The 57,671-nt window shown below is 51.1% G+C and carries 49 protein-coding genes and 1 other RNA gene (1 of these 50 running past the window's edge); 22 read left to right on the top strand and 28 right to left on the bottom strand.

Annotated features, from left to right (window positions below):
• Both AWQ24_RS00255 and AWQ24_RS00250 read left to right on the top strand, forming a co-directional pair.
• Positions 1-274, top strand: the 3' portion of a protein-coding gene (locus tag AWQ24_RS00255; protein ID WP_012305692.1) for a helix-turn-helix transcriptional regulator. It extends 74 nt beyond the left edge of the window; only the last 274 of its 348 coding nucleotides appear in the window; its start codon lies off the left edge, out of view; its stop codon occupies positions 272-274.
• A gap of 117 nt (positions 275-391) precedes the next feature.
• Positions 392-1,045, top strand: coding sequence for a DUF3318 domain-containing protein (locus tag AWQ24_RS00250; RefSeq protein ID WP_012305691.1), 654 nt, complete (start codon positions 392-394; stop codon positions 1,043-1,045).
• A gap of 12 nt (positions 1,046-1,057) precedes the next feature.
• Here the strand turns inward: AWQ24_RS00250 and AWQ24_RS00245 are convergent, their stop codons facing one another.
• The 6 genes from AWQ24_RS00245 to AWQ24_RS16500 all read right to left on the bottom strand — a co-directional run bounded on the left by AWQ24_RS00245 (position 1,058) and on the right by AWQ24_RS16500 (position 11,001).
• Positions 1,058-4,174: a hybrid sensor histidine kinase/response regulator gene (locus AWQ24_RS00245; protein WP_065715681.1), complete on the bottom strand. Its 3,117-nt coding sequence runs from the start codon at positions 4,172-4,174 to the stop codon at positions 1,058-1,060.
• Between the two features lie 114 nt (positions 4,175-4,288).
• Positions 4,289-8,686, bottom strand: a complete 4,398-nt coding sequence (locus AWQ24_RS00240) for a GAF domain-containing protein (RefSeq protein ID WP_232318837.1) — start codon at positions 8,684-8,686, stop codon at positions 4,289-4,291.
• Positions 8,687-8,781: 95 nt separating this feature from the next.
• Positions 8,782-9,273: a chemotaxis protein CheW gene (locus AWQ24_RS00235; protein ID WP_030006792.1), complete on the bottom strand. Its 492-nt coding sequence runs from the start codon at positions 9,271-9,273 to the stop codon at positions 8,782-8,784.
• 75 nt (positions 9,274-9,348) lie between these two features.
• Complete coding sequence (locus tag AWQ24_RS00230) at positions 9,349-9,711, bottom strand: response regulator transcription factor (protein WP_030006793.1); 363 nt, start codon at positions 9,709-9,711, stop codon at positions 9,349-9,351.
• An 82-nt stretch (positions 9,712-9,793) separates the two neighbouring features.
• Positions 9,794-10,186 carry a response regulator gene (locus AWQ24_RS16505; RefSeq protein ID WP_065715679.1) on the bottom strand — a complete coding sequence of 131 codons (393 nt, stop codon included), beginning with the start codon at positions 10,184-10,186 and terminating at the stop codon, positions 9,794-9,796.
• A gap of 101 nt (positions 10,187-10,287) precedes the next feature.
• Positions 10,288-11,001 carry a DUF4388 domain-containing protein gene (locus AWQ24_RS16500; protein ID WP_065715678.1) on the bottom strand — a complete coding sequence of 238 codons (714 nt, stop codon included), beginning with the start codon at positions 10,999-11,001 and terminating at the stop codon, positions 10,288-10,290.
• Between the two features lie 479 nt (positions 11,002-11,480).
• On the opposite strand from AWQ24_RS16500, the gene AWQ24_RS00215 reads away from it, so the two are divergent.
• The gene (locus AWQ24_RS00215) at positions 11,481-12,158 is read left to right on the top strand and encodes a uracil-DNA glycosylase family protein (RefSeq protein WP_012305685.1); all 678 of its coding nucleotides are present in this window, start codon (positions 11,481-11,483) and stop codon (positions 12,156-12,158) included.
• A 23-nt stretch (positions 12,159-12,181) separates the two neighbouring features.
• On the opposite strand, the gene AWQ24_RS00210 is transcribed toward AWQ24_RS00215, so the two are convergent.
• A complete protein-coding gene (locus AWQ24_RS00210; RefSeq protein ID WP_065715677.1) occupies positions 12,182-13,723 on the bottom strand; it encodes an FAD-binding oxidoreductase in 1,542 nt (513 codons plus the stop codon).
• A gap of 132 nt (positions 13,724-13,855) precedes the next feature.
• Positions 13,856-13,993, bottom strand: a complete 138-nt coding sequence (locus tag AWQ24_RS16495) for a hypothetical protein (RefSeq protein ID WP_157094557.1) — start codon at positions 13,991-13,993, stop codon at positions 13,856-13,858.
• Between AWQ24_RS16495 and AWQ24_RS00205 the strand changes: the two genes are divergently transcribed.
• The 3 genes from AWQ24_RS00205 to ftsH3 all read left to right on the top strand — a co-directional run bounded on the left by AWQ24_RS00205 (position 13,992) and on the right by ftsH3 (position 22,438).
• Positions 13,992-14,333: a hypothetical protein gene (locus tag AWQ24_RS00205; protein WP_065715676.1), complete on the top strand. Its 342-nt coding sequence runs from the start codon at positions 13,992-13,994 to the stop codon at positions 14,331-14,333. The two genes, AWQ24_RS16495 and AWQ24_RS00205, sit on opposite strands and share 2 nt — an antisense overlap.
• A gap of 305 nt (positions 14,334-14,638) precedes the next feature.
• Positions 14,639-20,434, top strand: coding sequence for a translocation/assembly module TamB (locus tag AWQ24_RS00195; protein WP_065715674.1), 5,796 nt, complete (start codon positions 14,639-14,641; stop codon positions 20,432-20,434).
• A 141-nt stretch (positions 20,435-20,575) separates the two neighbouring features.
• The gene (ftsH3, locus tag AWQ24_RS00190; protein WP_012305681.1) at positions 20,576-22,438 is read left to right on the top strand and encodes an ATP-dependent zinc metalloprotease FtsH3; all 1,863 of its coding nucleotides are present in this window, start codon (positions 20,576-20,578) and stop codon (positions 22,436-22,438) included.
• An 80-nt stretch (positions 22,439-22,518) separates the two neighbouring features.
• Here the strand turns inward: ftsH3 and AWQ24_RS00185 are convergent, their stop codons facing one another.
• The 3 genes from AWQ24_RS00185 to trpS are packed head-to-tail and all read right to left on the bottom strand — an operon-like array spanning position 22,519 to position 25,408.
• A complete protein-coding gene (locus AWQ24_RS00185) occupies positions 22,519-23,421 on the bottom strand; it encodes a PhzF family phenazine biosynthesis protein (protein WP_065715673.1) in 903 nt (300 codons plus the stop codon).
• Between the two features lie 20 nt (positions 23,422-23,441).
• Complete coding sequence (locus AWQ24_RS00180; RefSeq protein WP_065715672.1) at positions 23,442-24,353, bottom strand: methylenetetrahydrofolate reductase; 912 nt, start codon at positions 24,351-24,353, stop codon at positions 23,442-23,444.
• A 44-nt stretch (positions 24,354-24,397) separates the two neighbouring features.
• Positions 24,398-25,408 (bottom strand): tryptophan--tRNA ligase, encoded by a 1,011-nt coding sequence (gene trpS, locus AWQ24_RS00175; RefSeq protein WP_065715671.1) that lies wholly within the window; start codon positions 25,406-25,408, stop codon positions 24,398-24,400.
• A gap of 239 nt (positions 25,409-25,647) precedes the next feature.
• Here trpS and AWQ24_RS00170 point away from each other — a divergent pair, with 239 nt between their 5' ends.
• From AWQ24_RS00170 to AWQ24_RS00155, 4 genes are all read left to right on the top strand, one after another.
• Positions 25,648-26,616: a hypothetical protein gene (locus AWQ24_RS00170; RefSeq protein ID WP_157096799.1), complete on the top strand. Its 969-nt coding sequence runs from the start codon at positions 25,648-25,650 to the stop codon at positions 26,614-26,616.
• A gap of 88 nt (positions 26,617-26,704) precedes the next feature.
• Entirely contained in the window at positions 26,705-28,258 is a 1,554-nt protein-coding gene (gene lysS / locus AWQ24_RS00165; RefSeq protein WP_065715669.1) for a lysine--tRNA ligase, read from the top strand.
• Positions 28,259-28,289: 31 nt separating this feature from the next.
• Positions 28,290-29,135, top strand: coding sequence for a 3'(2'),5'-bisphosphate nucleotidase CysQ (locus AWQ24_RS00160; protein ID WP_198161494.1), 846 nt, complete (start codon positions 28,290-28,292; stop codon positions 29,133-29,135).
• Between the two features lie 138 nt (positions 29,136-29,273).
• A complete protein-coding gene (locus tag AWQ24_RS00155) occupies positions 29,274-30,593 on the top strand; it encodes a hemolysin family protein (protein WP_065715667.1) in 1,320 nt (439 codons plus the stop codon).
• A 75-nt stretch (positions 30,594-30,668) separates the two neighbouring features.
• On the opposite strand, the gene ssrA is transcribed toward AWQ24_RS00155, so the two are convergent.
• From ssrA to csaB, 3 genes are all read right to left on the bottom strand, one after another.
• Positions 30,669-31,064: a transfer-messenger RNA gene (ssrA, locus tag AWQ24_RS00150) on the bottom strand.
• Between the two features lie 98 nt (positions 31,065-31,162).
• Positions 31,163-31,630 carry a Dps family protein gene (locus AWQ24_RS00145; protein ID WP_369009151.1) on the bottom strand — a complete coding sequence of 156 codons (468 nt, stop codon included), beginning with the start codon at positions 31,628-31,630 and terminating at the stop codon, positions 31,163-31,165.
• Positions 31,631-31,791: 161 nt separating this feature from the next.
• Positions 31,792-32,823, bottom strand: coding sequence for a polysaccharide pyruvyl transferase CsaB (gene csaB, locus AWQ24_RS00140; RefSeq protein ID WP_065715666.1), 1,032 nt, complete (start codon positions 32,821-32,823; stop codon positions 31,792-31,794).
• A gap of 131 nt (positions 32,824-32,954) precedes the next feature.
• Between csaB and AWQ24_RS00135 the strand changes: the two genes are divergently transcribed.
• Positions 32,955-33,572 carry a LysE family translocator gene (locus tag AWQ24_RS00135; RefSeq protein ID WP_012305671.1) on the top strand — a complete coding sequence of 206 codons (618 nt, stop codon included), beginning with the start codon at positions 32,955-32,957 and terminating at the stop codon, positions 33,570-33,572.
• Between the two features lie 25 nt (positions 33,573-33,597).
• On the opposite strand, the gene AWQ24_RS00130 is transcribed toward AWQ24_RS00135, so the two are convergent.
• A complete protein-coding gene (locus AWQ24_RS00130) occupies positions 33,598-34,677 on the bottom strand; it encodes a glycerate kinase (protein ID WP_065715665.1) in 1,080 nt (359 codons plus the stop codon).
• Between the two features lie 140 nt (positions 34,678-34,817).
• On the opposite strand from AWQ24_RS00130, the gene AWQ24_RS00125 reads away from it, so the two are divergent.
• Positions 34,818-36,170 carry a GTP-binding protein gene (locus AWQ24_RS00125; RefSeq protein ID WP_065715664.1) on the top strand — a complete coding sequence of 451 codons (1,353 nt, stop codon included), beginning with the start codon at positions 34,818-34,820 and terminating at the stop codon, positions 36,168-36,170.
• On the opposite strand, the gene thiD is transcribed toward AWQ24_RS00125, so the two are convergent.
• From thiD to AWQ24_RS00110, 3 genes are all read right to left on the bottom strand, one after another.
• Positions 36,167-36,970 (bottom strand): bifunctional hydroxymethylpyrimidine kinase/phosphomethylpyrimidine kinase, encoded by an 804-nt coding sequence (gene thiD, locus AWQ24_RS00120; protein ID WP_065715663.1) that lies wholly within the window; start codon positions 36,968-36,970, stop codon positions 36,167-36,169. The two genes, AWQ24_RS00125 and thiD, sit on opposite strands and share 4 nt — an antisense overlap.
• 4 nt (positions 36,971-36,974) lie before the next feature.
• On the bottom strand, positions 36,975-38,123 hold the full coding sequence (gene ftsZ, locus AWQ24_RS00115) for a cell division protein FtsZ (RefSeq protein WP_083764478.1): 1,149 nt from the start codon (positions 38,121-38,123) through the stop codon (positions 36,975-36,977).
• A 259-nt stretch (positions 38,124-38,382) separates the two neighbouring features.
• Positions 38,383-39,231, bottom strand: a complete 849-nt coding sequence (locus AWQ24_RS00110; RefSeq protein WP_065715662.1) for a cell division protein FtsQ/DivIB — start codon at positions 39,229-39,231, stop codon at positions 38,383-38,385.
• A gap of 81 nt (positions 39,232-39,312) precedes the next feature.
• Between AWQ24_RS00110 and AWQ24_RS00105 the strand changes: the two genes are divergently transcribed.
• Positions 39,313-43,476: an eIF2A-related protein gene (locus AWQ24_RS00105; RefSeq protein ID WP_065715661.1), complete on the top strand. Its 4,164-nt coding sequence runs from the start codon at positions 39,313-39,315 to the stop codon at positions 43,474-43,476.
• Between the two features lie 62 nt (positions 43,477-43,538).
• Positions 43,539-44,426 (top strand): alpha/beta fold hydrolase, encoded by an 888-nt coding sequence (locus tag AWQ24_RS00100; RefSeq protein WP_065715660.1) that lies wholly within the window; start codon positions 43,539-43,541, stop codon positions 44,424-44,426.
• A 171-nt stretch (positions 44,427-44,597) separates the two neighbouring features.
• On the opposite strand, the gene rsmD is transcribed toward AWQ24_RS00100, so the two are convergent.
• From rsmD to AWQ24_RS00085, 3 genes are read right to left on the bottom strand one after another with little or no spacing between them, the layout of a single operon-like run.
• Entirely contained in the window at positions 44,598-45,137 is a 540-nt protein-coding gene (gene rsmD, locus AWQ24_RS00095) for a 16S rRNA (guanine(966)-N(2))-methyltransferase RsmD (protein ID WP_065715659.1), read from the bottom strand.
• A gap of 9 nt (positions 45,138-45,146) precedes the next feature.
• Positions 45,147-46,685, bottom strand: coding sequence for an AAA family ATPase (locus AWQ24_RS00090; protein ID WP_030006813.1), 1,539 nt, complete (start codon positions 46,683-46,685; stop codon positions 45,147-45,149).
• Between the two features lie 26 nt (positions 46,686-46,711).
• Positions 46,712-46,942: a hypothetical protein gene (locus AWQ24_RS00085; RefSeq protein WP_030006814.1), complete on the bottom strand. Its 231-nt coding sequence runs from the start codon at positions 46,940-46,942 to the stop codon at positions 46,712-46,714.
• A gap of 245 nt (positions 46,943-47,187) precedes the next feature.
• Between AWQ24_RS00085 and AWQ24_RS00080 the strand changes: the two genes are divergently transcribed.
• Together AWQ24_RS00080 and AWQ24_RS00075 are read left to right on the top strand one after the other, a co-directional pair.
• The gene (locus AWQ24_RS00080; protein WP_065715658.1) at positions 47,188-47,490 is read left to right on the top strand and encodes a hypothetical protein; all 303 of its coding nucleotides are present in this window, start codon (positions 47,188-47,190) and stop codon (positions 47,488-47,490) included.
• A gap of 81 nt (positions 47,491-47,571) precedes the next feature.
• Positions 47,572-47,937 carry a VOC family protein gene (locus tag AWQ24_RS00075; RefSeq protein WP_065717249.1) on the top strand — a complete coding sequence of 122 codons (366 nt, stop codon included), beginning with the start codon at positions 47,572-47,574 and terminating at the stop codon, positions 47,935-47,937.
• Here AWQ24_RS00075 and AWQ24_RS00070 read toward each other — a convergent pair.
• The 4 genes from AWQ24_RS00070 to AWQ24_RS00050 all read right to left on the bottom strand — a co-directional run bounded on the left by AWQ24_RS00070 (position 47,921) and on the right by AWQ24_RS00050 (position 51,931).
• Positions 47,921-48,835, bottom strand: a complete 915-nt coding sequence (locus AWQ24_RS00070) for a TIGR04168 family protein (protein ID WP_065715657.1) — start codon at positions 48,833-48,835, stop codon at positions 47,921-47,923. The genes AWQ24_RS00075 and AWQ24_RS00070 overlap by 17 nt on opposite strands.
• Before the next feature lie 19 nt (positions 48,836-48,854).
• Entirely contained in the window at positions 48,855-49,610 is a 756-nt protein-coding gene (locus AWQ24_RS00065) for a DUF1995 family protein (protein ID WP_065715656.1), read from the bottom strand.
• 448 nt (positions 49,611-50,058) lie between these two features.
• A complete protein-coding gene (locus AWQ24_RS00055; RefSeq protein ID WP_065715654.1) occupies positions 50,059-50,628 on the bottom strand; it encodes a Uma2 family endonuclease in 570 nt (189 codons plus the stop codon).
• 220 nt (positions 50,629-50,848) lie between these two features.
• Positions 50,849-51,931, bottom strand: coding sequence for a class I fructose-bisphosphate aldolase (locus AWQ24_RS00050; RefSeq protein ID WP_198161520.1), 1,083 nt, complete (start codon positions 51,929-51,931; stop codon positions 50,849-50,851).
• 110 nt (positions 51,932-52,041) lie between these two features.
• Here AWQ24_RS00050 and AWQ24_RS00045 point away from each other — a divergent pair, with 110 nt between their 5' ends.
• The 6 genes from AWQ24_RS00045 to nrtS2 all read left to right on the top strand — a co-directional run bounded on the left by AWQ24_RS00045 (position 52,042) and on the right by nrtS2 (position 54,840).
• Positions 52,042-52,401: a Spx/MgsR family RNA polymerase-binding regulatory protein gene (locus AWQ24_RS00045; RefSeq protein WP_065715652.1), complete on the top strand. Its 360-nt coding sequence runs from the start codon at positions 52,042-52,044 to the stop codon at positions 52,399-52,401.
• 40 nt (positions 52,402-52,441) lie between these two features.
• Complete coding sequence (locus tag AWQ24_RS00040) at positions 52,442-52,783, top strand: phosphomannose isomerase type II C-terminal cupin domain (RefSeq protein ID WP_045442496.1); 342 nt, start codon at positions 52,442-52,444, stop codon at positions 52,781-52,783.
• Between the two features lie 92 nt (positions 52,784-52,875).
• Positions 52,876-53,520 carry a phosphoribosylglycinamide formyltransferase gene (gene purN / locus AWQ24_RS00035; RefSeq protein ID WP_065715651.1) on the top strand — a complete coding sequence of 215 codons (645 nt, stop codon included), beginning with the start codon at positions 52,876-52,878 and terminating at the stop codon, positions 53,518-53,520.
• A gap of 18 nt (positions 53,521-53,538) precedes the next feature.
• Positions 53,539-54,231, top strand: coding sequence for an N-acetylmannosamine-6-phosphate 2-epimerase (locus AWQ24_RS00030; protein ID WP_065715650.1), 693 nt, complete (start codon positions 53,539-53,541; stop codon positions 54,229-54,231).
• A 34-nt stretch (positions 54,232-54,265) separates the two neighbouring features.
• Entirely contained in the window at positions 54,266-54,520 is a 255-nt protein-coding gene (nrtS1, locus tag AWQ24_RS00025; protein ID WP_065715649.1) for a nitrate/nitrite transporter NrtS1, read from the top strand.
• Between the two features lie 41 nt (positions 54,521-54,561).
• Positions 54,562-54,840, top strand: a complete 279-nt coding sequence (gene nrtS2 / locus AWQ24_RS00020; protein WP_012305646.1) for a nitrate/nitrite transporter NrtS2 — start codon at positions 54,562-54,564, stop codon at positions 54,838-54,840.
• Between the two features lie 20 nt (positions 54,841-54,860).
• Here the strand turns inward: nrtS2 and AWQ24_RS00015 are convergent, their stop codons facing one another.
• From AWQ24_RS00015 to dnaA, 3 genes are all read right to left on the bottom strand, one after another.
• Positions 54,861-55,040 carry a hypothetical protein gene (locus AWQ24_RS00015; RefSeq protein ID WP_030008057.1) on the bottom strand — a complete coding sequence of 60 codons (180 nt, stop codon included), beginning with the start codon at positions 55,038-55,040 and terminating at the stop codon, positions 54,861-54,863.
• Positions 55,041-55,318: 278 nt separating this feature from the next.
• A complete protein-coding gene (locus AWQ24_RS00010; protein WP_065715648.1) occupies positions 55,319-56,248 on the bottom strand; it encodes a cobalamin-binding protein in 930 nt (309 codons plus the stop codon).
• A 73-nt stretch (positions 56,249-56,321) separates the two neighbouring features.
• A complete protein-coding gene (gene dnaA / locus AWQ24_RS00005) occupies positions 56,322-57,671 on the bottom strand; it encodes a chromosomal replication initiator protein DnaA (RefSeq protein ID WP_012305643.1) in 1,350 nt (449 codons plus the stop codon).

Genomic DNA, 57,671 nt, shown 5'->3' with positions numbered 1-57,671 from the left:
GATGCGGTTGAGGATTTTAGGTCTTTTACAGGACGGGGAACGCTGCGTCCAGGATTTGGTTCAAGCAACGGATACAAGCCAAGCAAACGTGTCTAAACACCTCAAGGTGATGCTCCAGGCAGGAATTTTACAGCGACGGAGTGAAGGAACTTCTGCCTATTATCGGGTCAGTGATGAGCTGATTTATGACCTGTGTAATTTAGTTTGTAATCGCTTGGCTGAGCGCATTGAAGAACAGGCAAAGAAGTTTCGCAATGCCTCTTTGACTTCCTAGGCGATCGCCTTTGTTGATGCTGTCCAAGGTTAACAAAAGGATTAGGTCACGAAAGTTTACAATTGTTATAACGAAGCAAGAATTTATTCCCTAGCCCACCTACAGATTGCCGATCCTATGACTTCCTATTCCACTTTTTCTGCCAGAGCCGAAATGAGTGAGCTGCGTCGCCTCAAGACGCTGTTGCCCCCTGAGTTGCAAAGTTGGGTGATGGTTGAGGGCACCACAGAAGTCAACCCCCCCCTCATCCGCTGCGAAGAATTAGGCAAAGATGAAGTCGAAATTCAAATTGATTTGGCGAAGTGGGAAAATCTCGCCATTGATCAACGCAACCTCTTGTTTTGGCATGAAGTCGCAAAGATCCAGAACGATACAATTCCCCGGGAAGGCTGGGAAATGGCCGCCCTCGCCATTGGTCTGGGGGGTGCTGTGGGCGAGCTTTGGGTCCAGGATGGTTTGCTCTTGGTTTTGGCGATCGCCCTTTGTGGTTTTTCGGGCTACCGACTATGGCAAAAAAATAGCGGTGAAAAACGGATGACCATCGCCATTGATGCCGACGAACAGGCGATTCGCCTCGCTACTCGGTTTGGTTATACCCTACCCAATGCCTACAAGAGTTTGGGGAGTGCCCTTAAAGCCCTGATTGAGCAAACCCCCAACCGCCGCAAACGCAAGGATTACGAAACACGGCTCCAGTTCTTACGGAAGAGTGCCGCCAAAGCCAAAGCCCAGATGGAAGACCAACAGGTGCGCCGTCCGAAAATGAGCTAATTCCTGTAGTAATTAAGGGGTGGCGATCGCCGCTGGTTTAGCCTTCGTTTCGGCGATCGCCCCTTGGAGGGTTTCAATTAACTCTTGATCTAAATAGGGCTTCGTTAAGTAGCCATTTGCCCCCAACTGCTGGGCCAACTGACGGTAGCGTTTACTACCCCGGGAAGTCAGCATTAGCACCGGAAGTTCCGCTTTCGGATGTTTTTTGCGACAGCGGCCGAGAAACTCAAAGCCGTTCATATTGGGCATTTCCACGTCACAAATGATCCCGACCACTTCAGGGTGAAGCTCTAGTTGATTGAGGCCATCGGCACCGTCTTGGGCCTGGATGACACGATAACCGGCCTTTTGCAGGGTGGTGGAGAGGGTTTGTCGTGTCGTTAGAGAATCATCAATGGCGAGGACAGTCGGCAAAGTTAGTTTTGGCTGGCGGGTCTGGAATTGGGGATTAATGATGGTTGTGTTGTGGCTATCTTTTTGGCAGACCCGTTCAATGAGGGCAGCACTATCTAGGACAGGAACCAGGCGACCATCCCCTAAAATAGTGCAACCAGAAATATACCGAGGTGAGGCGATCGCCGTCCCAAAGGGTTTGATCACCAGATCTTGTTCGAGGAGAATTTGATCGACCCGCAAACCAATCACTTCATTGGCCTGGGCCATGACCAAAACCATCTGTTGGCCCACTTGATTCCAAATATTACTGATATTGCCCTGGGCTAAAGAGCCAATTTGTTGCCGACTGGCAATGGCCGAAGCGGGATAATTAAAGCCACTCAGGAGGGCCTGGACGAGGGGCACTGTTTTCCCCTGCCAGCGGAACTGTTCTTGGTGACCATCCTTCGTAAGATCTGCTTTTTCGGCAGCGGCGATCGCCGACAAACTATTGATAGGCACCGCAAAGACACTCTCTTGACAACGGAAAATCAACAATTTTGTAATGGTCATACTCCAGGGGAGCCGGAGGGTAAAAGTTGTCCCTTGGCCTAGCTTAGAGGTCAGGGAAATATTCCCCTTGAGGGCGCGAATTTGCAGACGTACCGCATCAAGGCCCACCCCCCGACCCGATAAATGACTGACTTTTTCTGCTGTCGAAAAACCCGGAACAAAGAGTAATTCATACAGTTGTGACCGAGATAATTCTGCCGCTTCAGTGGCACTGACTAAGCCTTTGCGCACGGCTTTGGCACGGACCTTTTCAATGTCAATGCCGCGACCATCATCCTGGATTTCAAGGTAGGTAGAGTTGCCCCGGTTGTAGGCTTTGATTGTAATCGTGCCCGCTTCTGATTTATTGTGGGCAAGGCGTTCTTCGGGGGAGTCGATGCCATGGTCAAAGGCATTACGAACTAAGTGAACCAGAGGATCATAGAGCTTCGATAAAATCGCTCGATCCACAAGGGTATCGGTTCCTTCTAGGTTCAGGCTGACGGGTTTATTACCCTTAACGGAAAGATCACGCACAGTGCGCGGAAAACGGTTCAGAAGCTCCCCAATGGACAACATCCGCGCTTGGATTAGATTATTTTCTAGTTGTTTGAGGGTTTGTTGTCGTTGTTTGAGGGCCTGCTGATCCTGCTGGGCGATGAGGGTGGTGTCTTCAATGGTTTCACTGAGCTGGGCCATTTCCTCGGTCATGGTCGAAGCAAAAATGACAAATTGCGCCAACTGAGCCCGGGCCTGGGGATTTTTGACCACCAGTTCTTTGGCATATTCTTGGAATTGCGCGGTAATTTTATCGAAGCGACCATACCAGCGTTTGAGGGAATCGAGGGCGTCGCTGCTTTGTTTATTCCGGAGTAGGGCGCTGTTGTCCTGGGTGACTAATTCGCCGACCAGGCTGTTGAGGTGATTGAGGCGGCCCATGTCGAGGCGCACGCTGAGGCTATTGGTGTCGATGCTTGGTAGAACGGGATTGGTAGGGGGGGCGATCGCCTTTTCTGGGACTGGTGCTGCTGCTGCTGAATTTGGAATTAACTTGGGTTCTAACGCCTCAGTCTGAGGAGGGCTGGGGGGAGTCTCGTCCTCGGTGGAAACAATATCATTCTGGATGATCGGTTCACTGGGTTCCGGTTCATCCATGAGCACCAGGCTCGTGAGATCTACATCGACCTCTCCTAGGGCGTCATCGGCTTCTAGGATCAGTTCAGCCAGATCAATGTCACTCAGAACGGGTCGCATCTCGGCTTCTGGTCGGGCATTTTGGGTTAAAAATTGGAGGGCGGCCAGTTCATCGGCATCGAGGGAAAGACCGTTTCCTAAATCTTCGCCATTGCCGTTATTCACGAGGTCATTGACCGTCTCTAGGGGAAGAGTTTCTGGTGCCGTTGACGGGGAGGGAGTCTGGGTTTGGCTGAGTTGGTGGAGGGCGGCACTGGGTTCTCCTCCCTGGGTGCGATCGCCAGCGAGGACAGCAGCTTGGCCCGCTTGGAAATCAGCAAGGGCGCAGCGGGCAATCTCTAGGTACTGCTCAGCATTGGTTTCAAGGGCCGTTTGGGCCACCTGGGCGATCGCCGCAAAGCCTTCGAGGTTCAACATATCGCCTAGAGTCGCCAAAACTTCCATTTGGGAAACGAGTTCCCCGTGGGGATTTTTCGTCGGCGGTTTGTTGACGTAATTTTCGAGGCGACCAAGGGCCTGGGGGACTTCTTCTTTGAAAATAAATTCAGTAATATCCCCTTCCATCTGCATTTCCGGCAGTTCTGCCGCTTCATCTAGGGCATGACCTAACTTTTCTTCTAACTGGCTAAAGATCGGTTTTGCCCGTCCTAAAGCGTGGTCAGGGTCATATTCTCCCTGGTGAATTTGCTGATTGATGGGGTCTTGGAGGGCGTCATAGGCTTCGAGCAACAGGTTTTCCAGCTCCACATCGAACACAGTGTCTTCCTTGTAAAGAGCTCGGATGCCGTTTTCTAGATCATGGGCGATCGCTTGGATGGCCATCAAGCCCACACAGGCAGCGCCCCCTTTAATGGAATGGGCGGCCCGCATCAAACCATGGATTGTCGGTGTTTCATGGTCTTGGCAGAGGTTCATCAAACCCGTTTCGAGGTGCTGCAAAAGCGCCTGTGATTCCTGGACAAAGAATTCATAGGCTTGATCGTTTGTATCAACTGTTTCCTTGGCCATGATTGGATGATGATCCCCTACTCAACCGATGTGATGATAAAAAATAATGTTGCGATGCGATGTTACTCGACAGGGTGGGGAAAGGGCGATCGCCTCTCCCCGATACCCCGACAACTACTGCACCTTAAAGCGAGACACACTCTGTTGCAGTTCTCCGGCTACCCCCAGGAGCTTGGTGAACGATTCCGCCACCTTCACCGATTGGGCGGAGGTTTGATTGGAAACATTGGCCACATCCTGCATCGTTTGGTTCAGCTCATTGGAAATATCAACCTGGGTAGACGCCGAATCCGCAATTTTTTCGACGGTTTGGTTAATACTCATACTGACCTTGGCAAGATCCGTGAGGGCTTGGCGTGTCCCTTTCACCAATTTCGTTCCGATCAAGACCCGCTTCCGGCCCACATCCATGGCTTTGATCACCTCGTTGGTTTCCGCCTGGATTTCTTCGATGATCGCTTCAATCTCCTTGGTGGCGTTGGCCGATTGTTCCGCTAGGGTGCGCACTTCATTGGCGACGGCAAATCCCTGTTCTTCTTCCCCGGCGCGGGTTGCCTCCACAGAAGCATTCAGGGCGAGTAAATTGGTTTGGTTGGCCAGTTCGCGGATCAGGTTTAAGACCCGGGAGATCTTCTGGGAAGAATCCGCCAGATTTTTAACCTTGCGGGCCGTTGCTTCAACGGTTTGTTGGATCGCCACAATCCCCTGGACAGTTCGGTTCATGGCCATGTCCCCTGATTGGAGGGTTTTGTTGGCCAATTGGACTTTGGCTTGGGCTTCCTGGGCGTTGCTGGCGACCTCTTGGATGGATCCAGTCATTTTAAAGAGCTTATCGAGGGCCACATTGACGCTCTCAGCTTGGCGCAACGCTTCCGCAGACAGGTTTTGAATCAAGGATTCACTTTCTTGGGCAGTGTCTGACACAATGGTTGTCGATTCCTGTACCCGCTGTACGAGCAGTTGGAGATTTTCAAGGGTGGCGTTGAAAAAGTCAGCGACAGTGCCCATTTCCCCTTCGGTGACCCCAGCCCGCACGGTCAAATCCCCTTCAAAGGATTCTTCGATTTCTTCGAGGAAGTTTTCAATTTGCCCTTGGAGTTGCTCCCGCTGTTGACGCTGTTCTTCGGAAACAATTTCTGCTTGACGACGGGATGTTTCGACTTCTTCGAGGAGGAGGGCTTGGTCGAGGGCATAGCCCAACTGGATCGCCACCTGACGGAAGGATTCTACCAGGGGAGCCTCCCATTCTCTGATACTCGAACATTGGTGCGCCCCCAAAAGACCATAAAGCTTTTGGTTAACGAGAATGGGAACCACCACGTTGGCCTTTACCTGCCATTTACCGAGTTGTTCTTCGTGACAAGCGGTGAGGCCAGCTTGGGAGACATCGGGAGTCACTTGCACCCGCCCTTGGCGATAGGGTTCAACGTAATCTTCGGGGAAACAGGGGGCATCGCCGGAGGTCATCATATCTTCGCTGAGTTTGCGCCAACCGGATTTGACGGCTTCGTATTTAATCCGGCCATCCCAGTTGTCATCAAAGCGATAAACTACGACCCGATCGCACTTCATGAGCTTGAGGGCTTCTTCGACGCCAGTCCGGAAGATCCGTTCTAGATCGAGGGATTCACGGATCCGGAAACTGATGAGGTTTACTTGGCGTGTCCGGACGAGTGCCTGCTCCTGTTCCCGGCGGAGGAGGGCCTGGTCGAGGGCATACCCCACCTGTTCTGAGAGTTGACGGAGGATATCAATTTCCGTCTCACTCCAAAGACGGGTGCTGGCACATTGGTGCACAATCAACATGCCATAGAGACGTTGGTTCGCACTAATCCCGGTGGCCATATAACCCTTGACGCCATAGGGGGCAAACTCATTCACATGGCAGTCAACAAAATCAGCATTAAAAATATCGGGAATCGCGACGATGTGACCCTTCTGGTAATTTTTTGAGAGCTTTTCTGTGACTCGGGGTTCATTGGTGCGTAAGCCGAGGGTTGTGGGGTAGCCCTGCTCCACCGATTCCGCGGTGATCAGCCCTTTCCAAGAGGAATCAAATTCATAGACAATTGCCCGGTCTGTGCCCAAAAGATCCTGGGCTTCTTCGACGGCGACATTGAGAATGGCCTCTACCGTCGAGGCGGCCTGGAGTCGCATCCGGGTTTCATTCAGGCGCTTGGCACGGTCTTGTTCTTCCTTGAGGAAAGCCTGCTCTAGAACATAGCCAATCTGCTGGGCAATTTGCTTTAGGGTATTGATCTCTAGGTCAGTCCATTGGCGCGGCCCAGAACATTGATGCACGATCAACATGCCATAGAGCTTTTGGTTAGCGACGATGCCAACGGCCATGTAGCCTTTAACGGCATGGGTCGCAAATTCGGTGATGTGACAGTCGATAAAGTCGGCTTCGTAGATGTTGGCGTAGGCCGTCACTTTCCCCCGGATGTAGGCCTTGGCAAATTTTTCGGTGACACGGGGTTCGTTGGTTTTTAATCCCAGGATCGACTCAAAACCAGACACAACGGATTCTGCATTGATCAGGCCGCGCCAGTTTTGATCCAAGCGATAGACAATCGCTCGATCAGCAGTGAGGATGTCTCGCGCTTCTTCGACGGCGGCGCTGAGAATTTCTTGGACTTCGAGGGATTCCTGGAGACGGGCACTCATCTCACTTAGGCGTTGGGCGCGCTCGGCGGTCATCTGCCGTTGTTCAATGAGGCTAATGCGTTCGAGGGCAAAGTTAACTTGGTTGCTAATTTGCTGGAGTAGGTTGCTATCGACTTCTTGCCAGGGGTGGGCACCTTGGCAACGGTGGACGACGATCAGGCCGAAAAGATTGCGTTCGATGGTAATAGGAGCAATCATCATCGCCCGCACCTGGGCCTGGTCGAGGGTTTCTAGTTGGGAGGCACTCAAACCGATGTCGCTGAGGCGATTTAGGACGGTGAGTTTGCCGCGCTGGGCCTGCTTGAGGTAGCGTTCATCGAGGCCACAGTCCTGGAGTGTTTTGCCCATGAGGCTTTTCCAGCGGGGATCGGCAGCTTCGGCGATCGCCATGGCTTTTTGGGGGCCATCGACCCGGAAAATGAGCACTCGGTCGGCTTGGAGGGCTTCGCGGGCATCGTCTACTGCTGTTTCGAGGATCTCCGCGGTGTCATTAAAACTACCGAGACGGGACGACAATTCATTGAGAATTTGGGCCTGGAGCGCGGCATTTTCTTGCTGTTGGAGGGCAAAGGCTTGATCGAGGGCAGTGCTGACCTGGGTGGCGGCCTGGCGCAAAATCTCTAGTTCACTATCGGCCCAACGGCGGGGTAGTGAGCATTGGTGCACCATCAAAAAGCCCATGAGTTTTTGGCGGGCGATAATGGGGGCGATCGCACTGGCGCGAATCCCTTTCGCCTTCAGGTGATTGAGCACCGCTTCATCGAGGTTGGCATCGTAGATATCCTCGATGACAGTCACTTGACCCCGGAGATAGGCGTCTTGGTGGGAGGCCTCCAGCCAGGGAAGATCGAGTTCTAGGCCCAGGATTGTCGGAAACTGCCGTTCTACAGCTTCGGCGACCACTTGACCCCCAAGGGCATTTTCACCGAGCTGATAGACCACCGTGCGATCGCCCCGGAGCGCAGTTTGCACTTCCTGAACCACCGCCGCAAAAATATCCGCTGGCGTGAGAGATTCCCGGATCCGCGCACTGATTTGGTTTAACCATTGGGCCTGTTCCGCCGCCGCCCGCTGTTGATCTAACAATTGGGCCTGGTCGAGGGCGTAACCCACCTGCACCGCTAACTGCCGGAAAAATTCGATCTCCGACTCTGACCATTCCCTGGCGATCGCACATTGGTGGGCCACCAATAACCCATACAACTCTCCCCCCAAAAGCAGCGGTGCCGTTAAACTTGCCTGGACTTCCAATTGTTGCCATTGATCCAGTTGGGTATCATCTGTTGTCGTTCCGTGGCCGAGATTGTTAAACGCTTCAACTCGACCCTGCTGAAAGAGCCGAATGGCATGGTCTGACAACCCCACTAGAGAATAGGACATTCCCAAAGCGCTGGGCCACCGCCGTTCCACGGACTCGTACATCACTTTGCCGAGCCAATCTGGGTCATCAAAGACATACACCACCACCCGGTCTACATCCAGGGCATTGCGCGCATCCGAGACCGTCGCATTGAGAATATATTCAAAACTTAAGGACTCACGAATGTGGGAAGTCATCGCATTGAGAAGCTCAGCCCGTTCCACTGCCGCCCGTTCTGTGGCTAACAGAGATTGGAGTTCTTCCGTCATCATGTCGATGTTGGAACGAAGATTACTGAGTTCACTCACAAGGGTGCCAGCCTTTGAGGTGAGGGTAGAATGCTTGCCGTTGTTGGCGTTGGTGGCCTGTACCGGCACAATGGTCACCGTTTCTTCAATGGGTCGTTCTTTGCGGTCGTGGCCGAGGGATTGGGGCTGAAGACGGTTGTCTTGGGAGCTGTTGGGGCGGAAGGGAGCTTGAGTCATGGCAGTTTCAGGGAATTTCAATTTAGATAAACGCAGGGAAATGAAAAAATGAGAGGCCAAAACATTGGGCCGATTCATGATTCAGTCTGGAAAAATTAGCCTGGGGATTTGAGGTGATCTAGCAAGGCTTCGAGGTTGATGCTCAAGATGGTTTCCCCCGAAGCCGTCCGAAACTGGCCAGCCACCAAAGCTGAAACCTCAGGGGGGATTTGCCCTGGAGGACCAGGTAATAACTCCAGGCGATCGCCGCGTATGAGATGCTGCACCTCGGCGACGAGAATCCCGAATGTCTGGTGGTTGACCGTAACCCGTAAAACATGGCATTGCGATCGCCCATAATCACCAGCCAATAAAGGAGGCAAACGCAGGGCATAGGCTAAATCCACCAGCCATAGCACATCGCCGCGCCAGCCACAGACCCCCACCACCGCAGGCGGCAAATCTGGCATTTGCACAATGTGTCCCAACTCGACATTGATCGTTTCGACCAATTGAGCCGTAGGCACCATGGCCCGAAAACCATCGGCCAAAAGAATACCAATGTATTGTGTTGTGCTACTTTCCGGGGCAGAGGTCACAGGGGCCATAAACAACGCTCCAAATCAAACTTCAGTCAACAAATAGTTGCGCTAGACGGGATGGCAAATCAGGCAGCGCCAAGCTTAAGGGATCCAACGCCGTACCGCGTTTAACAATTCATTTTGGTCAATGGGTTTAGTGACATAATCATTGGCCCCCTGTTTACTGGCCCATTTTTTATCCATTTTTTCAGCTTTGCTAGAGCACATGATGACAGGAATATTTTGGGTTTTTGGATTATTTTTCACCTCACGACAAAAGCCAAAACCGCTTTGGCCCGGCAGCACCACATCCAAGACAATGCCATCGATCATTTTGTGATCCAGGATGGCCCGCGCTGCCTCTGCCGTCGTCACCTTTAGCAAGCTAAACCCGGCATTTTCTAGGCAACTTGTGATAATTTGTGCTTCTGTCGGACTATCTTCAACTAATAATAAAGTTGCCATTACAAACCTCTGGGGAAAATTCAAATTAAATAACAATTTTTGTTTGAGAGCAACCCTTAAGTAAACTTTGAAAAGTCAAATTTTATCGGGTAGAGCTAGAAACTTTTAAGGTGACATCTTCTGTTTCATTATCCTGTGCGGCAACTTCATCTAAATATTTTTCAATTAAGGCAATGGTTTTCTCTGGATCCGGTGGTTTCCCCAAAAAATCTGAAGCTCCCACGAGCTTGGCTCGATTGCGATCAATCAAGGTATCGCGGCTGGTCAAGACAATAATTGGCGTTTTTTCAAACACAGAGGTTTGCCTGAGAAACTTACACACGGTGTAACCACTAGCATTGGGCATTACGAGGTCAAGAATGATCACGTCTGGTTGACTCTCGATGAGCTTGGCAACGCCCCGCATGGGTTCACTAATGCCGATGGTGCGATAACCAGCCCCTTCGAGGATTTTCCGTAGGGTTTGGAGAATCACGGGGCTATCATCAATGCAAGCAATGAGGGCATCACGCTTTTCGGGCGATCTCAGACTGCCGGAGGTGGGGCCATCAGCATCGGTAGATTCTGCAAGATGGCCTAGGGGAGGGGGTAAATCGGCAATTTTTTCAGTTGAACAATGCGCTTTTTTAATAGGGGAATTAGGGCATTGGCAACGCTATTAACCGATTTACCAAGGCACACAGAAATGTCCCACATGGTGAATTGTCCATTGAGATACTGACCCAAACTGCCAAGGGCACTGGCATCAATACCGGCCTTTAGCACTGGGGCGAGGGTGGGACTCAAGTTACCAAGACCAGCGGCTTGCCATTGTTGTTGGAGTTGCATGACTCGCTTGAGGTCGGGTTCGACTTCTAGGTAAGACAAGGACAAACTGAGGGCGATTTCTGTGGCATTTTTTTGGGTTTCATGGGATTCGATGGTGGCATCGGCATAGCAACCAAGATCGAAGAAGACTTCCTGGGCGATCGCCCGAATAATTGCCTTCGCTTGCATGACCGTCAGTTGTTTGGTTGTGATCCCTTGGTAAAGGAGCTGATATTCCCACATTTGCGAGCTGATCAGTTCTTGGGGATTTGGCGTCCACTGGGGGGCGAGCCGTTGGGTAATGCGGTTCCAACGACGGGTAGAGTGGATACCGGCGGTGGCATGGAGAAGACGCCCGGACAGGAGATGAATATGCCCCTGGTATTGACTATTCCCCACAATCAACTCACCCGTAGCCCGGGTTTGGCACAACTGGTTTAGTTGATCGGCGATGAAACTGAGTGTATTGCCTGCAGCAGTCATATTCTGTGTCTAGAGCATTCTCGATTTCAATATACCCATAACATCACGATCACCTAACAAAAACTTTGCAACAATACACAAATCAATTTATTGATTTAAAACCCTAGAAATCAAGCAATTAGCAGCACAATAAACCCAAACAATATTTTCTTTGCATGGGAATTTATTCGCTTTATTTTGATTTTTATTGCCGCACAAGTATTGAGGCGGTTCTTAATTCCGCTGTTGCTTTCTACGTATAAACACTGAAGCTTGTTTTAACTTTTGTGAAGTTCAAGAACATGTTGACTGTGGGACGTTTGAAAGTAATTCTTAAGAAAAAATTATAGAGATTTCTCCTAGACAATTTTGTGAAGATTTGATGTAGCTTTTGCTGTTCTAGGCGAGAAAAAGACGCCGTTAGCGATGGTTTGGGTTGACAAAGGGCAGTGGCGATCGCCAACAATGACATAGATTTCTAGCCCTCTCCAGTTGAGACCATGACGGATATTGCGACGTTAATTGCCCAGGTAAAGACAGAGGCAGAGCGGGAACCATTTCCCATTGATGTGCCTGTGTACCAAGCAGCACGCCTTAATCCCACGGAGCCAGTGCTCTATGCGGGGAATCTCAAGGCATCCCTGTGTTTTTTCGGGCGGGATTTGGGACGGGATGAGGTGCACGCCCGCCAACCCCTCTATGGTGCTGCGGGCACCCTGGTACGCCAGGGATTTTATTATGCAGTTCACCACAAAAAAATCCATGACAAGGCGCAATTGGCGACGGTGTGCGATCGCATTTTGCTGACCAATACGGTGCCCTACAAACCACCGGGCAACAAGGCCTATCCGGTGTCGGTTAAGGAACGATTTCGCCCTTTTGTGGAGCGGCTATTGGTGTTGCACTGGCAGGGCAACCAAATCATCACCCTGGGTACGGAAGCCTTTAAGTGGTTTGACCCCTACGGACGACGGGGAGAGGTAAACGGGTTCTTCCGGCGGGGCGATCGCTTTGAGACATCCTTGCAAGTGACCCTCCGGGCGGTGGATGATCTGGGAATGGAACACCAAAAGATCGTTACTTTGTCGCCTTTGCCCCACCCATCTCCCCTAAATCAACGCTACTATGCCCAGTTTCCTCAGATGTTGCAAAATCGTCTGGGGGCGATCGCCTTTTGAGACCTCGCTTTTGCGGGCTGTGCTTAGTCCTGTTCCGTGAGTCCTGCCTGATGAAAATCTTGGCCCGACCCATATTGCCACGCTTCACGCCGTCGTTTGGCCTGGTAACTATCTCCCATGGGCAGACGCTGACTGAGCGCATAGCTAGAGGTATAGAGACCCAGGGCAAGGTAATGGCGCAACCAATCGGCCAACGCGCCCACCCCCAAATGGGGCAACAGGGGCAACACCGTTTTAAAGTTCACCCTGGGTAATGTCTTCGTTAGGCCTTGGAACTGCACCACATCCTGTAAGAAAGGATTGAGGGTGTCTTCCCCTAACTGGGCCATCACCCCAAAGACCGCATTTAACAGGTCATTAATCTGATTGGGTGGGCAGCTTTGGTTTACTCCAACGCTCATCGCTTTTTGAAAAAGCCAGGTGACCGAAAGATTCGGTTGGTAGGGTTGTAGCTGGGCGAGGGATTGGCGATCGCAACAGTCCTGGGTCAGGGCATCATCTAAACCGTTGGTGAGTCGCTCCAGATGCCTCAACATTGCCCCAAAGCCACCAAAACTAACGGGGGATTGGCCACCACTACTGTCGCCAATGGGCAAAATGCGGTCCCAAGGATAATGCAGAGGACTGCGACGATAGCTCGGGAAAAAGCCAAACAGAAACCGCTGAAAATCCAAGGCGGCTAAATCCACCTGTTGATAGTCAGGCAGTAATTTTAGATATTCCTCCAGGAGAAAAGCTAGGTCAAACCGTTGGGGATGGGCATCGAGATAGGTAAATAAATAAGTAGTGCGGCCATCGTGGGCGGGAAAGGCTTCCCAAAAATACTGACATTGGTTGCGAATCGGCGTGAAGGAATAGATTAAATCTCCTTTACTATTCGCCGCAAACCCCTGGGCGCAGCTTCCCACCACTAGACAGACACCGTCCGGCTTTTGGCCTTGGCGCACCTGTTGGGCAATGGGAGAAAAATGCCCCATACCATCCAAAATTAAGCGGGTGTGGAACGTGAATTTTTCAGTCCTGGCGATCGCCCCCTGCGGCGAAACCGTAATCCCTGTGCAAGGGTGATTCTCAAAAATTTTGCCGCCCCAGGTGAGGAATTTTTCCTTCAAAACCGCCAGTAATCGCCGGGGACTCACACCAATATTTAAAATATCTTTCACCCAGAGGGGATCTCCCCCATGGAATTGGATACGCAGGGGATTGAATTCCGTGGCGATGACTTCGCGCAGTTCGGTCTCACTGAGCAGTTCTAAATCCAGAAGCGTCTGCAACTCACTCCGGGAAATATTCCATTCCTGAACGCGCCCTTGCAATGGCCCCCGCTCCAAGATAATCACTCGCCAGCCTCGCCGTTGCAGGGCCGCCGCGAGGAGCAAGCCTAAAGTGCCCCCGCAGACGAGCACATCACAATCATAGTCAGGGCAGTCTTCCGTACCAATTTGCACCATCGCCGGAGCGCCAATCTTACCCTGTCGCCAATTTTGCCACCGTTGATCAGCGGCCCGTAGCCCCTTGAGGGGATCCCCTGGCATTGCGCCCAAAATTGTTTCTACCTGACCCATGGCGATCGCCTCTCATTTTTCTGCACACTGTGGCTCTTTTTTATCATTTTTCCTGAGAGTGATGGTTATAAATACTTAAAAAATCTTGAATTTCCGGGATTGCCTTGACTTCATAAAACTTAATCAATAGAATCAGCGTAACTTAACACCGCCAAAATATTCAGGCTTAATCATTTGGTGCGTTGAGTGCTGTTTTAATTCATTTTTAATATTCAGGAGCTTGCCCGTGCTAGGAAAAATTTTAGGAAAAAAGAAAGATAACTTTTTCATGGAATTACCTTCCCAAGGTAACGACACAATCGCCGAAGCATCTGTTGCGCCCGAAGTGCGGGTACAGGAAACACCTCAGGTAGAAGCCCCTACTGCTGAAGCTTCCCAAGAGGCCCCTGCTCCCGTAGCCAGTGCTCCGGCCCCCAATGTTAATGACCCCACCGATGTGATTGTGGCCGCCATTCAAGCTGCAAGCCGAGAAGCCGTCCTCGCACAGACAGTAGAAGTTGGAGCCTTTGCAGAAAACTATCTCCTCAAACCCGGCAACCGTTCCAATCGTCGCTGCCCAGGGGCAAACATGGCTGCTTTTAAAGCGATGGCCCAAAACATCAAATTCTAGAAAGAGGCTTGAGTCAACAGAATTTCTGTCAGGGACAACGACATCCATTCATGATTTAGGGTTGAAAAAGGGAAGTGATTACTTCTCTTTTTTTGTGACAAATTTATTAATGTGGCGATGGTCAAAAAATAAATCTTTGACACTAGGGCCATGGGGAATCTGTGCTGCATGGAATTGGTACCAAAATTTTTTCGCTGACCGTTTGGGGCAGATCCAAAATCTGTGGTAATTAAAAAGCGACAAAAGCCATTGCGATAGGGTCATCCTCTCTATAATGATCGCAACACTTGCAAACTGTTGCCACCATGAGCCAAAACCTTCCCCCTTCTTCCGAAAACTCAGTGCAAGTTCCACCATCCCGTCGGCGTCAACGTCTCATTACGGGGGCGGCTGTGGGCCTTGTGTTAGCCGTGGGAGCGGGCCTAGGCTATGGGCGTTACTACATCTACCAGCGCTTATCACCACAAATTGAGCAGCAGCTTAATAAGCAAATTGATCGCCCCATTAACCTGGGGTCAGTGCAAGGATTTTCCTTGGGGGGATTACGGTTTGGCCCGTCTGAACTGCCACCAACGGCGGATTCCAATGATCAGCTTCTGGTTGAGGCGATCGCCGTTGATTTTAACCTGTGGACGTTGCTTACCCAGCGGCGCTTAGACTTAAACCTCACCCTGATTAATCCCCAGGTGACCGTTGAGCAAAACCAAGCCCGCAGATGGCTAGATTTGAACATTGCTCCCGATGACCCAGATACTGAAGGTCTCGAAGTTAATATCAACAACATCCGCCTCCGCCGGGGTCAACTGACGTTAATTGCCCGCCAACGTTCCGGCACCCTGAGTCCCCCTGTGCAGTTGGCGATCGCCTCCGGGAAAGGCCGCCTCACGAACCAAAACAAAGTAATCAATTTTGATGTCCAGGGTAAGTTGGCGTCGGGGGGAGACTTAAACATCGAAGGAATCCTCGATTTTGACCAAGAAACCAGCAATCTCAGGATTCGCGCCCAGAAATTAGACCCTGTCGCCATTTCTAACCTGGTGGTTCCCCCTGTTACCTTTTCCGGTGGTGTAGTAGATGGTGCCATCGAGTTATTCCTAGAAGAAGGCGACCTCAGCGATTGGAATGGAGAGTTAATGGCCGAGGGTTCGACCCTAATCGTTCCGGCCCTTGCCAAACCCGTAGAAGATTTTTCCGGCAAAATTGGCTTTCAAAACCAAGAACTTCAATTCCAACAGACGACAGGCCGCCTGGGGACGCTTCCATTTAATGGCGATCTAAATATCAATTTTGAAACGGGTTTTACGGGACAAATTGAAACAGCCCCCGCCGAAATTGCCCAAATCCTGGACACCTTTGAATTAGAATCCCCAGCCTTTCCGGTGGAGGGTCAATTGGCAACGACGGTGACCTTTGGGGGGCCACTGGAACAAATTCAGTTGGCCGTTGCGGCAACGAATGCCAGCCAATTAAAAGTTGATCGCCTGACCCTGGAGCGTTTTCAGGGCGATCTGACCATTACGGGTAATCGTTTTCTGGTTGAGCAGTTCACCGCCCAACCTACCCTGGGGGGCAATATCACTGGCCAAGGGGTGATTCAATTGGCCGATGAGAGTACATCTTCGCCTGGGGCGATCGCCATTGCAGCCCAGGGGGATCAACTACCGACGAATGCCCTGGCCCAACTCTACGAACTCAATTTACCCGTCACTGCCGGGCCGGGCCGCACGGATGTGGTGTTTGAAGCGCCCCTGAATCAAGTCTCAGAATTTGTCGTCTCAGGTACCGCTGTGGTGCCCGTGGCTGGGGGCCTGGTGACGATGCCCAACCTGCGCATTACCCAAACCCAATTCCAAACCCCTGCCCGCGCCCAGGGACTGCGTCTCGCCCAGCTTACGGAACAGGAACTGCCCTCCTTTCTCCAGCGCAGTATCGTCAATGGTGATTTCCAAGTTGCGGGCACCTTTGGCCAGTCAGAACCCCAGGCACAAGCGGGTTCCCTCGACATTACCGGTCAGGCCCGCACCAGTTTTGCCAATGGTCAGGCGATCGCCCGCAATATTCGCGTTGGGGATGGTCGGTGGCGCGCTGACCTGGCCTTAAATAACCTCGATCTCAAAGAAATTTTACCCGCTGTTCCCCGTACCCTAGTGGCGGACTACTCCGGTCAGTTCCAGACTGGGGGAACCTTAGCTGAGGTGAACTTAAATACCGTCGAAGCAACGGGTTCCGGACGCCTCACGGTGGGCAATGGTGAGATTCGCACCGAGGGCGTCACCGTCGCTGGGGGGGAATGGTACAGTCGTACCGCCCTAAATAATGTAGATTTAGTGAGCTTTGCCCCCCAGTTGGCCAATGTGGCAAATACAGTCCCCAGCCAAGGTCAGTTTGAGGTACGGGGTAATTTAGAGGATCTCTCAGTAGAGGGGATTTTGGCCCAGGGTTCCCTGAGCGCCAGACTAGCAGGCGGTGTCATTGACGGCGGATTGTTAACGCTCCAGAATGGTCAACTCCAAGGGGATTTCACCGCTCAAAATTTGGCTCTAAATCGCCTCAATAGCAGCCTGGAGGGAATTGGCAGTGGCGCTGTGCAATTAACAGCGGATGTGACCGAGCCAGACCTGAAGAATGTGCGGGCCGAAGGGGATCTGCGCCTCAGTGAAGGGGTCGCCCTGATTAATTCTCCGTTAACCAGTCAATGGGCTTGGAATGGGCAGCAACTGCAAATCCAAAGGGCGATCGCCGAAAATTTCCGGGCCGATGGGGTCTTAACCATTGATAGCGATCGCCTCGGTCGCGATGCAAGCCAAGCAATTACACAATTGGCCCTCAACCTAGAAGCCCAAAATCTTGATCTCCAGCAACTGCCCTTACCAGAGGTGGCCCAGTCTCTCGATGTTGCAGGTCAAGGGGATTTTCGAGGCACGATCCAAGGGACGCTCCAGCAGCCCCAGATCAATGGTCAAGTCGCTCTCAATAATGTGCAGTTAGCCGAATTAACCCTCGACCCCACCCTCCAGGGCACCATTCAAACCCGCAGCGATCGCCGCACCATTATCGCTATCGAAGGGGAAGAAGACCAGATTTTTGCCCGTCTGAATTCCCGTCTCCGCCCAGAACAAGCCGAACTCAAGCTCGATGGCTCGACCCTAGACCTCGCCCTGGAGTACAACCAAGCGGGCCTCGAACCGACCCGACTCCAACTGAGTAGTGGCAACCTCCCCGTTACCTTGATTCAACAGGTGGCCCAGGGACAACCCGCTTTGCAACGGCTTGATTTTCCCCTAGAAACAATGGTCTTGGGGGGAAGACTCTCCAGTGAACTGCGGGCGGATCTCCAGGCGAATTCGGTGTCCGGTCAGGTGGCGATCGCCCAACCGATGCTGGGTTATCTTGAAGGCGATCGCCTCAGTGGAAACTTTTACTTTGCCAACGATACCCTCAGGCTCCAGGATTTCCAATGGGCGCAAAACGGTGGCCTCTACAGCGTCGATAGCACCATTGCCCTAGCCAACGAAAACCGTCCTAGCCCAACCATTCAAACCACGGGCACCATTGAACAAGGCCGGATTGAAGATGTTTTAGCGGCCCTGCAAATTTTCGATTACGGCGATTTCCAAAATCTCGGCAGTTTGTCCCTACCGGATTATTTTGGCCGTTCCAGTCGCTTCGATCAGAGCGCCGATCTCTATGCCAACCGTCCCCAGGATCCGCCCCCCATCACCACCGAAATTGAGTCTGTGGCCGTGCCAGCCCAACCCACCCTGGAATTAGCCGATGCCACGCCCCCTGAACGGGAAAAATATCGTTGTGATACCCTCCTCAACGGCATGGCTGAAGCGACTCCGCCGGAAAATAATGGCGAAAATCCGGCCCTCTATAGCCGTGGCGATCGCCAACAATCCTTTGCCGAAAGAATCGCTCTCCTCAGTTGCGTCCAAAGCCAACTCAATTTAGATGTCGCCGAAAGTAAACCACTCCTGCCCGCAGAATTAGCAGACCTACGGGGGGAATTTAGCGGCGATTTGAGCCTTGCCTACAATGCAGAGACTGGTCTCCAGGCGGATTTTGATCTCACTGGCGGATACCGCGAAGTGGCCGTATTTGGTGAATCACAAATTGTTGGTTCCCCTTGGCAGTGGGGCGAAATCACGATGCCCCAAATTATTGCGCGGGGTGTGCTGCGGGATCGGGTCTTAACGTTGCGGCCCGTGGGCATTCGTCTCTCGGAACAAGATGGCGGGGGACGCCTAAGCTTTATTGGTAGCTTTGGGGGCGATACCCAAACGGGACAATTGCGCCTCACCGAAGTCCCTGTAGCCTTTTTAGAAAAGTTTGTTGATTTACCTGAGGCGGTGGCGATCGACGGTTTTATTAACGCCAATGCTGCCCTTGCGGGAACTCCTGATGATCCCTCGGCCCGGGGCGAAATGACCATGGCTAACGCCAGTATTAATGACACGCCGATCAATAGCGTCAAGGGGAACTTCACCTATGATGATGCCCGCCTCGATTTCATCGTTGATAGTGAACTGGTGGCCGAGGCTGACCCCCTCCAAATTACAGGCAGTATTCCTTACCAACTCCCCAATGCGACGGTCGTCCCGGAGAGTAACGCGCTCAATCTCACATTTAACCTTGAGAATGAGGGATTTGCCCTCTTAAATATTTTGACGCGGGGTCAAGTGGCTTGGCTGGGCGGTGAAGGGGAAGTGGATCTGTCCATTGACGGAGAAATTGATCCCGATACGGGGCGGCCAGTGGATCTGGTGGCGGATGGTCAGGTGGCGATCGCCCAGGCAGAGATCCAAGCCCAGGTACTGCCCGATGCCCCCTTGACCAATGTCCATGGGCAAATTGACTTTAATCTAGATACCCTGACCGTCCAAGAACTCACCGGCGATTTTAGTGGTGGCCAGGTGGCAATCTCTGGGCAACTACCCCTCGCCAGGGCGACGACCGAGAGCCAAACCCTCGATGTGCGCCTAGAAGATCTCAACTTTGTGCTGCCTGATCTCTACCAAGGGGGCGTTGCGGGCAATTTGATCATTGCTGGTACCAGCCTAGAGCCGACCATTGGGGGCGATTTAACCCTCCGAGAGGGACGTATTTCATTGGCAGGGAACCAAGAAAATGGCAATGGTAATGGCAACTCAGCCGCAGCCACAGACCAACAAACCACGGCCGGGAATAAACAGCTTGACCCAGGGACATCCCCAACACCGAAACGCGTTTCCAATGTCGATCTGCGGGCGATCACAGAGTTTAAAGACCTGAAAATCACCCTTGGCGATCGCGTGCAAATTACCCGGCAACCGATTCTGAATTTCCTCGCAACGGGCGATTTAACCCTCAATGGCACCCTCAATGATTTGCGTCCTGCCGGGGTGATTCAGTTAGATCGGGGTCAGGTCAATCTCTTTGCTGCTCAACTGCGGCTTGCGGGTAATCGTAATACCGCAACCTTTACCCCCAACTTTGGCCTCGATCCAGAGCTTGACATCACCCTAGAGACTTCTCTGTTGGAAAATTCCCGGTCATTTCTTGCCACTACCGATCCCCTTTCTGCTGAAATTCGTGACAATAGCGTCTTTGGCCCCAGCCAGATCGGCACCGTCGAAACCATCCGTATCCAAGCCAATGTGCGGGGACGAGCGAGCAATTTAGATGAAAATATTGAATTGACCAGTAGTCCGCCCCGTAGTGAAACGGAGTTGATTTCTCTCTTGGGGGGATCTTTCTTAGAAAACTTCACCGGGGGCAGCACCAACGAAACTCTAGCTTTGGCTAACCTAGCTGGTTCCGCCCTTTTGAGTAATATCCAAGATGTCATTGGCAATGCCCTTGGTTTGAGCGAGCTACGCCTCTTCCCCACGGTGATTACAGAAGATGAAGATGAGAGCAGTTCAACCTTGGGGCTTGGGGCAGAACTCAGTGCCAATATCAGCCCAGATTTGTCCCTGTCGGTGCTGCAAATTCTGAATAGTAGCCAACCCGCTCAGTTTGGTCTCCGGTATCGGGTCAACGATGAGATTTTTGTCCGAGGCTCAACGGATCTCAACAACGATAATCGTTTTTCTGTCGAATATGACCTGCGATTTTAGACACAAAAGCAGAAAATTTAACAATCTTTCCTGAGAAACGTTAACATTATTTAATAACCAACCTGAAACACAGGATAAGACGCTCTTTTAAGAATCGCATAATTATTCTGCTTATCCTCAAATCCTAGGAGGCTCTCAGTAGTGAACAAAAATAACAAAAAATGGCGCAGTACCGGGCTTTACGCCCTATTGGCGATCGTCGTGATCTCCTTAGCTGTGTCTTTCTTGGATCAGCAACCCCAAAGTCGAGAGACCTGGCGTTATAGTCAGTTCCTCCAAGAAGTCCAGCAGGGCAATATCGAAAGTGTCAAAATCAGTGGCGATCGCACTAAAGCTTTTGTCCCGGCCCAGGATGGCACGCCTATCCTCGTCAACCTTCCCCCCGGTGATACGGAGTTAATCGACATCCTCAGCGAAAACAATGTCGATATTGCCGTGTTGCCCCAGAGTGACGACAATTGGATTTTCCGCGCCCTCAGTACACTCATTTTTCCAATCCTACTACTCGTGGGGTTATTCTTCCTGCTCCGGCGCGCCCAGAGTGGCCCCGGTTCCCAGGCCATGAACTTTGGCAAATCAAAGGCACGGGTTCAAATGGAACCCCAGACCCAAGTCACCTTTGGTGATGTGGCAGGGATTGAGCAGGCCAAACTTGAGTTAACCGAAGTTGTTGACTTCTTGAAAAACGCTGATCGGTTCACTGCAATCGGTGCAAAAATTCCCAAAGGGGTGCTCCTCGTTGGCCCTCCCGGAACCGGTAAAACGCTCTTGGCAAAAGCCGTTGCTGGGGAAGCCGGTGTCCCTTTCTTCTCTATTTCTGGTTCTGAATTCGTCGAAATGTTCGTCGGGGTCGGTGCTTCCCGTGTCCGCGATCTTTTTGAACAGGCCAAACAAAATGCCCCCTGTATCGTCTTTATCGATGAAATTGACGCTGTGGGTCGCTCCCGTGGTGCGGGCCTCGGTGGCGGTAACGATGAGCGGGAACAGACCCTAAACCAGCTCCTGACAGAAATGGATGGTTTTGAAGGCAACACTGGCATCATTATCATCGCTGCGACTAACCGTCCCGATGTCTTGGATGCGGCGTTAATGCGTCCCGGTCGCTTTGACCGTCAAGTGGTCGTCGATCGCCCCGACTATTCCGGTCGTTTAGAAATTCTCAATGTCCATGCCCGGGGTAAAACCCTCTCGAAGGATGTGGATCTCGAAAAAATTGCCCGTCGGACTCCCGGCTTCACCGGTGCAGATTTGTCGAACCTCCTAAACGAGGCAGCAATTCTGGCAGCCCGTCGCAATTTGACGGAAATTTCCATGGACGAAGTGAACGATGCCATTGATCGCGTCCTCGCTGGCCCTGAGAAGAAAAACCGCGTCATGAGTGAAAAGCGCAAAACCCTTGTTGCTTACCACGAAGCGGGCCATGCCCTCGTTGGTGCTTTGATGCCTGACTATGACCCAGTCCAAAAAATTAGCATTATCCCCCGGGGTCGTGCTGGCGGTTTAACTTGGTTCACCCCCAGTGAAGATCGCATGGATTCTGGTCTATACTCCCGTGCCTATTTACAAAACCAGATGGCCGTTGCCCTCGGTGGCCGCATTGCTGAAGAAATTATCTTCGGTGAAGAAGAAGTCACCACAGGTGCTTCTAATGACTTACAGCAGGTCGCTAATGTTGCCCGTCAAATGATTACCCGCTTCGGGATGAGCGATCGCCTGGGGCCTGTAGCCTTGGGTCGCCAGAATGGTAACGTTTTCATGGGTCGTGACATTGCCTCTGATCGGGACTTCTCCGATGAAACAGCCGCCGTAATTGACGAAGAAGTCCGGGGCCTCGTGGAAGAAGCCTACAAGCGCGCGAAAGATGTGCTTGTCGGTAACCGCAGTGTCCTCGATAAATTAGCAGCGATGCTCGTCGAAAAAGAGACCGTTGATGCTGAGGAGTTACAAACCCTACTCATGGAAAGTGACGTGCAAATGGCCGCTTTCTCTAGTACCGCAGCTTAAGCAACTCGGAAAATTGAATTATTGCTAATCACTACGGTGAGAAACGAGATCCCTAAAGCAATTAGGGATCTTTTTTTTGTCTAAAACGTTGGCACATTAATGTGGCCGACACTGACGAGCACAGAAGAGCCGCCCACGGCGATCTCCGTCAATTCCCCTTTTTGCTGTTGCATGGTCAGCATGAGCTGACTGGGCCGCCCCATTTGAATGCCTTGGTAAATTTGCCAAGTTTGTAATGTCGCCTGGCTGGGGAGGTAGCGATGTAGATAACCCGCTAAACTCGTGGCCGCTGAACCCGTTGCCGGATCTTCAGCAATGCCCAGGCCGGGAGCAAACATCCGCGCATAAATTTGATTGTCTTCGGTTACGACAAAGGGATAGATGTGGGCTGCCAGTTGATGTTGGTATGCTTCTTCCCAAAAGGTGCGGTTGAGGGAGCAACGGCTCAGGGCATCGAGATCCTTGAGGGGCAGATATAAAAAGGGCAGTCCACAGGAAATCACCGCCGGTTTTAGCACCGGATGTAAGTCGTGGGCCGGGAGGTTTACCAGGGAAGCGTAATCGATGGATTGCGATCGCTCAATAAACTGAGGCAACTGGGCCGCACTTAGGGCAGTGGTACGAACTTGATCCTGTTCCCAATAGATAGAGACGGGGACAATCCCCACTTCTTCTTGGAAGCGCACAAGCTGACAATTTGCGGGTAGATAACCGAGATGGGCCAGAAGGTAGGCAGTTCCCACGGTGGGATGACCCGCAAAGGGAATCTCGGCGGCGGGCGTAAAAATCCGCAGTTGAAAGTCCGTATCAGGATCTTTTGTGGGAAAAACAAAGACAGTTTCTGAAAGATTAAGTTCTTTGGCGATCGCCTGCATTTGATGCGAACTTAACCCTTGGGCCTGGGGGAACACCGCCAGGGGATTACCCCCGAAAATTTGCTCTGTAAACACATCGAGGGTATGGAAAGTATAGGTTTGTGACATACAGGATAGAAATAAAATTATTAAACTAAGGCCGGTGCCGTGGAGATTTGAATGGAAACGTCCGCTAAATCAAGAATTTGTGGAATCAGATCTTCTTTTTTGACGGCCATCATATGGACACCGTGGCAGAGATTTTTGGCAATTTTTACCTGCTCCGCCGCAATTTTGAGACCCTCTTCGAGGGGATTTTTAGCTTGGGCTAGGCGCTCAATAATCGCATCGGGAATTTGCGCCCCTGGTACACAGCGGTTGATAAATTGAGCATTTTTTGCCGATTTCAACAGAAAAATTCCCGCAAATACGGGCACATCATATTGACTAGCCACCCGGTTCATAAATTCTTCGAGTCGCTGGAAATCCGTAATCATTTGCGACTGGAAAAACTGCGCCCCAGACTCTACTTTTCGGGCAAAGCGAGATTCAATGGTGTACCAACTCTTAAGCTGGGGATCCACTGCGCCCCCAGGGAACAAATCCAGGGAGCCATCGGGCATTTTTTTGTCGTTAAAGTCTTGGCCGTTATTTAATTTGGTGATCAGCTTTAACAGACGCACCGATTCGAGATCGAAAACCGCCTTGGCTTTGGGGTGATCGCCCGCTTTTACTGGATCCCCCGTTAGGGCCAACACATTCCGTAAACCCAGGGCATGGGCACCCATTAAATCTGCCTGGAGACCAATGACATTGCGATCGCGGCAGGCCACCTGAAAAATTGGGTCGATACCGCTTTGCAAGAGTAAAGTTGAGGCGGCAATGGACGACATGCGCATCACAGCCCGGCTCCCATCGGTCACATTCACCCCATGGACGCGATCGCCAAGCAATTTTGCCATCCGCAGCATTTTCGTGGGGTCACCCCCCTTTGGAGGCGCAACCTCAGCCGTAACGACAAAATCTCGATTTTCGATGGCACGACGCAGACGGGTGGTCATGGAAGCAGTTTTAGGGTTAAAAAAATCACAGGTAATGAACCATTCTACAGGGACGGCAGAAAACCAAGGGCGTCTTTTACCTGCTTGAGGGTCGCATTTGCAACAGTGTCAGCTTTTTCACGGCCTTCCCGCAACACCTGATCGAGGTAATCGGGGTTCGCCATAATGTCATGGTATTTCGTTTGGATTGGCTCTAGGGCGGCAATGACGGTCTCTGTGAGGAGGGGTTTAAATTGACCCCAGCCCAGATCGGCACATTCAGCGGCTACAGTTTCTTTGGGTTTACCACTGAGCAGAGCATACAACCCCAGCAAGTTATTGCATTCCGGGCGGTTAGGATTGTCAAACTCTAGGCCCCGTTCGGGATCGGTTTTGCACTTTTTGATTTTCTTCGTCAGGACATCGGGGGGATCCAAAAGATTAATCCGGCTCAGTTCTGAGGGATCGGACTTGGACATTTTCTTGGTGCCGTCGGTGAGGCTCATCACCCTAGCGCCCGTCGTCCGAATCAGCGGATCCGGCATTTTCAGCACCGGATTTTTCTTCGTGCCAAACTTGTCGTTAATGCGAATCACAATGTCGCGGGTCAGCTCTAAATGTTGTTTTTGGTCTTCGCCCACGGGCACTTTGTCCGCATCATACAGGAGAATATCAGCGGCCATCAGCACCGGATAATCAAGCAGTCCCACACTGACATTTTCCCCTTGTTTTTGGGCTTTTTCTTTGAACTGAATCATCCGCTCTAACCAGTTCAGGGGGGTCACACAATTTAACAACCAAGCCAGTTCACTGTGGGCCTTAACGTGGGATTGAACAAAAATTGTGGAGTGCTCTAAATCAATGCCACAGGCTAAATATAATGCGGCGATCGCCTTTGTATTATTTGCTAGAACCTTGGGGTCATGGGGCACCGTAATCGCGTGGAGATCTACCACACAAAAAAAACTGTCATAGTCCTGTTGAATTTCCACCCAGTTTTGGATCGCCCCAAGATAGTTGCCGAGGTGAAGATTACCGGTGGGTTGTACCCCAGAGAGAATGCGCTGTTTCGCCATGGATCGCTACGGTGTGGAATGCCCCAATGATTATCGGCCAAATGTTTCAGACTGTAAAGTTGCCTGACAAAGCCCAGGGGCGATCGCCTTCCTTTTAGCGAAATCTATCACCAAGAGGTCAGATTACAATAGAGATACAGGATCCTAAAATTTGCCCCTTTTCTCCCGTTAATTTTAAGGGCGCAATTTTTGAAATTTCCTGCGGTCATTTGCGCCAGTATTGTCTTGCGGCCCATGCCATGAAAATTCTTTGTCTTACGGTTTTTCCCGATGAGTTTCTTGCGCTCCAAAGGGCGATCCATCACCCCTGGCAGGAAACCTTAACCCCTTGCGGCACCCCCTACCTCGCCACCAACTACAACGGGTTACAACTCGCCCTTGTGCATCTTTCTGCCAAATCCCTTGCTAATCCCCAGCGTCTTATTTCCCTAGGCGACCATCTAAAGCCGCAGTTGATTGTGATGGTTGGCATCTGTCGCGGCAATCCGGCCAAAGTTGTTTTAGGGGATATTATCGTTGCCCAGAAAATTTTTACGCTACCAACGGCAAACCGCACCAGTGACTCCGCCTACATCCTTGCCCAACCTTGGCAAGGGCGACTCCTGGGGCAATCTAGCGCTTGGCAACAGCAAATCCAAACGCCGCGTCCTAAATCAAGCTTGCACCAGCGGGGCTGGTTACTCCACACCCTCTACGACCACGAACTCAAGCCTGACCATTGCCCTCCACCCCAGGCACACCCTGAGCGCCGCTATCACTGCCCCGACTGGCCTTTGATTTTCGAGCAATTAGTCACCGAAAAATTACTCACTGCCGACCCGGTTCGCCTTACGGCCCTGGCCATCGATTTAATCCGTGATAATCACGCGCTCCATTTAGCGACGGGTTTCCCCCATGATCCAGCGGTTCCCAGCGTGCATTTAGGGGCGATCGCCGATGTGACCCATACCAATTTCCAGACCGAGGAGGATCCTTTTGCGACCCAGACTCACCTGTTTGGCCTAGATATCGGCAGTGCCGCCGCCACAACCCTGGCTACTGCAATAGACTGTCCTGCCATTGTGATCAAAGCGGTGCAGAGCTACGGAAATCCTCAACCCCCCCTGCCCTTCCGTGCCTATGCCACCGAAGCGGCGGCCCAATTTTTCCTCGGCTTCCTCCGGCACCTCACACCCCAAATTCCCCTGAGCTATTCTCACTCCTCATGAGTTAAAGGCCGTGGCGGTTCTGTTTTGAGAACGAAGCCGTTATAATAACCGAGTTCTGCGACGAGCCTTCACAGTCTTTAATTTTCCCATGTCTGAGTCTAGCCATTCCTCCCTCGATGACATTCGCGCTACCCGATTAGAAAAGGTTGATCAACTCAAGGCGATCGCCATGAATCCCTACGCCTACAAATGGGAGATCAGCCACCACACCGCCGAACTACAGGACAAATATAAAGACATCGAAGCTGGAGAAGAAGTCGAAGACACCGTATCCATTGCTGGGAGAATTCTCGCCCGTCGTGTCTTCGGTAAACTTGCGTTTTTTAGCCTCCAGGACGAAACTGGAACGATCCAGCTTTACCTCGATAAGAAATTAATTAATGGCGGAATGCCCGACCTCGAAGGCGCATTCAATCACCTCAAAAAGCTTACCGACGTCGGCGATATTATCGGTGTCAAAGGTATTATCAAGCGCACCGAAAAAGGGGAACTCTCCATTAAAGTGAGCCAATTTGCCATGCTCACCAAATCCCTGCTGCCTCTCCCGGACAAATGGCATGGCCTCACCGACATCGAAAAACGCTACCGTCAGCGTTACGTTGATCTGATTATTAACCCCCAAGTAAAAGAGACATTCCGCCGTCGCGCCAAAATTACTGCCGCCATCCGCCGTTATCTTGAAGACCGCGATTTCCTTGAAATTGAAACTCCCGTCCTCCAAGCTGAAGCTGGCGGCGCAGAAGCCCGTCCTTTCATTACCCACCACAACACCCTTGATATGCCGCTCTATCTGCGGATCGCCACGGAATTACACCTGAAGCGCTTGGTCGTCGGTGGCTTTGAGCGGGTCTTTGAACTGGGGCGCATCTTCCGTAATGAGGGCGTTTCCACTAAGCACAACCCCGAATTTACCTCCATCGAAGTCTACCAAGCCTATGGTGACTATTTCGACATGATGGATCTCACAGAAGATCTAATTCGTACCCTTGCGAAGGACATCGTCGGTCAAGCTCAACTGCCCTATGGTGAGGTGATCGTTGATGTGGGTACTCCCTGGCGCCGGGAAACCATGCAAAACCTCGTTCAGGAAGCCACAGGGATCAATTTCCTCAGCTTTGATGACCTTAACGCCGCAAAGCAAGCCGCTGAATCTGTAGGAATGCACATTCCCGAAAAATGTAAAACCATCGGGCAATTACTGAATGAAGCCTTCGAGCAAAAGGTAGAAGCAACTTTAATTCAGCCCACTTTTGTGACGGAATATCCTGTGGAAGTGTCTCCCCTCGCCAAGCCCCACCGCGATAAACCGGGTTTAACGGAGCGTTTTGAATTGTTTATTGTGGGCCGAGAACTTGCCAATGGTTTCTCTGAGTTAACGGATCCCGTCGATCAACGGCAACGGTTGGAAGAACAAGCGGCCAAGAAAGCAGCGGGGGACGAGGAAGCTTGTGATGTGGATGAGGATTTTGTCACAGCACTGGAATACGGCATGCCTCCCACGGTTGGTCTAGGGATTGGGATTGATCGCCTGGTGATGTTGTTGACTAATGCTGAAAGTATCCGCGATGTAATCGCCTTCCCGCTATTGAAAAACCGCAAAGAAACTGAGGATAATTCTCCAGCAGAGAAAACATCGGTTTAAAGCTTATTTACCTGGGTAAAATTTGAGAACAATGGATCAGCAACGGTTAGAAGAAATTTTGGCGATCGCCCGACAAATCGGTTGGGGTGCAGGGGATGTTCTCCAAAGTTATTACAAAGGAGATATTAAAAATATTTCTGATAAAAAAGATGGCCCTGTCACCAAGGCAGATTTAGCAGCAAATCACTATATTCTGGAAGCGTTTCAGGAAAAGTTAGGCACTGAAGATTTTGCCTATCTCAGCGAAGAAACCTACGACGGCAATAAAGTTGAACATCCTTGGGTGTGGATTATTGATCCCCTCGATGGCACCCGTGATTTTATTGACCAAACGGGAGAATATGCCGTTCACATTTGCCTTGTTCATGAAGGTCGCCCGGTCATTGCGGTAGTGGTCGTCCCCGAAGCAGAAAAACTTTATTTCGCGTCGAAAGGGAATGGCACTTTTGTGGAAACTCGTGATGGCACCGTCACCCCAATTAAAGTTTCTGAGCGCAATCAACCAGAAGATTTATATTTAGTCGCCAGCCGTACCCACCGGGATCAACGCTTCCAGGATTTGTTAGATCGCCTACCCTTTAAAGATAGAAATTATGTGGGGAGTGTCGGCTGTAAAATTGCCCATATTCTCGAACAAAAATCCGATGTTTATATTTCTCTATCGGGGAAATCTGCAGCAAAAGATTGGGATTTTGCGGCCCCGGAACTAATCCTCACGGAAGCAGGTGGAAAATTTAGTTATTTTGCAGGCAATGAAGTGCTCTATAACCAAGGCGATGTGGTGAAGTGGGGCGGCATTATGGCGTCTAATGGGCCGTGTCATGCAGAACTTTGTCAGCAGGCGATCGCCATCCTTGCAGAACTAGATCGAACATAGTTTGTCACCAAAAGCAAGGTTGGAATCAAAGGGGTCATGACCCATCTCAACGACGGCGAGGGTTAAACCAGGAATTTACACCTTTTCCCACAATCACCCCTTATGCTAAAGAGACTCATTTGTTTTTGATTTGCCACCATGTCTTCGAGTGTCCTTGAAATTTTGGTCATTCTTCTGCTAACGATCCTGAATGGCATCTTTTCCGGTTCAGAGATTGCCGTCGTTTCTGCCCGAAAAATCCGATTAGAGCAACTGTTAGAGCAAGGAAACGTAAAAGCGAGAGCGGCGCTGAAATTAGCGAATAATCCGAATGAATTTCTCTCGACTGTACAAATTGGCATCACCTTAATCGGTATCCTGAGCGGCGCAGTGGGTGGTGCAACCATTGCCCAACGCCTCAAGCCTGCTTTTGATAATATCCCGCGCTTACAACCCTACAGTGAAGCCATTAGCGTGGTGATCGTGGTGACAATTATCACCTATCTATCCCTCGTCATTGGGGAATTAGTGCCAAAACGGATTGCCCTTAATGCTCCGGAAAAAATTGCCTGTACTGTCGCTAAGCCCATGCGCTGGCTATCTCGTTTAACAACGCCATTAGTACGGATCTTGGGCAGTTCAACGGAGGCTCTGTTACATCTTTTGGGGATTCAGGATTCCAATGAACCGGACATCACAGAAGAAGAAATTAAGGTTTTGATTCGTCAAGGGGCAGAATCCGGTCTCTTTGAGGCGGCAGAGCATGACATTGTTCAACGGGTTTTTCGACTAGGCGATCGCCCCATTAAAGCCATGATGACCCCCCGCACAGACATTGTGTGGCTAGATATCACCGCTCCCCTAGAAGAAAACCTCAAAGAAGTGATGGAGAGTAACCATTCCCGGTTTCCTGTAGGTCGCGACACCCTTGACCATTGCCTGGGGACAGTGCGAGGGACAACCCTATTAAGTGCGCAACTATCGGGTCAGCCCATCGATATACAAGCGATGCTCCAACCTCCCCTTTACATTTCCGAAGGAACACGTACCCTGAGTGTGATTGAACAATTCAAAGCCACAGGGATTCACATTGCTTTGGTCACAGATGAATATGGCGGAATCGAAGGTGTGGTGACGTTGAATGACCTGATGGAGGCGATCGTTGGGGACTTGCCCTCTATGGAACATGATGAGGAACCGATGATTATTCAGCGGGATGACAATTCCTGGCTATTAGATGGACTTTTAGACATTGATGAATTGAAAGCCTTGTTGGAAAAGAAAGCGCTCCCCGATGAAGACACAGGAGCATTCCATACTTTAGGCGGATTTATGACACACCTCCTAAACCATATTCCCCAATCGGGTGAACATTTTGAGTGGAGTGGGATCCGCTTTGAGGTAGTGGACATGGACGGCGCAAGGGTGGACAAAGTTTTGGTTTCGCTGCTGAATGCCAAGGAACTTGACCAAGCTTAAAATTCGCTAGATTTTAACGCAAAACAAAACCCCCTCGTTTAATTTAGGGGGCTTTTTGTTGTAACTGATTAAAAGAAATGGAGCCGAGCAGAGTCGAACTGCTGTCCAAACTGGGTATTCACCCCTAGCTCATTCACAGGTTTAGTCCTTCTAATCCTCAGAACAGGAACGACTGCTTGTTCCGAGTCGCCAAGAATCTCTGGTCTAGTCTTAGCTCTAGTGCAAACCAGATGTATTCCTAGAGAGCATCCGTTGGGGGTTTAGTCATAATCCTTAACGGAGTCGAATTATGAATGCTCGAACCTAAGTTAAGGTGTTCTTATTAAGCTACAGCAGCAGCTTTGCGAGCGAAAGGAACGATGTTGTTCGCAGTTACATTTTGTTTGGATCTTTGATTTGCGAGAGGAGATCCACTCTCGACCTGCATCACAGTGGAAGCTTTCGCCAACCTGTCGAAACCGTTGCGGCCCCGTGCAATGTATTTAGTATAGCATTGGGCCTTGGTTCCTAGGGAGGGAAAACCCGCTATCAAGTTCGCGATCGCCTCCCATTTTTTCTCGTAAGAAGTTCTAGCCCAACAAACTCCGGAGCATCCAGGCATTTTTTTCGTGCACCTGCATCCGTTGAGTGAGCAGATCGGCGGTGGGTTCGTCGTTGGCCTTGTCCACGGTGGGGAAGATGGAGCGGGCAGTGCGGACAACGGTTTCTTGGCCTTCTACCAAAAGACGAATCATTTCTTCGGCAGTGGGTACTCCTGTGCCTTCGGGGATGGCGGAGAGTTCGGCAAATTCTTGGTAGGTACCGGGGGCCGGTACACCCAGGGCGCGGATACGTTCGGCAATGAGATCTACGGCCAGGGCGAGTTCGTTGTACTGGGTTTCAAAGAGGAGGTGGAGGGTCTGGAACATTGGCCCAGTGACGTTCCAGTGGAAATTATGGGTTTTGAGATAGAGGGTATAGGTGTCGGCGAGGAGGTGGCTTAAGCCTTTGGCGATCGCCTCTCGATCGGCTTCGCTAATGCCAGTGTTGATGGGCATCGGGCCAGAGATAGTGCTCATGGCTACTTCTTCTTTGGCTTTGGTCTTAGTTTTGGATTTACTACCCATTATGTGAAGATTTTCCAGTTAGAGTACTTTTACGCCCATTATCAACAATTTTTTCGGCGATCGCATCCTAGGCGTCAAAACCGAACGCATTTTTAAAGAAAGATTGTCAGTATTTCCTGATGGGTCTGTACCTGGGATTGAATCGTTTGCTGCTGGGCTGGGGTCAGCTTTTCGGCGGTTTGCAAAGCGGTTGTCCACTGCTCGGTAATCGTAGTTGCATCGCGGGGGAGTTGATCCAGATCAAGGCCAGGCAGGTGACATTGTTGCTGTAGCTGGGCCACCTTGGGATCGTAGCTCAGGGCAAAGCAGGGACAAGCGGCGGCGGCGAGGATCAAACTATGGAGGCGCATCCCAATCAGAAAATCGACTTGGGCAAAAAGGCTTTTGTACTGTTGCGGTTGCAATGGGGTGATGATTGCCTTGGGTTCTGCTAATTCGTCGTAAAGTTGCTTGGCGATCGCCTCGTCTTGGCTTTTTTGAAACGGCAAAAGAATCACACTGGCCTGGTGCTGCCGTTGAAATTGTTTGAGGGCTTCCCCCAGAACGGCAATTTTTTGGGGTGTTAAAGTGCGGTGGGAGCGGAGATTGACCGCAATGCGGGGACGGGGTAAATCTGGCATTTCCAGACAAGGTTTTGCTGCTAAAGCCCACACCGGATCTGGGGCGAGCCTGTGGGGAATCTGCCAATTTTTTAATAAATCTGCTGAAGCCTGATCCCGCACGGTGATTTCTGTGCAACCCCGCAGCACAAAGCGTGTAACCTGATTCGCCAAACTAGACTGCAACGGGCCGATGCCCTGCGCCCAGGCGATGGTCTTTTTTCCTAGGAGTTGCGCCCATTTCATCAAACCAGCGTAATATAGCAGGCTTCCTAAACTCGTGACATCCTGCAACAAACTGCCGCCCCCAAAGATAAAACCATCTGCTTTGGCGATCGCCTTGAGGGTTGCCCAGGATTTGTGGGGAATTGCGGTCACACCATAGGCTTGGGCGGTAGCGGTGGGATTGTGGGAGAGGACAATGGGCGTCACCCCAGGGGGCAACATTTGCAACAGAGTCAATAGCAGGGCTTCATCCCCGGCATTTCCCTGACCGTAATAGCCACACAGAACAACATTTGGCATTGTGTCGTTAACGAAAAGATAGGCTTTATTATATCGGCGTGTTTGATTGCGCCCAATTATCCGCCTAAAGTTGAGTGACGGGCTATGTCCCCCTAGAAACAAAAATCTTCAACAGAGGCTTGAATGCGTCCATGGACTATTTAAATTTTGTTTACTTCTTTACAACAATGATCGCGTTGGCGGCACTGCCTAGTACCAGTGTTGCCCTTGTTGTGACCCGTTCTGCGACGGCAGGCTTTCGCAATGGCTTGGCTGTGGCCTCTGGGATTGTCGCTGGAGATTTAGTCTTTGTCTGCCTTGCTTTGTTGGGGTTGAGTGCGTTAGCGCAACAACTCGGCTCAGTATTTACCCTCATTAAAATCATGGGGGGACTTTACCTAATTTGGCTGGGGATCGGCTTAATTCGGACAAAACAGACTTTTGAATTCAAGGTAAACAATCAACGTCGCACAAATTTTTTGGAAAGTTTTCTGAGTGGGTTTGCTCTTACCCTTGGGGATCTTAAGGCTATTTTTTTCTATGCCAGCTTATTTCCGGCAATCGTTGATCTGAAAACTCTTGGATCTTCTGAAGCAATCACTATTGTGCTTACCACCATTGTGACGGTGGGAGGAGTCAAAGCTGTGTACGCTTATTTTGCAGAACAATTAGTCAAGCGAGTCAAATCACCCAAGGCTCAAAAAGCAGGTAGGGTCGCGGCAGGAACAGCAATGGTTTGTGGTGGCACTTATCTGATTTTCAAGCAGTGATTTTTGCCAACAACCCATGTTGAATCTAGCGAGGGAAAAGAGAAACTGACTTTAAATCGCTGGGGTGATAGATTTTGTGGGGGCGATGGGCGGCATCAATTTCAATCACCAGATCTGTCCAATGGGGATTTTGGGTGAGGGGCTGGATAAAGAGTTCTGGGTGGAGCGATCGCCAAAAATAATCCACAAACTGATCAATTTCAGCATCACTCATGCCTGTTTTACCCTGAGCGATCATCTGGTGTTCTGCATCCTTGCGCCACTGTTTACTCAGGCGATAATCTTCCGGGGAGAGCACCAACAATCGATCCAGCTTTTCCCACAGGGGGACATATTTCGCTAAAGCCTCGTTTACATTTCGCGCAAAAAGGCGATCGCCTGCGGTTGAAATCGGTTCTGGGGCTGTTTCAAAAACTTCCGGGGCAACGGGCCGACAACCCACAAACCAGCCTTCAAAAAGCACAATTTCCACCGGATCAATCCACTCCGGCCCAAGGCGATCGCCCGCACCATTATGTAAAGACTTATCAAAGCGGGGAATGGCAATTTTATCCCCCAGGTTGGCCCGTTGCAGTTGCGTTAAAACTTCTAGGCCCAGGTCTACATCGTGGGTACCGGGGGGGCCGCGCCAAATTAGTTCCGGCTGAGTTTTTCGTAAATCCTGACGTTCGGCATAGGTTTTGTAAAGATCATCAATGGAAATCGCCACACAGGGATATTGCCATCGCGCCAGAATCGTTTGCAACACCCGACAGAGGGTCGTTTTGCCTGTGCCTTGGCCGCCGAGGATGCCATAAATTAGCGGTTGATCCTGCTGTTGGCGAGCGGTACGAATTTGTTGGGCCAGGGGCAACCACAGTTCCCAGAGGGTTTTGAGAATTGCGCCTTGATCGTGGAAATTAAGAGTGTTACAGAGTTGGAGAATTTCCGGGGCGATCGCCAAAAAATCCTTAGCCCGATGGGTAATGCGGGCTAGACTCAGATCATAATCGAGGGCTGCGGCTTGGTTTGGATCCGCTTGGGCTTGTTCCAATAAGTAGAGCAAGTCTGCTGCTTGGGTTTCTTGAACCGTTAACCAGTTGATTAAGATCGTTTCCAGTTGCATGATGAAACTTTGCCCATGTCCCGGCAATTACTTGGCTTTAGGGTAAACCCAAATGCCTCAAACCGGATCGAAAAGTTGGCGATCGCCTCACGACAACTCGATATCATAGAAAATGGGTTCTACTAATTTTTTCGCTGCCGATGGATAGTCAACAACAGGAAAGGCACTTTACCCTGGCGCGGGCCAGTCTCCAGCAGGCCCTGGCTTGGTATGGCAACACCCGCCGCCATTGGCACTATCCCCCTGATCCAGCATTAAAAGCGGCTGTGCGGCCTGAATTACAACAACTCCAAACGGCGATCGCCAAACTGGATCAAAATCTCCTGCGCATCGCCACCTTTGGCCTGGTCAGTCGCGGCAAATCAGCGGTGATCAATGCCCTCATTGGCGAAAAAATGCTCGAAACTGGCCCCCTCCACGGGGTGACCCAATATCCACGGGCGGTGCGTTGGCCCCTGACCACGGAAAAACTCAAAATTGAATTAGTCGATACCCCAGGCCTCGATGAAATTGCCGGGGAAGCCCGCACAAAAATGGCGGCGGAAGTGGCGGCAAACTCTGACTTGATTTTGTTTATCATTGCCGGCGATATTACCCGCACCGAGTACGAATCTCTCTACGAACTGCGCCAACAGCACAAACCATTACTGGTGGTATTTAACAAAATTGATCTCTATCCCGACTGCGATCGCCAAAGCATTTTCCGGCAACTCCAACAACTGAGCCAAGAGTCAACGGGTACCCAGTTTCCCCTCAGTCCCGAAGAAATTGTCATGGTTGCCGCCGAACCCCAACCCCTCGCTGTCCGCATCGAACATCCCGATGGCCGTGTTGAAGAAGCTTGGGAAACCCCCGACGCCCAGATTGATCCCCTACGGGAAAAGATTTTTACGATCCTCAGCCGTGAAGGCAAATCTTTGATGGCTGTCCATGCCCTTGTCCAGGCGCGTCACTTGCAAACGGCGATCGCCCAAAAAACCCTGTCCCATCGCCAAACTGAAGCCGAAGAATTGATCTGGAACTATGCCAAAACCAAAGGTGCGGCGATCGCCCTAAATCCCATTGGCTTTCTGGATCTCCTTGGGGGTACTTTTGCTGATTTAGCCTTGATCCGTGCCCTCGCCCGTTTGTATGGATTACCCATGACCAGCCACGAGGCAGCCAAACTCTGGCGCAATATTTTGATCAGTGCGGGAATTTTGTTTGTGGCGGAACTGGGTAGCGGTGTCTTTCTGGGTTTAGGTAAAACAGCCCTCAGTTTTGAATCTCTAACCAATCCGAGCACTCTCGGTCTCTATGGCACTGCCGCCCTCGCCCAGGGGGGAATTGCCGCCTATGGTAGCTATGTGATCGGAAAAGTGACCCAGACCTATCTGCAAAATGGCTGCAGTTGGGGAAACCTGGGGGCAAGTACGACGATCAAAGAAATTCTCGCCCAGTGCGATCGCCAAACCCTGCTATATCGACTACAAGCAGAGATCGCCGCAGTTTAGGGCAAAATCGGATAAAAATGGCCCACTGGCCCCGTCCCCTGACCAATGGCTAGGCTATGTTTTAGGGCTTCTGTGACGTAGGTCTTTGCCTTGTTAACGGCTTGGAATGGAGGATCTCCCAGGGCTAAGCGAGCGGCGATCGCCGCCGAAAGGGTACAACCAGTGCCGTGGGTATGGGGAGTCTGGATACATTCCGTTTTTAAAATTTCAAGCCGTTCACCATCGAACCACACATCCACCCCTTGCAACGTCCCGGTCATCGCTCCCCCTTTCACAAGCACTGCCCCACAACCAAGCTGGTGAATTTTTTGGGCTGCCTGTTCCATGGTAGCGAGATCGGTAATTTCTAGACCGCTGAGAATCTCTGCCTCGTAACGGTTTGGCGTGAGGATCTGGGCGAGAGGGATTAATTGCTTTTGCAAAAAGGCGATCGCCCCGTCGTCGATGAGCTGTACCCCCGTGCGGGAAACCATCACCGGATCCAAAACCCAGTTGGGGAGCCTACCGATTGCTGCAGCCGTCAAAACCGCCGCCATGATCTTTTCGTTCAGGAGCATCCCTGTTTTCACCGCTTGGACGCCAATATCCTTGACCACCGCCTCAATTTGCGCAGTCACCATGGCCGAATTCAAGGCCACTACATCGGTGACGCCAATGGTATTTTGGGCCGTGATACAGGTGATCGCACTGGTGCCATGGACACCGTGGAAGGCAAAGGTTTTGAGATCGGCTTGGATGCCTGCCCCACCACCACTATCGGAGCCGGCAATGGTTAAGGCGATCGCCGGAGTAATTGCCATCGACCTACTGCTTAGAACGATTAGAACGACGCATCAAAAAGTCAGGAATATCCGGGAAACCATTCCGGGGCGCGGGGGGCTGTTGGGCCTGGGGTGGTGCAGCAGGACGGGGTCTAGGGGTTTCTGGCACTGGCGGAGCCTGGGAAAGGTCCGGCTGGGGAACCGCCTGCATCCGTCGCTGTTGGGGTAAAGGCTGGGGCGTTTCTGCGGCTTGGGACTCTACAGCAAACCCAGTGGCAATGACCGTAATTTTGATTTCCCCTTGGAGATGTTCGTCGATCACCGCCCCGAAAATAATATTTGCATTGGGATCGACCACTTCGTAAACGGCCTCCGCAGCATCATTGACTTCATGCAAGGTCAGATCGTGGCCCCCGGTAATATTCAGGACAACGCCTTGAGCTCCCTCAATGGACGACTCCATCAGTGGCGAAGAAATAGCCATCAAGGCTGCTTCCCGTGCTCTGGATTTACCAGAACCGACACCAATCCCCATCAGAGCAGAACCGGCATCGGCCATTACCGCCCGCACATCGGCAAAGTCTACATTCACCAGGCCAGAGATGGTAATAATATCGGAAATCCCTTGTACCCCTTGGCGGAGCACTTCATCGGCAGCGCGTAGGGCTTCGGACATCGACGTTTCCTGGGGGATCATATCCAGGAGCTTTGTATTGGGAATGACCAATAGGGTATCGACACGGCTCTGGAGTTCTTTGATCCCTTCTTCGGCTTGGTTCGAGCGGCGGCGGCCTTCAAATTTAAAGGGTCGGGTCACCACCGCAACGGTGAGACAACCTAAATCTTTTGCGACTTCGGCGACGATGGGGGCGGCGCCAGTGCCGGTACCGCCCCCCATGCCAGCGGTAATAAAGACGAGATCTGCGCCTTCGAGGGCTTGGGCGATTTCATCGCGAGATTCTTCGGCGGCTTTGCGACCAATGGCTGAGTTACCACCAGCCCCAAGACCCCTGGTGATTTTTTGACCAATTTGCAGGCGCTTTTTTGCTTTGGAGTTGGTTAGGGCCTGGGCATCGGTATTAATCGCCCAAAAGTCGATACTCGACATGCCCCCTTCAATCATCCGATTCACCGCATTACAGCCACCACCACCCACACCGATGACTTTGATTTGAGCAACGCTGCTGGGCATGATCGGAAATTGCGACGCGGTTTCTTCGGCGCTGGCGGAATGGTTTCCAGTCGCATCGAAGGAGGCGTTATGGGGTTGGAATAGATGGTTTTGGCTCACGGTCACAAAAAAAGTGTGATGGATATGAATATTTAAGTTTAGTCGTTTAACAGGATTTATTAAGTATCTTTTGGGAGAAATTTCTTAGATCATAAGACCTTCAAGCTTTTTTAGACTGCCAGATTTTGGGAGATGTTGCTGTTACAGGGGCATCATTTTTTTAGGTTTGGGGGGTTTCGGGCTGGGAGACTGGGGGAACGATGGGTTTGTTGCTCTGGATAATCGGCTCGTCAGGATTTTGCAGATCGATGTATTGGATATCCTGGGCGGGAATGGTTGTGCCGAGGGTTTGTTGGAGCTTGGCGATCGCCTCTAGTTGGGCCTCGAGTTGCGTCAGATCTGGCCCCAGGTGAAAACTACCAAGTTCGGTGTTCAAAATCAAATTGTTGGAGTCTTGCCAGTTGATGCTCAAAATTTCAACGGGCGATCGCCCTAGGGTGCGATAGAGTTCGGGCCAAAGGGGCAGTTGCAGCTCCCGAATTCCGGTCACTTCGAGGGTCGGTAAGGGCTGATATTCACTGAGGGGTTCGTAGACTGCGGCGGGGAACCATTGCCCTTCGGCATCTAGGTATCCCGGTTCGAGGGGGCGATCGCCTTGGCTAGAGATGGGCGTTTGGGAGCGGGCGACGGGGAAACGTTCTTGGACTTGGATCGCCAGACTGGGGGGCACCAGACGACGGGAAACTAGAGCTTCGGCGATCGCCCCTTGGGCTTCAATGGCTTGCTCTAGTTCCTGGGGTTTGAGGGTTAGGATCGGTTGGGGATAGGTGAGGGGGATCAGGGGACGAATCCGCTCTGAGGGAAGGACTTGATTGCCTTCAATGGTGATTTGGGCGGCACTTTTGATAATCCAATCGGGTCGGTCTAAGACCCAGAATGCTCCATAGGCCAACCCTATCAGGGCCAGCGATCGCCATAGACCCTGGAACCAGCGGAGGGTACGCTGTCGTTGTTTTTGCTTCCGTTGTTCCCGGAGCTGCTCCCGTGTTGCCATGGTGATTTCTGTCATAGGTGACGTTAAAACCGACACAATGTATGACTATCTTACTGAAGTTAGTTCTCTTTCCTGGAAATTACCCTTGGATTTGCCATGATCAATCGCCCTGGCCCGCCATTTCCCACGTCCCGCCCCATTGTGCAGCGGTTGGCCGACCGATTGTGGTCTTCTCCCCGTAGTGATGTTCAACCAGGACTTTATCTTGTTCGCTGCAACTATCAAGCCCAAGAACAGGAACTTCTGGCACAACTTCAAGGCAATCTAAAACTGCGATGGCACCAGGTTTTTTCTCAGTTTACGGCGGCATACTACAGTGACCAGGCGTTGGCAGATTTAGAAAAAAAGGCGATCGCCCAGGGGCTACTTTGTCTGTGGCTCGAACCCCAGGCCGATGATCTCGGAGCGATTTTAAATCTGTTAGAGACAACCCTAACCAATCTTGGTATCCAGCCTTCTCACATCAATGGCGCCATGGTTTTTGGGTTAACCCCAGCCGTTAACTTAACTGCGGCAACGTTTCAAAGCCAAATTGCCCCCTGGATTGTGACGCTACCAACGGCAAATTATCAACAACGACAAGTTCCTGATGGGCTGGCAACCGCAACGGATTTGGGAGAAATTACCTGGCCTTCCCAGGCGCTTCAGGATTTTTGGCAACGTACAGAACAGGACTACTTTCAAAGACTAACCGCCGCTGGCCCCCTCACTTTTCTCGATCATCGCCACTGGAATTTAGCGCCTGGTCAACGGGGTTATCGAGAATTAGAGTTAGCCACCAAGACCATGAGTGACGGCGCGGGTTTGCTCTGTTTTATCCAGGGACGACAAGCCCACCAAGATCAGCAATGGCAAACGGCCCGGCAAGCCTATCAGGAGAGTCTGCGCCACTATTGCTGTGGGGAGCAGGGGATCGATTGGCTCAAGGTGCTGCGGGACAACCCAAATTCGCCGTTGCTAGAGCAATTATCGCGTTCTCAGGGTCAACAACTAGCTCTGATTTTGTTTCATTTGGGTCTACTCCTAGGCGATCGCCCCCAGCATTATCAGGCCCCCAGTCCAGAAGGAGAACAAGCTCTCCATTATCTCCGCCTAAGCCGTTGCCTCTGGGAACGACAGGAACAATGGGTTTGGGTTAGTCAACTGAGTTTACTGATCGGCGTATTTTTACAGCAGTGGCAGCGCAGGTCAGCCCTAGGGGATTTGGCTTGGTCACTCCTTAAGGGGGTTCAGGAGCCTTGGCCACCCGAACTACTAGCCCAGCATTACAGTCTGATGGCGGCGATCGCCCTTCAGGAACAACAATGGCACAAAGCCCAAACCCTCGCCCAAACAGCCCTAGAACATTGCCAAGCCCTGGATGAAGCGCCCCCAGTGGTGGTCAGAGCTTGGAGTGCCCTTATTTGGGCCCAAGCAAATCAAGCCCTTGGTCAATTTGCCCAGGCGATCGCCACCCTAGAAGAAATTCTGCCGCCCAGCCGCAGCCAACTTACAACGCCCAAAACATCACCTATTCCCTGGGGCCACTGGCAACAACGGCTCTATGATCAGATTTTTGCTTGTCTGGGTGATCTTTACCGACAAGGTAAGGACTATCGCCAGGCCTTTGACCTCGCCTGGGAACGCCAGCAATACGAACAAAGCTGGGGTTGGCGGCCTTTTGTGGGGACTCAACCCCTACCAGATCAGCAGCGACACAACCTGTATTCGCCCCAGGATCCCCTCAGTTTGGTGATGCTCCGGGGTTCCCAACGGGACCAGGATCTCCAGGCCTTGATCGCCCGGTTGCAGCGCCCCCAACCCAACCTGATTTTGCTCCATGGGGCTACCGCTGTGGGAAAAACCTCCCTTCTTCGAGCGGGATTGATCCCCAGGCTCCAAAGCCAGCTCCTAGATGGACGGCCAGTACAGGTCATTTATTTTAAAAATTATGGTCAGTGGGCCCGCCGCCTAGTGCAACAACTCCATGGCGATCGCCCCTTTTGTCCCTGGCCCAATCCCCCCAGCTTAGATCCCCTCGTTCACCTCCAACAGCAGCAAGATTTTGCCCCTTTGACGGTGTTGATCTTTGATCAATTTGAGCAGTTTTTCTTGCAATATCCCAACCCGGAAGAGCGTCAGGATTTTTTACGTTTCTTGGCCCAAAGTCTCCGGTTACCAACGGTGAAAGTAATCCTGTCCTGTCGTAACGAAGCCCTAGCGCCCCTTTTGGATTGGGAAGCAGGGGCGGATCTAGGGGAGGCGAACCACAATCTTTTTGACCATCGCCTCCGCCATCGCCTGGGAAATCTCCGTCCCGATGCGGCGATCGCCCTTTTAGAACAGGTGGCAACCTGGGCCAAACTGCCCCTAGATAAAGCGTTAATACAGCAACTAATTCAGGATCTGCAAGATGGCCACGGGGAAATTCGCCCCCTCGAACTCCAGGTCATCGGCGCGCAACTGCACCAGGATCATCTTTATACCAGGGAGGAATATTTAGGGTTGGGCTTTCCGCCTAAATTGCTGCTGTTGGAGCGATCACTGCTGGGGATCATTCGGTACTGCGGCGATGAAAACCGCGATTTAGCCTGGCAATTTCTCCATTACTTTACGGATTTGCGCCATAGTCAACTGGTGCTCACCAAGGCGGATATCCTCCAACTGGGTCGTCAATTCCTTGGCGATCGCCGCCTGGGGGAAGAAAAAGCAGAACTCATTTTGCATATTTTTAAAACAACGGGGCTAATTCGCGCTCAACTCTATGGTGGCCAAGAATCCTACCAACTGGCTCGGCCCGATCTCGTGGAACCCATTCGACACCACTACCAAGCCTTTCAGTCCCAACAATGGCTCCAACGCATCACTGGCCGGGAACGGGAAATGCTCTGGCGGCGCTGGTGGAAGCTGTCTGTAGGCACCGTTTGGCGCTTGGGTCTGGTGGCGATCGCCTTGGGATTTGGCCTGCGCTGGGTGGAACTGCAACGGTACCAACGGTGGCAAGGGGCGCAAAACGCCATTTTGATGAAATTGGCCGAGGCTGCCAAGGTGCTCCAGGATGGTGCCCAACCCGTCGAGGCTCTCCGGGAAAGTATCCGGGCGGCGGTGGTCTTGCAACGACTACTGGATGATAAGGACGATGATGTCGTTACCCCCGCAACCAGACTTAAGGTGCTCCTTGCCCTAGAACAAAATTTCAGCACCCTCGCTGCAGCGACTACTGCAACAACGGTGCGGGACTTTAGTCAAAATTTTATTCCGGCAGTTTTTCGGCCCCCAGGCGATCGCCAAACCATAACCCCAGATGTGCCCATTACGGACTTTGCCTTTGTGGGAAATAGTTTCCAGCTTCTGCTCGCCCAGCCCAACCAACCTTTGCGGCAGTGGCCCAACCAGGATCAAGTCTTAAAATCCAGCAATGAGTCGATTACCAGTCTCGCCTGGCAACCACGGGGTCACTTCTTTGTCACCGGGGGAGACGATCGCCGGGTGAAGCTCCGCCAAAGAAATGGACAAATTGTGCAAACCCTGGGGGGCTTCCAGGACAAAATTAACGTTGTTGCCTGGAGTCGTGATGGGAAAATGTTTGCGGCGGGCAGCCAGGATCAAACGGTGCGCCTCTGGACGGAAACTGGGGAACTGTTGCAGATCTTGACGGAACATCGGGGGCCAATTACCGCCCTACAATTCAGCCCCGACGGAAAATTATTGGCAACGGCGGCGGGCGATCGCACCGTGCAAATTTGGCAGCGGCGACGAAATAATTCTTTCTTCCTTGTGACCCAATTTCCCCCCTTTGCCACAGAAATCATGGATCTCCAATTTGGGGCGGATAGTCGCCACCTCGGCTTAACGGGGCGGGATCATCAGGTATTCGTTTACCCAATGACCTACGACAATAATAATCCCGTCTTTGGGGAACCCAGCACCATCAACCACCAAAGCAATGGCCCCGACCGCATCGGTTTCTACGGCGCTTTACCTTTACTGATCACCAATACAGAAAACCATCATCTGCAATTTTGGCAACTGGATGGCACCTATCTCGGTAGCCTCACGGGGCACCAAGCTCCCATCACGCAACTCCACTGGCAGCCCCAAAGAAAGGCGATCGCCACTTTAGATCAAAACAATCAACTCATCCTCTGGAACCTCGATCTCGATGAATTACTCCAGAAAAGTTGCCGACTACTAATCTATGGCGATTTAAAAATTTCTCCCAGCCAACGCCCAGGCGATCGCCAATTGTGTACGGCCCTCCTCAACCTCCCACCGGAGTAGCACGTTATACTCACAAAAGTAAGTCATTCACTTCATTACACCGATTTCATTTCGCAAAAACCATGACCCAGGCCGTCACTCCTCTTTCCGCCCTAACGCCCCTCGATTGGACTTGGCGCAACCAGCAAATCCGCTACACCGTCCAAGGGGAAGGTCAACCCCTCCTGCTGATCCATGGGTTTGGCGCTTCGATCGGTCACTGGAAACACAACATTCCCGCCCTGGCAGCCCAGGGTTATCAAGTTTTTGCTTTGGATTTATTGGGCTTCGGGGCCTCGGCAAAACCCGCCTGGGACTATAGCCTCGACCTATGGCAAGATTTACTCCGCGATTTTTGGCAAGCGAAAATCCAGCAACCCACGGTATTTGTGGGCAATTCCATCGGTGGTCTGCTCAGTTTGGCAATGTTGGCGAATTATCCTGAACTCTGTGCGGGGGGCGTGTTAATTAACTGCGCGGGCGGCCTCAACCATCGCCCCGATGAATTGGCTCTACCGTTACGGGTGGTGATGGCTACTTTCGCGAAATTGGTTAGTTCGCGGTTAACGGGGCCATTTCTTTTTAATCAGGTGCGCCAAAAATCGCGCATCAAAAATACTCTTTATCAAGTCTATGGCGATCGCCAAGCCGTCACCGATGAATTGGTCGAGATGCTCTACGAACCCTCCTGTGATCCAGGGGCGCAACAGGTTTTTGCGTCGGTGATTACGGCTCCTCCTGGGGATAGCCAGACGGAACTTTTACCAAAACGGCAACATTCTTTACTGGTGCTTTGGGGCGATCGCGATCCCTGGACACCGATCAAAGGCTCGCAAATTTACCAAGATCTCGCCGCGCAAAATGCCGGGGTTGAATTTCATCCGATTCCGGGGGCGGGCCACTGTCCCCACGACGAAAATCCCAGTTTGGTTAATTCTTTGATCCTTGATTGGTTGCAACGTTTGGGGTAGCACCCTTCCACCCTCCGGCTTCGCCACCTCCCTCAAGGTGACACCCCTCTGACTCCCCTCCAGGGGAGAGAACACCCTCTGGCCTAGCGGCTACCTCCCTCTAGGGAGGATGTTAGGGACTTTCCAGAACACCCACAAACCATTCCCCTCTTGAGAGGGGTCAGGGGAGTGTCAATCAGCAGAACAGTAAAAGGCGATCGCCGTTTTGCCGTAGTTTTTTTCTTTGAATAGCATTAGACCAGATAACTCAATGGGTTGCCAAAGTTTCGGGTCATACTCCACGGCCAATTCTCCCGTGGGGGCGAGCAATTCTAAGTCAACAATTTTGGTTAAAACCCGGTCGTAGAGTTTCGCGGCATAGGGCGGGTCGAAATAAATCAAATCAAAAGTTTCACCCCCTAAATTTTCTAAGCGCTTGAGGAGATCACCTTTTAAGATTTGGTATTCTTGGTCAATTTTAGCCACTTTCTGCCAATTTTCTTGAATAATGCGACAAGCCTGGGAATTTTTCTCAATGCCGACAACTTTCACCGCGCCGCGACATAATGCTTCAGCCCCCATGGAACCAGAACCCGCACAGAGATCCAGCCAGTGACAGCCAGACACCTGTCCTTGCCAAATATTAAAAATTGCCTCCCGCACCTTTGCTAAGGTGGGCCGCGTTAGTTCGCCAGGGAGGGTTTTGATCTGTCGATTACCATAAATTCGCATCCCGGTATTCTACCGCGCTGACACAAAACGTTCCGAGGCGATCGCCCGTAATTTTTCCACATCTTCTCGCCGCGACACCGACAGGGGCACCGTACTTTTCATCTGGGCCACCAACGCATCCGTTGTTAGGGGAGTTTGGGCGTAGAGAGCCTGGTATAGCCCGGCAATAATTGCCTGTTCAATCTCTGCGCCACTATAACCCGCCGCCGCCGTCACCAAAATGCGCAGATCAAAATCTTGGACATTTTGTCGATGGCGCGCCAGGTGAATCGAAAAGATCGCCGCCCGCTCTTGGGCATTGGGCAGATCCACAAAGAAAATTTCATCAAAACGCCCTTTCCGCAACAGTTCCGGCGGCAGTTGCAACAGATCATTGGCCGTTGCAACGACAAAAACTTCCTGGGATTTCTCCTGAAGCCAAGTCAAAAACGAACCAAACAAACGTAAACTCAGACCCCCATCGCCTTCACCGCTGGGATTACCAAAGCTTTTTTCAATTTCATCGATCCACAACACCGCCGGAGCCATGGATTCAGCCAGTTTGATTGCTTGGCGGAAATTTTTCTCCGATTCACCGACAAATTTGTTGTACAGGCGGCCCGCATCCAATTTTAACAAGGGCAGTTGCCATTCCCTAGCAATGGTTTTCGCCGCGAGGGATTTCCCGCAACCCTGCACCCCGACGATTAAAATCCCCTTCGGAGCCGGGAGATTCACCCGCTTTGCCGCCGAGCTAAAGCCCACTTGAGCCCGTTTGAGCCATTGTTTGAGACCCACAAAGCCCCCCAATTTCGCCGTATTTTCTTCCACGGGAAAGAGTTCCAGGAGAGATTCTTCCCGGAGGATCTGGGCCTTGCGGTGGATCACCTTGAGGATGTCGGCCCCGTTGAGTTCCCCGTCGATCAACGCAGCATAGGCGATCGCCTGGCGGGCCTGCTTGAGGGTCATCCCACTGAGGGCATGGACAAATTGATTCAGTTCTTCCCCCTGGAGCGTAATGGCTAGCTTATGGCGCACCTTGAGTTCCCGCATCACCTCCGACAGGGTTTGGTACAGTTCGTCCCCATCCGGGAGGGTCAGCTCAAAATACACCGCATCGTGGGCGATCGCCTTTGGTAAAGTGATCGACTCCCCCGTCAGCACCATCGCCGAATTCACAACCCCATAAATCTCAGCCAACTCCCGTACTTCCCGGATGACTTTAGGATCCTCCAGGTGGGGCGCAAAATCCTTGAGCCAAAAAATGCCATTGCGTTCAATCTGGCCCATATATTTCAGTACATCGAGGGGATCTGCCGTATTTTCAAAGGCGATCGGTTTGTTCGCCCCCGGTCGGGCATAGTCATTGGTGCGGGGCGCATATTTTGTCCCTGGGGTCGGGGCCAGTCCCAAATTCACCGTCCATTCAAATAAGGGCATGTGTAAATCTTTGACCACTTCCCGCAGGAGCGCCTCTACCCGTTCCTCTTCGACGGTCTCAATGACGATGATCGGATGAAACGCACAGATGAAGGTTTTTAAACTGTGAATGTTATCCAAAAAGCCCATGGTTCTCCCCAAACTCCCGACCCGACTTAGAGTAAATTGCGATAGAGCAAACGGAGTTCCTCGACTGTCTGGAGGTGATAAAGTTGATTCTCAATCATTTTGAGGCCGTGCAGACTGGGGATTTGTTGAATATCGGCAAAAATGCGATCTGCATCCTGGGGAAATTTGATGTCAAGGCCGTGGCGAATTTGATTCAGGAGACCCCGTCTCACACTACGATCAATTCCCTTTTTGACCAGCCGATTAAACTCAACCATTGAGGTTCCCCACAAAAACATTGGCCGTGAAAAGAAAACGGTATTTTGATCTTACGTTATTTTTCTAAACCGTTTCTAAATTTACGCTTTCGCCCCTGGCCCAACAAAAATACAGGGACATTTCTTCACATATTGTCATGCTCAATTCACAAAGATAAAAATTCTAACGCCTGCCCCCACAGCCCCAAAGCAACCCTTAAGGTAAAAGAAGAAGCCAGCGTTTTGTCATCAACGACAATCCCCCTATGAACCACCAACCTTTTTCGACCCAAGGTAGTAGTGCTGCCTTTGAAAAAGAAGCCTTAGAACGCTTTCGTCAGCTTACGGCCCTGCTCCCCAGTCGATGCCAAATTTATCGAGAAGTTTGGGGCGAATCCACTGTATTGACCCTAGATTTTGAAGCTTGCCCGACACAACTGATGACGGTTAAAGCCCAGGCGATGATGCTTTTATTGGTGGCTGATCATTTAGGGTTGGCCCAATCTTTATTGTTTCGCCTAGGGCCTAAAATTGAAGGCTGGATTAATTTTGCGACCACGGATTCCTAGGGAATTTTCTCCCTTGGGATTTAGGAAGCACGACAAGTCAAACCAAGCATCGAGCAAGAATTTAGTATGGTAACACCTCAGATTCAAGTGACCCGTTGTTTACACACAGCAATTTTGGTGGCGGATGTGGAGCGGGCAGCGGCCTTTTATGATCGGTTGCTGGGGCTGCCAAAGGTGGAGCGACCCTTTAATTACGGTGGCGTTTGGTATCAGTTACCCCAGATGCAGATTCATTTGATCGAAGATCCGGCGTTCCAAGCAAAATTACCCAATCCAGAAAAGTTAGGTCGGAATCCCCACATTGCTTTCGGTGTAAAAAATCTTGATGCAGTGCGATCGCAGTTGGATGAAGAAAATTATCCCTACGAGATGAGCGCATCGGGGCGACGGGCCTTATTTTTGCAAGATCCAGACGGCAACGTGATCGAGATTACGGAAGAGAGCTGAGGGGCTGCGACCAGAGGGTTTCCCTCGTTTGCTGCTGGTTAGCCGGGTTGACCCACACCAGTTCGGCTTTCGTCGGTCGGCCTTGGGTGAGGGTAATCACAGAAAAACTGTGGTGGCGATCGCCATTATTGTAGGTTTGGATGCGGGGGACGCGGGCGGCATTGAAATAGAGGGTTTCGTCTAAAAATTGGCATTGGGTGCGCAGACGATCTTTGCGGTGGCGGAGGCTGTGGTGCATGTGGCCAAAGGTGACTAGGGGAATTGTCTTGTTCTGACGGCGGGCGATCGCCAGGGCCTGGGCAAAATCCGGATCACCAAAATCACCCCCCAGGGGATTCCAATCGCGACCACACATATCTTCTGGTTCCGAACCCAATCCGGTAGGGCCATTATGTCCGAGAAAGATCAGGGTTTCGTACTGACAGGCCGCAATATTTTTCTCAATTAACGCGGTGGATTCCGTAAAGTCATGGACGCCATAGCGATCGCCATAGAATTTCTCATTCTTCCACTTTTCGCCCCCCCAACTAAAAGGCCGCGCCCCGACCACCGAAAGCTGAAATTCCGGTAAATCTAAATGGCCGTAGCCCACATGGGTTTCTCCCAGAATCTCTAGCTGGGCTTGCACACGATCTTCGGTGGTATGGTCGTAGGGGGCTTTTTTGCGACCCCAATCAGAGGCGGTGTACCAGGCGTCATGGTTCCCTAAAATCACGGCTTTTGGGAAGGGAAGATCCGCCACTTGTTGCACCAATTTCACCGCTTCGTTGCCGAAATCCCCGACAAACAACACGAGATCTACCCCAAGAATCTCTAGGGCTTGGCGATCGCCAACGGCGTCCCATTGGTCATGGACATCTCCCACCACAGCAATGGTCAGTGAACGATTATCAATCATTGCTTATTCAGTCTTAAACTTAGTTGCTGAGGGCTTTTAGGAAGTTTTGTAGACCCCCAAGCAGTCCTGTTTTCTTAATTTTCGGTGCATTGGGATTTGCTGCTTCCCCAGCTTCGGGTTCCACCGCCGCCAACAGCAGCCGCTCTAAATATTCACCAAGGGGTTTGGTCGTTTCGCTGGCGATGAGTTCGTATTGGTCTACTTCTTTTTCGAGATACACTTCCCAGGCCGAAGGATAGGAGCGCCAAACCATGGCGCCTTCGTAGGGGCGAATGTAATAGGCGGTTTCGAGGGTGCTGATAAACCGTTCCCGCAGTTGCCGCGCCGCATAGCCAATCCCCACAATGGACACATCCTCCAGTTGGGGAATCAACATAATCACCGGGCGATCGCCTGCAAAGTTACAGAGCTTTTCCACCTGGGCAACTTCCACTGCCGACGGGCAGACAATGATAAAAATTTGGTCATCATCGCCGATTTTATTTTCGATCGGCGATCGCGACGTGCCGATATCCGTCACCTTAAAGGGAATTTCGCCCCAATCCCGCCGGGCCAAAGCTGCGGCGCCCGTATCCGGAAAGAAGATTTTCAGTCCCGAACCATACTCCTCCACAAACAGTTGCGCCCAATTCCACGCCAAGGCCTGGGCCTGTAGGGCAATCTCAGGAAAGCACAATTCAATTAAAATCCGCCCACAGCCTGCTTCTAAACTGTTTAGGGTTGCGGCTTTCGCTTGTTCGAGGGTTTCTTCAAAGGATTGGGGCAGATTGGACATGGTTTACCGACGCACAACAGAACATCGATTCATTATCAAATGTTCCCCATCGCTTCGTCAAAAGCTTTCTACGGATGACTTTAAATTTCCACAATCTTTGAGGCTCATTGAGTATGTTTCAATAAATGCCAATAATCACTCCAGTTGTGCATTGTTTTACTGACTCTATTTTTACTCTGACTTCCTCTGTCAATTCATCGGAGTTAACAAGGCATCGATATTTTTTAAGCCCTACCTTCTCTAAAATTCCATTGTCGATGAGTTTTTTTCCCATCAACAGGTGCTTGTAAAAGCTTTTGCTCACGAAGAATATTCTCTGGAGAAATTGAGTATTGAGAATTGTTGTTTTTCATTATTTTATTGAAAAAATGTACTCTTTTATTCTAATTGGTATTTTTGTATTGTCAACACCGTCAAGGACTTAAAAAAGTGCTGAAATTATTCTTTTTTATAAAAATCTTAGTCCTTGGTAAGCTTGCTCAATAGAAAAAGTGAGGTTAATACTTTCTAGGATGACCATATCTCCGGCTTGATAGTTAGTGATCAGCCATTCTCCTGATTTATTTTTATGATACAAATCCATCTCAATGGCGGTAGAACTCACCAGTAAATAATCTTTTAAGACCGGATTTTGGCGATAGAGTCTAAATTTGCCACCCCGATCATAAGCCTCAGTGCTTTTTGATAAAACTTCGACAACCAGACAAGGATATGTAATGAATTGGGTGGTGGACTGATCTCGTTCATCGCAGGTGACGCTGATATCTGGATAGGTATAGTTATGGCTGTTGGGAATTTTGATTTTGAGATCAGAATTTCCGGTTTCGCAACCGCTACCATCCAGATAATTAAAAAATAAACTCGACAGCCTCACGGCAATTAGACTATGGTTTTTGTTGCCGCCCCCCATGGCATAGATTTGACCATCGATATATTCGTATTTTTCGGCTTGCTGTTCCTCCCAACGTAAATATTCGTCAGGAGTGAATCGGGGAAATTTTTCTTCAGCAATAACCATATAGTCTTTCTTGCAATCGGGATATTCACCGTTATAGCATTTCTGGAATCAAAGATACTTAAGCGGTATTAGATGACGAGCTAAGGGTGCTTTTGGCAGACTAAAAAACGCGCATAATTGTCTTTTGCTTAAACCTGCTAAAAAATGTCATGGCAATCATTACTGAGACTTGATCAATATTTAAAGAACAGTCCTCCTTCACCCCAGGACGACATCTTCTTTAAGCGATGGTAATTTCAGAATCAAGATAGACATCTTGGATCAGGTGAAAGAGTTTAACCCCTTCTGCCATCGGGCGTTGGAAGGTTTTACGACCAGAAATCAAACCACAACCACCCGCGCGTTTATTGATCACGGCGGTGCGAATTGCTTGGGCAAAATCGTTTTCACCGGAGGAGCCACCGGAATTAATTAAACCTGCCCGTCCGGCATAACAGTTCAACACTTGGTAACGGGTGAGATCGATGGGGTGTTCACTGGTCAGTTCGTCGTAAATTTTGGGGTGAGTTCTGCCATATTTTTGGCCCGTCGCTTTGGCGATCGCCCCGTAGCCGTTATTAGTTTCTGGTAATTTTTGTTTGATAATATCCGCCTCAATGGTTACGCCCATATGGTTCGCTTGCCCCGTCAAATCCGCCGCCAAATGGTAATCCTTGTCCTGTTTAAACACATCGTTGCGCAGATAACACCAGAGAATCGTCGCCATTCCTAGCTCGTGGGCGCGGGCAAAGGCACGGCTAACCTCTTGAATTTGTCGGCTCGATTCTGGGGAGCCAAAATAAATCGTTGCACCGACGGCGATCGCCCCCAAATTCCAAGCCTGTTCCACTGTCGCAAACATAATTTGATCCGCACCGTTGGGATAAGTCAGCAGTTCATTGTGGTTCAGTTTGACGATAAACGGGATGCGGTGGGCATATTTGCGGGACATCATCCCCAACACACCGAGGGTCGTCGCCACGCCGTTACACCCCCCTTCCATCGCCAGACGAATAATATTTTCGGGGTCAAAATAAATCGGGTTTGGGGCAAAGGAAGCTGCACCGGAATGTTCAATTCCTTGATCAACGGGCAAAATTGACAAATAACCCGTATTCGCCAACCGTCCCGTACCGAACAGTTGTTGCAAGGAGCGTAAGACTGGGGTGGGGCGATCGCTCTGGGCATAGACCCGTTCCACGATATCCGCCCCGGGGAGGGTGAGCAGATTTTGATTAATTGTCGCGCTGTGACCCAAGAGACTTTCTGCTTCCTCTCCAAGCCAAGCTGCAATTGATTTTTCGGCAGAAATGGTCGTCATGATGAAAAATTTGGGGACTTGCTACAGTTCCGTTGTAACACTTCTGCCAAAGTGGGCCGCCCTGAGGATCATGGATAATAAACGAAGTTATCTTTTGTTGAACCGATCACAAAATGGCCCTGCAAGTTTACGGCATTCCCACCTGCAACACCTGTAAAAAAGCTTTGAAATGGCTAGAAACAGCCGGAATTTCCTACGAATTTATCAATACTAAAGAGCAACCTCCCAGCAGAGAGGCGATCGCCCAATGGGTCAAAACACTCGGCAGTAAACCGATGCGCAATACTTCTGGGCAAGCCTACCGCGCCTTGGGGGAAGAAAAGAAAACCTGGGATGATAACCAGTGGATCGAGGCTTTTAGTCAAGATGCAATGCTCTTAAAACGGCCTTTGTTCGTGCGGGATAACAAAGCGGTCTTGGTGGGATTTCGGGCCAGTGAAACAGAACTAAGCGATCGCCTCGGTACTCAGTAAGCCTTTAAAATAATCTTGAAATCCCGCTGGACTTATCCCTATGCTTGAAACCCGCACACCCCCCTGGGGCAAAGTCACGATCCTCGAAGAAGGCGATCGCTACCGCATTAACCGCATCGAAGTGAAGCCCGGTCACCACATCAGCACCCAAATGCACTACCATCGCAGCGAGCATTGGGTTGTCGTTTCCGGGACAGCGAAGGTCATTTGCAACGACCAAGAAATTATTCTGACTCCCCGCCAATCTACCTATGTCCCGATGAATACCAGGCACCGGGTCGAAAATCCGGGGGTCATTGATCTGGTGATGATCGAAATTCAAAATGGCGAATTTTTGGGAGACGAAGATATTATTCGTTTCGAGGATCGCGATTCTGCCTAGCCCTACCCCGACGCCACCGAGCAAAAATATCTGACTTTCGACTAGGGAACCGATATGCTTAGTGGTTGTACTTCCGAGGATTACCGCGATTGATGGGTAATGTTACGCTAAATTCTGCTTTAATTTCTCCCCCTGTGACCCTAGCGGATGTGCCCTTATCCCGTCCGGTAAAGTTGGGAGTCTTGGCCTCCGGTAGCGGCAGTAATTACGGGGCGATCGCCAAGGCCATGATCGCCAAAGAACTTAACGCAGAGATCCCGATTCTGATTTACAACAACCCCAAGGCGAAGGTTTTAGAACGGGCCGAAAAATTTGGCACGAAAACCCAACTGATTAACCACCGGGATTTTGCCTCCCGCGAAGCCTGTGACCAAGCGACTTTAGAAGTCTTGCGATCACATGGGGTGGAGTGGGTAATTATGGCGGGTTGGATGCGCATCGTTACGGATGTTTTGCTTACGGGCTACGAAAATCGGATTTTAAACATTCACCCCAGTCTATTGCCCAGTTTTAAAGGGATTCGCGCTGTAGAACAGGCTTTAGCGGCTGGCGTAAAAGTGACGGGCTGTTCGGTACATTTTGCTAGCCCAGAAGTAGATAGTGGCGAAATTATTATGCAGGCAGTGGTGCCCATTTTGGCCGATGACACTCCTGAAACGCTCCACGCCAGAATTCAAGTGCAAGAGCATCGTATTTTTCCAGCGGCGATCGCCTTAGCTGTGTCCCAATATTCCTAGAAATTTCCCGTAAAGCCCATGTCTGATCTGATTGCCCAGTTTAAAAATCGCCTGATTATTTCCTGCCAAGCTCCCGCTGATTCTCCCCTCCATGACCCTGAAATGATTGCGGCGATCGCCCAAGCTTGCGTCAATCAAGGAGCCGTTGGAGTGCGCATCGATAGCCCTGACCACATCCGCGCTGTGCGGGCCAAATTACCCCAGATCCCGATTATCGGTTTATGGAAACGTACTTTTCCCGAATCAGATGTTTACATTACCCCCCGGTTAGAGGATGCCCTGGCGGTGGTGGAAGCGGGAGCCGATATTGTTGCCGTTGATGCCACGGCCCGCCCCCGCCCGAACGGAGAAACCCTCGCGGATCTGATCGCCGGGATTCACCAGCAAACAGGAAAATTAGTGATGGCGGATCTCGACACCTACGAAAATGCTCAATGGGCCGCCCAAGCTGGTGCTGATATTTTGGGGACGACCCTCTACGGCTATACGGGGGAAACCAAAGATTTAACGCCCCCTGGTTTTGGGTTGCTTGAAAAACTTGCCCAGGATTTTGACCAGCCGATCATCTGTGAAGGAGGCATCCACACCCCAGAAATGCTGCAAAAAGCCTTTCGACTGGGGGCTGATAGCGTCGTTGTTGGGACAGCGATTACTGGTGTTGATCTCTTGGCACAAAAATTTTGTCAGGCGATCGCCCCAGGCCGCCCATGAGTAAAATTCAGATATACAAATTAGAGGTTCACCGATGGGCCTAAAAAGTTATCTTCAAACCCTGGGCGATCGCACCCTCCACAGCACTGCCATCCGCGTCGCCCTAATTGTGGGCACTGTGATTTTTTGCATCAACCACGGTAGTGCCTTTCTCCATGGGGTGATGACCCGGACTCGTTGGACGTCTGTGGTTGTGACCTACTTTGTGCCTTACTGCGTTAACCTCCATGGCCAAATAGCCAGCCGGATGCGCCAGCAAGCCAAAGCCCACCCTTCTTCCGAGCCATAAAGATCTAGAGCCACTTTTTTATTAGTTTGGGGATTGCACCGATGCGCTTGACAATCTATTTCCGGGCCTTAGGCGATCGCACCTTTCGACCAACGGCGATCCGGGTTGCCCTGTTTGTGGGGACTGTCCACTTTTGCATCAACCATGGCGTTGCTGTGTTGAATGGCACCATGACCAGTACCCGCTGGCTGGCAGCGGCCATAACCTACTGTGTGCCCTACTGTGTCAATATCCACGGTCAATTGGTCAGCCGACTGCGAGCCGAAGCTGAAGCGGCCCAGGAGAGTTCCCAAGCAGATCCCCAAAAATTGACGTCGTAACTGGCATCAAAGTTAAGGGGTTAATAGGTATGTTGGCCTTTATTGGCCGCTTCTTTTTGCCAGCATTTTTCTAACAGGTTGATTTTATAGAGATACCAAAACCGATTCGGGTTCCATACGGTATGCCGATCTGTGTGTCCCACGGGTTGATTGAGATATTGAAATACAGGATCGACTAGGTGCCTAATTTTGAGCCACATAGACAGCATCCTCACCTTAGATAATATTTTTTGAATCGAAAAGCGGCGGTACATCACGAAACGCCTGCCCTCAAAATCTTGCTATGTCTTTAATGTGCCAAATTCCCAGGCGAAGCCAAAGGGATGCTTTTTTGGGGAGGATGCTCATTTTTGCGAAAATATCCCCTAATTTGTCCTAATAATTCCTTTTTTGCCAACATAAACTTGATAGAAAATGTTGTAAAACTAGGCCCAGATGTAATATTTCTTTGGATAGTTACTATTTGTTGAAATATTACTTATTCGAGCAAAGAGAGTTTTTGCCAGGCAGTTTTTGAATAAAGGCGATCGCCAGTCGGTTGCAAAATTTCCGTGAGAATTTCTAGGGAATCCACAAGGCGCGGCCCTGGTCGGTTGAAATAAGCGTTGCCATCGCAGATAAATAGCTGATCGTTTTGCACAGCTCGTAATTGTTTCCACTCAGGGTGCAATTCCAAGTCGGCGAGCATTTCCTGGCGGGTACGTTCGAGGTCAAAACCACAGGGCATCACCACCACCACATCGGGATCACTGGCCAGGAGGGTTTCCCAACTGATGTAGGGGGAATGTTTGCCTGATTTTCCTAAAATATTCTCGCCGCCCGCGAGTTCAATGAGTTCTGGGAGCCAATTACCACCGCCCATGAGGGGATCAATCCATTCAATGGCCGCCACCCGGGGCCGTTTTGCTAAAGTCTTGCCCCGTTTTTGGCAAGCTTGTACCCGCTGTTGTAGATCCTGCAAAACGGGTTGGGGATCACGGTTAAACTGCTGGGCAACACGGCGAATATCCTGGTAAACGTCCGCTAGGGTATTGGGCTGGAGCGAAATCAACTGCGGCGGATGATCACTCAACTGGGCGATCGCCTTTTGCACATCGGCCAGGGTGACGGCACAAACATCGCACTGATCTTGGGTGACAATGTGGGTGGGTTGTAGGGCTTGCAAGACATCGAGCTTCACTTCATAGATCCCCAGGGCTCCTTGGAGCAGGGCCAATACATCCCGGTCAATTTCACCGCTGGGACGTTCTGAATCGAGGCGGGCAGCGGTACACACGGGGCGATCGCCAATCTCTGGGGGATAGTCACATTCGTGGCTCCGGCCCACCACGTCCAGAGTTAAACCCAGACAATCTAAAATTTCGGTGGCACTAGGCAAGAGCGAAACAATCCGGTAGGAAGCAACCATGGATAAAACACAATCGATGAACTACTGCTCATTGTAGCGGTGTCTTTTTTGGCACGATGTGGGCCGCTTGTCCCTAGAGGTTTTGGTGGTGGTGGTTAATGCGATCGCTAATTTGGCTCACCAATTGGGAGATTTTTTGATTTTTCGTCAGTAACTGACCAATTTTGTCGCAACTGTACATCACGGTGGTATGGTCTTTGCCACCGAACAGTTCACCAATGCGGGGCAAGCTGAGATCGGTGTGTTGGCGCATTAAATACATTGCAATTTGCCGGGCCGTACTAATTTCCCGTCGTCGAGAAGCCCCCTTCAAATCCTCAATGCTCACCCCCGTTGCTTCAGCGGCAATTTGCAAGATCACATCCGGGGCTGCCGGAGCATATTCCACCGTCGGGTTCAAAATGGGGGCGAGGTTTTCCACCGTCATCGGCAACCCAGAGATCGCAATGTGGGTCACTGCCCGCAGGAGCGCCCCCTCCAATTCGCGGATATTCGCCGTGTAGTGGGTGGCGATATATTCAATCACCGAGCGGGATAGGTTTAAATTTTCCGCCTCAGCCTTTTTCTGGAGGATCGCCATCCGGGTTTCCAGGTCGGGGGGTTGGATATCGGCGATTAGCCCCATGGAAAAGCGAGAAGAAAGTCGTTGTTGCAAGCCTGGAATCTGATGCGGTGGGCGATCGCTCGCGAGAACAATTTGTTTACCCGCTTCGTGGAGAGTATTAAAGGTATAGAAAAATTCTTCTTGGGTGTATTCTTTCCCTTCGATGAACTGAATGTCGTCTACCAGTAAAATATCGGCGGTGCGGTAATGCTCCCGGAACGTTTGCAGACTATCCTTGCGAATCGCAACAATTAAATCATTGGTAAATTGCTCCGTGGAAACATAGAAAATCTTCGCATCCGGCTGGGTATCCAAACGGTAATGGCCGATCGCCTGCATCAGGTGCGTTTTTCCCAGACCCACCCCCCCACAGAGCACCAGGGGATTGAAATCCCGCCCCGGCGATTCCGCCACCGCTAGAGCTGCAGCATGGGCCATGCGATTGGTTGGGCCAACCACAAACCGCGAAAACGTATATTTCGAGTTGAGTTCTGGGGTCTTTTTGCCTGGACGGGTCGATTGGCCACTGCGGGAACTATAAAAACTCTGGGTCGCTGCGAGGGTATTCCCTTCTGGAGAAGTGAGGCGTACCTTAACGGGCTGCTGCAATAATTCGGCGATGGTTTCGGTAATCAACGCACCATAGTATTTCTGGATATGGTTCAGGACAAAGGCATTTGGGGCACAGAGTACGATTTCATCCTCTCGCCACTGTTGGATCGCCGTCGGCTGAATCCAAGTTTCGTAGGTGGGGCGACTCAGTTGTTGTTCAAGTTTTGTCAGGACTTCTTGCCAAAGCCATTGGGGATTTTGAGTCAC

Origin of the sequence: Picosynechococcus sp. PCC 8807, assembly GCF_001693295.1 — a bacterium.
Classification (GTDB): domain Bacteria; phylum Cyanobacteriota; class Cyanobacteriia; order Cyanobacteriales; family MRBY01; genus MRBY01.
Note: the sequence above shows the minus strand (reverse complement) of the source record. Positions and strands in the feature narration are given on the sequence as shown.

Coding starts and splice junctions, on each gene's coding strand:
- AWQ24_RS16495 (WP_157094557.1), bottom strand. CDS start 13,993: ATGAAAAAGTTATCTTTCTTTTTTCCTAAAATTTTTCCTAGCACGGGC.
- AWQ24_RS00235 (WP_030006792.1), bottom strand. CDS start 9,273: ATGGCCCCTGTGACCTCTGCCCCGGAAAGTAGCACAACACAATACATT.
- AWQ24_RS00080 (WP_065715658.1), top strand. CDS start 47,188: ATGAACCACCAACCTTTTTCGACCCAAGGTAGTAGTGCTGCCTTTGAA.
- AWQ24_RS00130 (WP_065715665.1), bottom strand. CDS start 34,677: ATGCAACTGGAAACGATCTTAATCAACTGGTTAACGGTTCAAGAAACC.
- AWQ24_RS00065 (WP_065715656.1), bottom strand. CDS start 49,610: ATGTCCAATCTGCCCCAATCCTTTGAAGAAACCCTCGAACAAGCGAAA.
- AWQ24_RS00185 (WP_065715673.1), bottom strand. CDS start 23,421: ATGTCACAAACCTATACTTTCCATACCCTCGATGTGTTTACAGAGCAA.
- AWQ24_RS00215 (WP_012305685.1), top strand. CDS start 11,481: ATGACGGATATTGCGACGTTAATTGCCCAGGTAAAGACAGAGGCAGAG.
- AWQ24_RS00205 (WP_065715676.1), top strand. CDS start 13,992: ATGGAATTACCTTCCCAAGGTAACGACACAATCGCCGAAGCATCTGTT.
- AWQ24_RS00155 (WP_065715667.1), top strand. CDS start 29,274: ATGTCTTCGAGTGTCCTTGAAATTTTGGTCATTCTTCTGCTAACGATC.
- AWQ24_RS00160 (WP_198161494.1), top strand. CDS start 28,290: ATGGATCAGCAACGGTTAGAAGAAATTTTGGCGATCGCCCGACAAATC.
- AWQ24_RS00110 (WP_065715662.1), bottom strand. CDS start 39,231: ATGACAGAAATCACCATGGCAACACGGGAGCAGCTCCGGGAACAACGG.
- AWQ24_RS00100 (WP_065715660.1), top strand. CDS start 43,539: ATGACCCAGGCCGTCACTCCTCTTTCCGCCCTAACGCCCCTCGATTGG.
- AWQ24_RS00055 (WP_065715654.1), bottom strand. CDS start 50,628: ATGGTTATTGCTGAAGAAAAATTTCCCCGATTCACTCCTGACGAATAT.
- AWQ24_RS16500 (WP_065715678.1), bottom strand. CDS start 11,001: ATGACTGCTGCAGGCAATACACTCAGTTTCATCGCCGATCAACTAAAC.
- nrtS1 (WP_065715649.1), top strand. CDS start 54,266: ATGGGCCTAAAAAGTTATCTTCAAACCCTGGGCGATCGCACCCTCCAC.
- trpS (WP_065715671.1), bottom strand. CDS start 25,408: ATGGCGAAACAGCGCATTCTCTCTGGGGTACAACCCACCGGTAATCTT.
- AWQ24_RS00045 (WP_065715652.1), top strand. CDS start 52,042: ATGGCCCTGCAAGTTTACGGCATTCCCACCTGCAACACCTGTAAAAAA.
- AWQ24_RS00125 (WP_065715664.1), top strand. CDS start 34,818: ATGGATAGTCAACAACAGGAAAGGCACTTTACCCTGGCGCGGGCCAGT.
- AWQ24_RS00030 (WP_065715650.1), top strand. CDS start 53,539: ATGTCTGATCTGATTGCCCAGTTTAAAAATCGCCTGATTATTTCCTGC.
- rsmD (WP_065715659.1), bottom strand. CDS start 45,137: ATGCGAATTTATGGTAATCGACAGATCAAAACCCTCCCTGGCGAACTA.
- csaB (WP_065715666.1), bottom strand. CDS start 32,823: ATGCCAAATGTTGTTCTGTGTGGCTATTACGGTCAGGGAAATGCCGGG.
- AWQ24_RS00170 (WP_157096799.1), top strand. CDS start 25,648: ATGAAAATTCTTTGTCTTACGGTTTTTCCCGATGAGTTTCTTGCGCTC.
- AWQ24_RS00240 (WP_232318837.1), bottom strand. CDS start 8,686: ATGACTCAAGCTCCCTTCCGCCCCAACAGCTCCCAAGACAACCGTCTT.
- thiD (WP_065715663.1), bottom strand. CDS start 36,970: ATGGCAATTACTCCGGCGATCGCCTTAACCATTGCCGGCTCCGATAGT.
- AWQ24_RS00145 (WP_369009151.1), bottom strand. CDS start 31,630: ATGCCCATCAACACTGGCATTAGCGAAGCCGATCGAGAGGCGATCGCC.
- AWQ24_RS00250 (WP_012305691.1), top strand. CDS start 392: ATGACTTCCTATTCCACTTTTTCTGCCAGAGCCGAAATGAGTGAGCTG.
- purN (WP_065715651.1), top strand. CDS start 52,876: ATGGGTAATGTTACGCTAAATTCTGCTTTAATTTCTCCCCCTGTGACC.
- AWQ24_RS00070 (WP_065715657.1), bottom strand. CDS start 48,835: ATGATTGATAATCGTTCACTGACCATTGCTGTGGTGGGAGATGTCCAT.
- AWQ24_RS00015 (WP_030008057.1), bottom strand. CDS start 55,040: ATGTGGCTCAAAATTAGGCACCTAGTCGATCCTGTATTTCAATATCTC.
- AWQ24_RS00180 (WP_065715672.1), bottom strand. CDS start 24,353: ATGACCACCCGTCTGCGTCGTGCCATCGAAAATCGAGATTTTGTCGTT.
- ftsZ (WP_083764478.1), bottom strand. CDS start 38,123: ATGCCCAGCAGCGTTGCTCAAATCAAAGTCATCGGTGTGGGTGGTGGT.
- AWQ24_RS00245 (WP_065715681.1), bottom strand. CDS start 4,174: ATGGCCAAGGAAACAGTTGATACAAACGATCAAGCCTATGAATTCTTT.
- AWQ24_RS00040 (WP_045442496.1), top strand. CDS start 52,442: ATGCTTGAAACCCGCACACCCCCCTGGGGCAAAGTCACGATCCTCGAA.
- AWQ24_RS00210 (WP_065715677.1), bottom strand. CDS start 13,723: ATGGGTCAGGTAGAAACAATTTTGGGCGCAATGCCAGGGGATCCCCTC.
- AWQ24_RS00195 (WP_065715674.1), top strand. CDS start 14,639: ATGAGCCAAAACCTTCCCCCTTCTTCCGAAAACTCAGTGCAAGTTCCA.
- AWQ24_RS00135 (WP_012305671.1), top strand. CDS start 32,955: ATGGACTATTTAAATTTTGTTTACTTCTTTACAACAATGATCGCGTTG.
- AWQ24_RS00010 (WP_065715648.1), bottom strand. CDS start 56,248: ATGGTTGCTTCCTACCGGATTGTTTCGCTCTTGCCTAGTGCCACCGAA.
- nrtS2 (WP_012305646.1), top strand. CDS start 54,562: ATGCGCTTGACAATCTATTTCCGGGCCTTAGGCGATCGCACCTTTCGA.
- AWQ24_RS00230 (WP_030006793.1), bottom strand. CDS start 9,711: ATGGCAACTTTATTATTAGTTGAAGATAGTCCGACAGAAGCACAAATT.
- lysS (WP_065715669.1), top strand. CDS start 26,705: ATGTCTGAGTCTAGCCATTCCTCCCTCGATGACATTCGCGCTACCCGA.
- AWQ24_RS00105 (WP_065715661.1), top strand. CDS start 39,313: ATGATCAATCGCCCTGGCCCGCCATTTCCCACGTCCCGCCCCATTGTG.
- AWQ24_RS00085 (WP_030006814.1), bottom strand. CDS start 46,942: ATGGTTGAGTTTAATCGGCTGGTCAAAAAGGGAATTGATCGTAGTGTG.
- AWQ24_RS00090 (WP_030006813.1), bottom strand. CDS start 46,685: ATGGGCTTTTTGGATAACATTCACAGTTTAAAAACCTTCATCTGTGCG.